Here is a 55563-nt window from a genome sequence, read left to right as displayed (position 1 = left end):
GAGGACCATGCGCATCGCGTGGTTGCCGACCAGGCGCCGGAGCAACAGGCTGGTCGCGTTGGAGATGGTGAGCCCACGGGCGTTCTCCGGCTGGAAGTATGCGGTGGCCGGTGTGCCGATCCGGGCGTCGCAGCACAGCGTGATCTCGGAGGCGCCGCCGACGGCGAGCCCGTTGACCGCCGCGACCACGGGAACCCGGGTCTGCAGGATCGCGCGGGTGACGTCGTGGAAGCTCTCGAAGGCCTCGTGGACCTCGGCCTCGGTGGTCGGCGTCTGCGTCAGGTCCTCGCCGGCGGAGAAGGCGCGACCGCGTCCGGTCAGGACGATGCCGCGGACGGTCTCGCCGGTGCCGAGCTCACGGACCAGCGCCGCCAGGCGCCGCCGCATGGCCACGGTGAGGGCGTTGAGCTTCTCGGCACGGTCGAGGGTGATCACGGCGACGTTGCGCACGAGGGCGACGTCGATGTGGTGCTGATCGGTTTCAGGGCCGGTAGCAGGGATGGTCATGGTCAGCTCCTCGGTCGGGCGAAGTCGTACGTCGTGCCGGGCTCGGCCGCCGCCCGGGCCTTCAGGGCGGGTTTCGAGACCCGCTCGGAGGGGGTGCGTGGGAACTCGGCGACGAACTCGACATAGCGGGGCACCTTGAACCGCGCGAGCTGGGCGCTTGCGCGCTCGAGGAGCTCCTGGGCGGTGGCCCGGTCCGCGGCCACCCCTTCCCTGAGCTGGACGAACGCCTTGACCTCCTCGCCCATGACCTCGTCGGCGACGGCCACGACGGCCGCCGCCACGATGCGGTCGTCACGCTCGAGGATGGCCTCGACCTCGGCACAGGCGATGTTCTCGCCACCGCGACGCACCATGTCCTTGATCCGGCCGACCAGCTGGATGCCGCCGTCGGGGCGGCGCACCACGAGGTCGCCCGTGTGCAGCCAGCCGTTGCGCAGCACGTTGGCGGTGGCGTCGGGACGGTTCCAGTAGCCGTCCATCATCGGCACTCCAGAGATGACGAGCTCGCCCGGCTCACCGTCCGGCACCTCCACAGAGGGGTCGACCGGATCGGCGACCCGGGCCTGCTTGCTCGGCACCGGCCGCCCCAGGCTCCCGCTGCCGACGGCGGCGGTGTCGTCGAACGGGCTGAACAGGTCGATGCCCGACTCGGTCATCCCGTAGACCTCGCGCCACGGGGCGCCCCACCGTTCCTCCAGCTGGGCATGGAGCGCGACCGGGACACCCGAGCAGAACACCATCCGCAGGTCGTTCTCCCGGTCCTCGGACGTGGCCGGCTGCTTGAACAGCAGGGTGGGCATCGAGCCGAGGACGTAGAAGAAGGTCGCCCGGTGCCGGCGTACGTCATTCATGAAGGTCGACGCCGAGAAGCGCGGCAGCACGACCAGCGGTGCCCCGAGCGTCAGGGCGAGCGCGGTGTTCCACTGCGGGTCCATGTAGGAGAACGGCTGCGAGGTGAGGAGGACGTCCTCGGCCCCGAGCCCGGTGACCGCAGCACAGATCCAGCCGAGCCGGACCCAGTACCCGTGGCTGAGCATGCATGCCTTCGGGAACCCGGTGGTGCCCGAGGTGTACTGCAGGTTCGCGAGCGTCTCGGCCGCGACCGACACTGCTGGCGCCGTGGCCGGGAAGTCCTCCGATCTGTCGTCGGGGGCCTCGATGACACCTACGCCGGTCAGGTCCGGCTCGGTCGCCAGCACCTCGGCGACCAGGTCGGAGCGCTCGGCGTCGGTGAAGACGACACGGGCACCCGAGTCCTTCAGGACGAAGGCGAGGTCGGCGCGCTGGTAGGCACAGTTGACCGGCACCGCGACCGCGCCGGCCTTCAGCACGGCGAGCCAGGCCACCGGCCAGTGCACGACGTTCGGGAGCATGATCGCGACGCGGTCCCCCGGGCCGATGCCGTCGACCTCGATCAGCCGGTGGGCCAGCCGGGAGGTCCAGGCATCGATCTCGGCGTAGTTCCACGACCACTCGCCGAAACGCAGGAACTCCCGATCCCCCGAGTCGCGTGCGCGCTGCGCCAACAGCCCGCTCAGCGTCGGAACGTCGGGGTCGTCCTTCATCCGGTCGGCCGCGACGACGGGTCCGTTCGTGACGTACGTGTTCACTGGGGGCTCCTCTGCTCGTGGCGGACGGGTTGGTGGTGGGCGAGCCGCTGCACCGCCTGCTCGACGATCCAGGTCAGCGCCGGGTCGTTGCTCTTCATCCACTCCGGGTGCCACTGGACCCCGAGGACCGGGCGTCCCGGGACCTCGATCGACTCGACCACGCCGTCATCGGTGCGGCCGGTGACGACCAACCCGGCGCCGCACCGGTCGACGGCCTGGTGGTGCCAGGAGTTGGTGATCGCGTCGGTGCCGAAGAGATCGGCGGCGACCGAGCCCGGGGTGAAGGAGACGACATGGTCGACGGTGCCGTCGGTGGGTGCGGTCTCGGCCGAGAGGTGGCTGACCGGACCGTCTGGAAGGTGAGCCACGAGGGTGCCGCCGAGGGCGACGTTGAGCACCTGGAGTCCCCGACACACGCCCAGCACCGGGATTCCCCGCTCGATCGCGGCACGGACGAGCGCGATCTCGTACGTGTCCCGCTCGGCGTCGTGCACCATCGGGTTCGTCCGCGGGTCGACGTCGCGCACCACGGAGGTGTCGCCGCCCCAGCACGCAGGGTGTACGTCCTGGCCTCCGGTGATCACAACGCCCGAGAGCCAGGCGCAGACCGCCGACGCGTCGGTGTCGTAGGACAGGTGCACGGGCAGTCCACCGGCCTCGGCGATCCGGGTCGCGAAGTCCGACATGGAGGTGTCGATGCAGCGGTCGCCGTAGCGTGGGTCGGCTCCGTTGAGCACCGACAGCTGGAAACGGCGTCCGGTGATGCCGATCAACGGCCGCATCCCCGCGGCCTCCTCGCGCGCGCTCACGGGAACTCGAAGTAGCGCTGGGACTCCCACGCGGAGAGCTCGACGAACGGATCGCCGCCCTTGGTGTGGAACTCCATCCACTCCCATCGGCGCGAGGCGACCCAGAAGTCCACGAACTCGTCGCCGAGGTACTCCCGCAGCAGCGGGTCGGCGTCCAGTGCCGCACCGGCCTTCGACATCGTGTCCGGGATCCTCTTCACACCGGCCTCCTCGGGGAGGCACCAGGCCATGTCGGTGACTTGCTCGGGTGGGTCGATCCGTCGCTCGATCCCGGCCAGCACACCGGCCAGCACGCCCGCCAGCGCGAGGTAGGGGTTCACGTCGGCGCCCGGGAGGCGGTACTCGAGCCGCGAATACTTGGGATGGCCGGTGATGGCCCGCACCGCGGCGGTCTTGTTGTTGACTCCCCAGCTCACCGTCGTCGGCGGTCCTGTCAGATCGACCAGCCGCCGGTAGGACGTGATCTGCGGCAGCGCGATCGAGGTGTTGCCCGCCATCGTGGCGAGCAGGCCACCGACGGCGTGCCGCATGAGGTCGGACGGGCTGTCCTCGGCGAAGAACCGGTTCACCCCGTCGCTCTGGAGCGACAGGTTGATGTGCGCCCCCTGGCCGAAGCCGGCGGTCGGCTTGGCCATGAACGAGACGGTGTGACCCAGCTCGAAGGCGACCTCGCGCATGACCTGGCGGGTCCGAGCCCAGCTGTCAGCCAGCCGGACCGGGTCGGTGGGGGCGAGGTTGAGCTCGGTCTGGCCGGGTGCGGCCTCGTCGGTCCAGGCCTCCCACGCGATACCGATGCTGTCGAGCCGGCCGACGACCGCCTCCATGTAGTCGACCCAGTCCTTGGACCGGGCGAGGTGGTACGTCGCCCCGGTGCTGCCACCGAGCGGCGTGAGGTCCCGGTAGCCGCACGAACGCGCCTCCTGGACCGACTCCTCGAACAGCGTCGCCTCGATCTCGACGGCGACGGTCGCCTCGTACCCGATGCCGGCGAGGCCGGCGACCAGCTTCCGGACGAGGTTGCGGGGACAGATCGGCACGGGGGTGCCGTCCTGGAGCCAGTAGTCACCGATCACCGAGTCCAGCCCCGGCTTCCACTCCACCAGGGTCGACATGTCCGGGACCATCTGGATGTCGTAGAGGTTGCCCCGCCAGTCGGGGAAGGCGTCGCCGAGGACGATCTCGTTGTTGAGGTCGATGGCGAACAGGATGTCGGCGAAGGCGAAGCCGGCGTCCTTGCCGGCCTCGAACTTCTGCGGCGAGACGTTCTTGCCGAGGAGGCTGCCCTCGTGGTTCGTGGCCTCGAGGCGTACGGCCTTGCGGGCCTGTGCGAGCTCAGACATCGAATCGGACCCTCCAGGAGGCTGCCGTCATGACGGACAGCTGGGACAAGGTGCCCTGGACCTGCACACCGGCGGCCAGGGAGGCGAGGAAGTCGTCGGCGCCGCTGAAGATGCCGGCGAGGAGGTCGGTGGGACCCGCGACCAGATAGCTCGTCGGACCGTCGCCGAAGCGACCCTGCTCGACACCGTCGGGTCCACCGGCATTCACGACGAGGACGTCAGGGATGCCCGCGATGTCGCGGGTGACCTCCCAGAACCGGACAGCCGCCTCGCGCCAGCCGGGCACGGGCGGGCGCAGCGCCTGCAGGACGCCCGCCGCCAGCTCGACATCGCCGGCCGGCTCCTGGCTGGGGGCGAAGCGGGCGTCGAGGTCGACCACGACGGTCGCATCGGGCTCCGCGCAGGCGCCGGCGGCCACCTCGACGACTCCGGGCGTACAGACCAGCGTGGCCACCTGCGGGGTGTCGTGCGAGCGAACCACCACGGTGCCCACAAGTCCGGCCGTGGCCTCCGGAGTGCAGACCGAGGCGTCGCGCAGCGTCCGCGCGAGAAGGCGGACGATCGGGATCGGATCGTCCTCGACGGCGATGCCGGCCGCCCTGAGGCGCGCCCGTGGCGCCTCCATCGTCGTGCTCTCGGTCATTCCTCGGCCCTCCGGTGTGGGGTTCTGATCGATCTTAGTCATTTGACTCGATCGTTTGACCAACGATGGTGCGACCCAGATCACGCGTTGTCAACCACCTCGTCCAGATCCGCGAATCGCCCGGCCATCTCCCGGCACCTCTTGACGCACGATGAGACCTGGCACACACTTAGTCATCCGACCCAATCAAATGACTAACTTTCTTCGCGCCAGAAGGGACAGACATGACGTCCAGCAGCGCGCCCTCCGGCGGCCCGGCCGCACCTGAGAACGCTCCTCCTGTCGACGGCCTCGCCTCGGCCACCTCCGTCGTACCGCCCATCACGAGACCCACCACTGAGAAGGAAGTGCAGCAATGAGCAAGACCATCGCGACGGAGTACGCCGACATCGTCGTCATCGGCGCCGGCCTCTCCGGCATCGGTGCGGCGAAGTACCTGAAGGACGACTTCCCTGACAAGAAGATCCTGTTGCTGGAGTCTCGCGACTCGATCGGCGGCACCTGGGACCTGTTCAAGTACCCGGGCATCCGGTCCGACGACGCCGTGCACCACTACGGCTTCGCGTTCAAACCGTGGTTGCACGAGGACGCGATCGCCGAGGGCCATCTGATCATGGACTACCTGCACGAGACCATGACCGAGTTCGGCCTCGACGAGATCCTGCGCCTGCGGCACCGGGTCACCGCCGCCGACTGGTCCAGCGAGGACGCGCAGTGGACTCTGCAGGTCACCATCACCGACGAGGAGGGCAACGAGACCCACCAGGTCATCCGCACCGGCTTCGTCTTCAGCAGCACCGGCTACTACCGCTACGACGAGGGCTATGAGCCTCGGTTCGAGGGGCGCGAGGACTTCCGGGGCGACATCCTGCACCCGCAGCACTGGCCCGAGGACTACGACTACAGCGGCAAGCGCGTCGTGATCGTCGGCAGCGGCGCGACCGCCGTGACCATGCTCCCCGCGATGCTCAAGGGCGACAACGCGGCAGCCCACGTCACGATGCTGCAGCGGACCCCGAGCTACATCGCATCGATTCCCCGCGTGGACAAGGCCGCCCAGGCACTCATGAAGATCTTCGGCATCGAGCGCGGCTACGCCCTGACTCGCCGCAAGAACATCTGGCGCGACCACTTCCTCGTGACGGTCCTGAGCCGGTTCCCGAGGTTCGGGCGCTGGCTCGTGCGCAGCATGACCGTCAAGGAGCTGCCCAAGGGCTTCGACGTCGACACCCACTTCTCGCCGCCGTACAACCCCTGGGACCAGCGCCTGTGCGCCACCCCGGACGGCGACTTCTTCCAGGCGATCCGCGAGGGCAGCGCCGACGTGGTGACCGACCAGATCGAGCGGTTCACCAAGGACGGCATCCTGGTGAAGTCGGGCCAGCACCTGGAGGCCGACCTCATCGTCACCGCGACCGGTCTCGCCATGCAGATGCTGGGCGGCATCGAACCCACCGTCGACGGCGCACCCGTCAAGGTCTCCGACTCGGTGCTCTACCGCGGGGCCCTGATCTCCGGAGTGCCCAACTGGGCGATGATGATCGGCTTCACCAAGGCGACCTGGACCCTGCGGATCCGCAACGTGACCCGCCTCGCCGCAGAGGTGATCCGCGAGCTGGACCGCACCGACCGCGACATCGCGCTGCCCGTCGCGCCGGAGGGCATGCCCACCGCGGACCTGTTCGATCTCTCAGCGGGCTACATGCAGCGCGCCAAGGACACGCTCCCCCGTCAAGGCACCGGCCTCCCCTGGCAGATGCACACGACCTTCGTCAGGGACAACCGGCTCTTCAAGGGACGGCTCATCCACGACGACATCAAGTTCTCGAAGCGAGCCAGCAGCCCCGAGCGGGTCACGAGCGCGGGAGCAGTGTCATGAGCGAACAGCACTTCACCCTCGGCCAGCGCTGCCAACGAGCGCTCCTCGTCTTCCTGAGCCGCCTGCCCGCGGGGCTGCAGCGCCTGATGGTCAAGCCCCCGGTCAACAGCGCAGGCGACACCATGGCGCCCGACGTCGCGCTGTTGATGAAGCTCGGTGAGTCCGGGCCGGACTACAGCGACCTGCCGCCCGTCGACGCGCGGGCGACAACCGAGCGCGACCTCGCTCTCTTCGCGGCTCGCATCCCGGCCTGTGCCGTCGAGGAGGAGATCGAGATCGGCGACGGCCTGCTCGCCACGCGCTACAGCGGCGGCACCCCCGACCGCGGCCTGATCCTCTTCTTCCACGGTGGCGGTTTCGTGATCGGCAGCCGCGCGAGCTACACCGCGCCGGCACGCATGCTCGCGCACGGCACCGGGGCAGACGTCGTGTCGGTGGAGTACCGCCTGGCACCGGATGCCCCGTTCCCGGCTGCGCAGGACGACGCGGTCGCGGCCTGGCGGTACGTCGTGGAGCATGCGGCGGACTGGGGTGTCGACCCACACCGCATCGTCGTCGCGGGCGAGAGCGCCGGGGGCAACATCGCTGCCGTGCTCTGCCAGCAGGTGCGCAGCGAGGCCGTCCGACCGATGCTCCAGGTGCTCATCCAGCCCGTGACCGACCTCGTCGAGCACCGGCCCTCCCAGGACGAGTTCGCGGGATCGCCCGCACTGTCGGCCAAGCAGGTCGCCTGGTTCATCCGGAACTACCTGCCGGAGGGGACCGACCCGGCCGACCCCCGCGTCTCCCCGTACCGGGCGTCCGACCTGGCGGGGCTCCCGCCCGCGATCGTCAATCTGGCGGGCTTCGACCCCCTCCACGACGACGGGACCGCCTACGCGTCCGCGCTGCTCGAGGCCGGTGTCCCTGCCGAGGTCACCCGGGAGGCCGGACTCGTGCACGGCTACCTCTCCTACACCGGCGTCAGCCCCAGCAGCCGGCGGGCGACCGAACGTCTTGTCGCGACCATCGCCACCGCGCTCGACCCCGCCAGCACCACGATCTCGAAAGCGAGCTGAACACCATGGCCACTTCACCCAGGACCCGGGAAGAGACCCACGAGGTCGTCGTGATCGGCGCCGGCATCGCCGGCCTGATGGCCGCGACCACGCTGGCCGACCGTGACGTCGTCGTGCTCGAGGCGTCCGACCGTACGGGCGGCCGCGTCGACACCGTCCGCAAGGACGACTACTGGATCAACGTCGGCACCCAGTTCACCGAGGGAACCGGCCCGCTGATCGAGGCCCTGCATCGCCACCAGGTCCCGCTGGGCACCCTGGAGGGCAAGTCCGTCGCGCTGAACATCGGCGGCAAGCAGGTCGACACCTCGAACCCCTTCGCCCTGATGTTCCGGTCGAGGATGACCTGGCGCGACCGCTTCGGCCTGGCCCTGGTCGGCGCCCGCATCCTCGCGAACGTGCCCTTCCTCGAGATGAGCGAGAAGAACCGGTGGGCCAACCGCGTCCGCGCCAGGCTCGACCGCCGGCGCGCGGACTTCGTCCTGAAGGGTGTCTCCTCCGATCTCACCCGCGAGATGGTCCGGTCGTGGTCCGGGCAGTGGATGGGCTGTGAGCCCGAGGAGACCGCCGCGCGGCAGTTCGTCTTCTCGATGGGCATCCTGCTCACCGACCCCGAGAAGGTGCCGAACCTGACGCTGCCGCAGGGCGGCAACGAGACGCTGACCGACATCCTCACCGAGGACCTCGGCGACAAGATCCGGCTCAGCTCGCCGGTGAGCACCGTGGAGTGGACCGCCGACGGCGTGGTCGTCGACTACCAGGACGCCGACGGGCCGGCCCGCCTGCGAGCCCGCCGGGCGATCGTGGCGGTCCCCGCAGACGTAGCGGTCAAGATCATGCCCGGACTGCCCGCGGCCTACCGGACGGCCTTCGAGTCGATCCACTATGGCCGCTACGTGGTGGTGGGCTTCTTCACCCACGAGGAGGGCGAGCCCCAGCGATGGGACGACTTCCTCGCGGTGTCGACCCCGGGGCGCTCGTTCCAGGCGATCTTCAACCACGCGGCCGCTCTACGCCGCGGGAACGTCCGCAAGCCCGGGGGCGCGCTGGCCTGCTTCGCGGGTGGCGCCGAGGCCGACAGGCTCTTCGAGCTCACCGACGACGAGATCGTCGCGCGGTTCACGGCCGACCTTCTCGAGGTCTACCCGGAGCTCGAGGGCAAGGTCGACACGGGCATCCTGCGCCGACACCCGCGGGTCGTGCCCTTCTGGGGACCCCACGGCCGGGCGTCGCTCGAGACCCTCAAGCAGAACCTCGGGCCCGTCCACCTGGCCGGCGACTACGCCCTCGACATGCCGTCGCTGGCCGACGCCGCCGCATCGGGCGAGCAGGCCGCACACCAGGTGCTGGCCAGCCTCTAGACGCTCGACCCATCGCCCACGACCACACCGAAAGACGATGATGACAACCTCCCAGAACCCCGTACGCCAGGCGGACCGGCTCTACCACGACCTGCTCTCCCCCGGTGAGATCCTCGAGGTCCGCGACCGCGTGCGGAAGATCGCCGCTGATGTCGTGGCACCGGCCGCACGTCAGATCGCCAACGGCGACGAGCGCATCGACGGCTTCCCCCGCGAGGTCTTCGACGGCCTCGCCGCAGCGGACCTCTTCCGGGTGCCCTTCTCCGCCGAGGTCGGCGGCGACGGGCTCGAGGACCCGGTCACCGCCACCGCGGTCGCGATCGAGGAGCTCGCCTACCACTCCAGCAGCATCGCGGCCGTCTTCGACGTCCACTGCATCCTCGCCGGCAACGTGCTGACCCACGGCACCCCTGCCCAGCAGCAGCGGTGGCTGCGACCGGTGGCCGAGGGCAGCCTGGTCGGCGCCTTCGCGACCACGGAGCCCGACGCCTCCTCCGACCTCAGCCCTCAGGCGGTGCGGACCGTCGCGGTCCGCCACGGCGACACCTGGGTGCTCAACGGGCGCAAGCGCTGGATCTCCAACTCCCCCGTCGCCGGGTTCATCGTCACCCTCGCCCGCACCGAGGACCGCCTCTCGATGTTCATCGTCGACACCTCGCTGCCCGGCGTACGGGTGGGCGAGCCGGACCGGAAGATGGGCAACCGTGGCCAGCTCACCGCCGACGTCTGGTTCGAGGACGTCGAGCTGACCGATGCGGACCTGCTCGGCGGCGTACCCGGGCAGGGTCTTCGCCACGCGCTCGCGACCCTCACCCTCGGTCGCATCGGGATCGCCGCGGCGGGGGTCGGGATGGCGCAGGCAGCCTTCGACCACGCCGTCGCGCACCTGTCCACCCGGGAGGCGTTCGGCCGCAAGCTCGCCGCCAACCAGCACTGGCAGTTCCTGATGGCCGAGCGCGCCACCGAGATCGAGAACGCCCGCACCCTCTACCTCAAGGCGGCGCTGCGCCGCGACGCCGGCGAGATCTTCCCCGAATCGGAGGCCTCGATGGCCAAGTTCTACGGCAGCCGGCTCGCGGTCGACATGGCCCGCGACGCCATCCAGGCCTTCGGCGGCCTCGGCTTCGCCCGCGAGCTCAGCGCCGACGGCACCCCGGGCCCGGTCGAGGCGATCTACCGCGACAGCAAGATCGGCGAGATCTACGAAGGCGCCAACGAGATCCTCAAGTGGGTCGTCGCCCGCGCCATCTTCGGCAAGGAGATCACCGGATGAGGCTCGCCCGGCCTCCACGACGGCCGGGTACGACGTGGACCTTCGTCGAACTGCCTCCCGTCAGCTCACGTCAGGTCCGGGAACACCGCGGCGGCGGTGGAGACACGGACGACGTCGCGTAGATAGCGGGGGCCGACTCGGCGGTCGCCGGCGGAGCGGATGCGCTTGATGAGCTTGCTCTGGAAGCGGTCGATCTCCTTCTGCTCGAGCGCCTTCCAGTGGTCGCTCGTACGCCGGTGGGGATCGACGTCGAAACGCTCGTCGATGGACTCGGCGACGGTGGACAGGGTCGTCGGGAAGACGTCGAGGAGTCGGACCGGTTCGCCGTCGACGAGCGGAAGGCACGTCATCGCCCGTGGTCGTGAGAAGTCCGGGTGGGACACGGTCGCGGGCACGACCAGGCCGGTCTGGGCGAGGTCGAGGTCGATGAAGTCGTCGCTGCACCACTCCAGCCGCTTCGGCACCACGACCGTCACGGTGGCGTCTCGGAGCCGCTCGGTGGACAGCTCGACACCATCGACGCTCACGCTGCCCGGACCGCGTCCGGTGCTGATCCCCAGCAGCGCGTCGGCGACGGGGAGGACGAAGTTCCTCGCATAGCCCGCGGCCAGGGCGTTGGCCACCGAGATCTGGGTCAACGGAGCCTTGAAGAACGTGGTCACCGGGTTGGTCGTCGGGTTCTCCCCCAGCGCCTCGAAGATCGACCTCACCGAGAGCAGCCGCTGCTCCACGGTGCGTCTGGAGGCCTCGATGTCGTCGAGGTCCAGGTCGAGCACGTCGAAGATCCGCCCGGCCGGCGACTCCGCGCTCCGGTCCCTGATCACCACGTCCGGGGTGCCGAGACCCTGGGCGACCGTGAGCTCGTAGACGACCGCCGGATCGGCATCGGTGATGTCGGCGATCACGACGTCGGCGAGCTCGAGCTGCTTGAGGTCCTCGCCCCGCATCCCGGAGGGCTCCGAGACGTACAGGGCGAGGTTCAGCTGCTCCAGCACCGGTCGCAGGATCCGCTCGCGGACGATGTCGCGCTGGGCCTCGGTGGTCGTGCTCGGCTGCAGCAGGACACAGCGGCCGCGCGTCGGTCTCACCGCGGCACCGACGAGCTCCTCCCAGTAGTCGACGATCCGGGCCAGCGGCATCGCGAACGCCTGCCGACCGCCTTCGGCCTCGACCTGGATGCCGATCACCGCACCAGCGAGATCGCTGTAGACCGCGGCCCCGCTGAACCCGGTGACCGCGAGGGTCGTCGTCTCGTACTGGAAGTAGTAGGCCCATGAGCTGCTGGTGCGCAGGTAGTTCCCCGCGGGCGTCAGTACGCCGGTGCCGCCGCTCTGCGCGTTCCGGAGGTTGTCGCCGTAGCCCCGTGCGCGCACCAGCCCGTCGGCCTGCGTCACGAGGGTGAACGGCAGTGGCTGCCGACCGTTCGGGCGCTCGAGCCTCAGCACCGCGAAGTCCTGGGCTGCGGGCTTGTCGTGGACCGGCTGGATCACGAAGGTGGCCCGTTCGTCGGCCTCGGCGTCGGGGAACCTCACCCACACCTCACCCTGCGAGGCGAGGGGTGCCACCACGTGGCCGGCGGTCAGGAGATGACCCTCGTCGGTGCCCAGCCAGGCGGTGCCGATCGATCGTCCGTCCTTGCTCGCCAAGACCGCGCAGGTCGCCTGCGCCAATAGCTCGCCGACAGCCATCAGGACCGGTCGAAGTCCCAGGTCAACGTGGCTTTCACCGACCCTTGACCTTGCGCCTTGACGACCCACACCCCGGCGCTGCTGGTGAACGAGAACGCGAGCTCCAGGGACACCGAGCTCGGCCCGTCCGGGGAAGCCGCGAGCGCGCTGCCGAGGTCGGCCGAGACGTCCTGGAGCATCTGCTTGAGCGATCCGTAGGCGTCCTCGAGCCGGCTGCTGGTCTCGGTGGTGCCGAACTCGTCGCCGAGCCAGTCGACCCCTGCGCCGGGGCCGTCGTCCGAGGACTCGATCAGCACAGTCGACCTACCGATCTGAACCGGCGTGTAGTCCAACGCGTCCTCCTCGTGATTCGAACCCCGCAACCGTAGAGGAGCCAGGAGCGACGCGTACGCGGTTTCGCCGATGCGCCCAGTACGGTTGGCGCGTGATCGACCTCCCTGCCGGTGGCACCCTCACGATCGGCGCTCCCAGCCTGGTCCTTCTCGTCGGTTCTTCGGGATCGGGCAAGTCGACCTTCGCCAAGCGACTCTTCGGACCGTACGAGGTCGTCTCCAGCGACCACTGCCGTGCCCTCATCGCCGACTCCGAAGAGGATCAGTCGGTCACCCCGCAGGCCTTCGAGCTCGTCCGCTACATCGCTCAGGCGCGCCTCGAGGCCGGCCGGATCGCGGTCGTCGACGCGACCAACGTCCATCGCAGCGCCCGCCGCCGCAACCTCGACCTGGCCGCGAAGGTCGGCGTCGAGGCCGTCGCCATCGCCCTCGACGTCCCGCTCGAGGAGTGTCTGGCACACAACGCGACACGGACGGGCCGGGTCGTCCCCGAGGAGGCGATCCGCAGCCAGCGGGCGGACATGGACAGGACGCTGGCTCAGCTCGACGGCGAGGGCTTCGCCATGGTCTACCGTCTCGACAGCGCCGCGATGGCCTCGGTCAGCCTGGCCCGCCACCAGGGATGACACCGCCGGTCTCCCCCGGCGCCCGCGCCTACTCGCCGGCGGCGAGGTAGTCGCGGAGCCCCAGCGGCTCACGCCCGGTGAGAGCGGCGACGTCGCCGCTGACTCCGTCGAGCTCCCCGGCGGCGATCGCGGTGTAGGTGGAGACCCAGGCGTCGTACTGCCAGGCGGGCGCCGCCCAGCGGCGACGCGAGGCATAGGCCTCCTCGATCGTCTCGTCGTGGTAGCGGACCTCGCGCCCACGGTGCTCGGTGAGGATGGCCGCGACCTCGCTCATCGTGAGCGCCTCGGGACCGGTGAGGTCGTAGGTGAGCCCCCGGTGACGCTGCGGCGCCGTGAGCGTCGCCACGGCGGAGCGCGCCACATCGGCCCGGGCGACCGGCGCGAAGCGCCCATCGCCGGCCGGCCCTCGGATGACGCCGTCCTCACCGACCAAGGAGGGGAGGAAGTCGAGGTAGAAGTTGTCGCGCAGCAGGGTGTAGCCCATGCCGCTCGCCTTGATCCGCTCCTCGGTCGCGAAGTGGTCGCGCGCGAGCGTGAAGGCGGCATCGGGCGCGGCGCCGAAGAAGGACGTGTAGACGATGTGCCCGACCCCGGCCGCCGCGGCGGCATCGACGAAGGTGAGGTGCTGTTCGAGGCGGTCCGCCGACTCGGAGGCCGAGACCATGAGCAGGGTCTGAACGCCGTCGAGAGCCCTCACCGCGGCCTCCCTGTCACCGTAGGTCACCGCGAACGCATCGGCCCCGGGGATCTCGGGAGCCCTGGCGGTGTCACGTACGAGCAGACGGAGTGCGGCGTCGGAGTCGCCCAGCGCGCGGGCGACGGCGCCACCGACGAAACCGGTGGCGCCGGTGACCGCGACGGTGGGGCGGCTGGTCATCCCACCTCGTCCCGGAGCGCGGCGAGGGCCTCGTCGGCGTGGATCTCGGCCTTGAGCATCCCCTCGACGACGGCCTTGATCCGACCGTCGGTGCCGATCGCGAAGGTCGTACGCTGCAGCGGCCCGAGCTTGCCGAGGAGGCTGGGCTTCACGCCGTAGAGCTCGGCCACCGAGCCGGCGGGATCGGAGAGCACCGGATAGTCGAGGTCGTGGTTGGCGGCGAAGCCGGCCTGCTTCTCCACGCTGTCCTTGCTGATCCCGAGCCGGTGGGCGCCGAGCGCCTCGAACTCGCCCGCGAGGTCGCGGAAGTGGCAGGCCTCCTTGGTGCACACCGGCGTCTCGGCGGCCGGGTAGAAGAAGAGCACCACGGGGCCCTTCTCGACCAGTGACGAGAGGGTGACGGACGTGCCGTCCTGGGCAGGGAGCGTGAAGTCGGGCGCGACGGCACCGGTCTCGAGCGGCATGGCGACAACCTACTCCGCCAGCATCCGCCGCAGGACGTAGGGCGTGATACCGCCGTGCCGGTAATAGGCGGCGTCACGCTCGGTGTCGAGACGCACCCGCGCCTCGAAACTGGTCGTCCCGGCGGTGACGACGACGGTCTCCGGACGCGACGGGCCGTTGAGCGCGTCGAGACCGGTGACGGCGTACGTCTCGGTGCCGGTCAGCCCCCAGGACTCCGCCGACTCCCCCGGCAGGAACTCCAGGGGCAGGATGCCCATCCCGATGAGGTTCGAGCGGTGGATGCGCTCGAACGACTCCGCGAGGACGGCCCGCACGCCGAGGAGCGCCGGGCCCTTGGCCGCCCAGTCGCGCGAGGATCCGCTGCCGTACTCCTTGCCACCCAGGACGACCAGCGGGACACCGGCCGCCCGGTAGGCCATCGCCGCCGCGTAGACGCTCTGGGTCTCGCCGGTCAGCAGGTTCAGCGTCGACCCGCCCTCGACGCCGGGGACCAGCTGGTTGCGCAGGCGTACGTTGGCGAAGCAGCCGCGCATCATCACCTCGTGGTTGCCGCGGCGGGAGGCGTAGGTGTTGAGCTGGAAACGCTCGACCCCGAGCCCGGTCAGATACTGCCCGGCCGGGGTGTGCACCGGGATCGCCCCGGCGGGTGAGACGTGGTCGGTCGTGACCGAGTCGCCCAGCCTGACCAGCACCCGGGCACCGGTGATGTCCGCGACCGGACGTGGCTCGCGGGTCATCCCGTCCAGGTAGGGCGGCCGGCGCAGGTAGGTCGACTGCTGGTCCCAGGCGAAGGTCTCCCCCGCCGGGACGTCCAGGCCCTGCCAGCGCTCGTCACCGGTGAAGACGTCGGCGTACGCCTTGGCGAACATGCCCGCCTCCACCGTGCCGTCGATGACGTCCTGGATCTCGTGCGAGGTCGGCCAGAGATCGGCGAGGTGGACCGGACGACCCTCGGGGTCGTGGCCGAGCGGGTCGTTGACGAGGTCGATGTCCATCGTCCCGGCGAGGGCGTAGGCCACCACGAGCGGCGGCGAGGCCAGGTAGTTCATCCGTACGTCCGGGTTGATCCGGCCGTCGAAGTTGCGATTGCCGGAGAGCACGGAGACGACGCTGAGGTCGTGCTCGTGCACCGCGTCGGTGACCTCGGGGATCAGCGGACCGGAGGCACCGATGCAGGTCATGCAGCCGTAGCCGGTGAGGTGGAAGCCGAGCTTCTCGAGGTAGGGCGTCAGGCCGGCGTCGGCGAGGTAGTCGGTCACGACCTTCGACCCCGGCGACAGGCTGGTCTTCACCCAGGGCCGGCTGACCAGGCCCCGCTCGACGGCGCGCTTGGCGAGCAGGCCGGCGGCGACCATGACCGACGGGTTGGAGGTGTTCGTGCAGGAGGTGATCGCCGCGATCGCGACGGCGCCGTGGTCGATCCTGTGCCGGTGGCCGTCGAACTGGACCTCGACCTCGCGGCTCGGGCTCTCGGCACCGGCGTCGAGGCCGAGAACCTCCGGGAGCGCCCGCCGGAAGGCCTCACGCGCGTCGGTGAGCAGCACCCGGTCCTGCGGGCGGCGCGGCCCGGCCATCGACGGCACGACCGCGGTCAGGTCGAGCTCGACGGTCTCGGAGTAGGCCGGCTCGTGGGCCGGGTCGAACCACAGGCGCTGGTGCCGGGCATAGGCTTCGACCAGGCGTACCTGCTCCTCGGGGCGCCCCGTGAAGCGGAGATACCGGATCGTCTCCTCGTCGATCGGGAAGTAGGCGCAGGTCGAGCCGAACTCCGGGCTCATGTTGGCGATGGTGAGCCGGTCCGGCAGCGTCGTCGCCGAGACACCGGGTCCGTAGAACTCGACGAACTTCCCGACGACACCGTGCCGCCGCAGCGTCTCGGTGATCGTGAGCACGAGGTCGGTCGCGGTGGCACCCTCGGGGAGGTCGCCGTGCAGCCGGAAGCCGACGACGCGCGGCAGCCGCATCGAGAGCGACTCGCCGAGCATGACGGCCTCGGCCTCGATCCCGCCGATGCCCCAGGCGAGCACTCCCATGCCGTTGACCATGGTCGTGTGGGAGTCGGTGCCCAGGCAGATGTCGGGATAGGCCCAGCCCTCCTCGGCGGTGACGACCCGGGAGAGGTACTCGGCGTTGATCTGGTGCATGATCCCGGTGCCGGGCGGCACCACGGCGAAGTCCTCGAGGGTGTCCTTGCCCCACTTGAGGAACCGGTAGCGCTCGGTGTTGCGGGCGTACTCGATCTCGACGTTGCGCTCGAACGCGTCGCTGCGGCCGAAGACGTCGGCGATGACCGAGTGGTCGATGACGAGCTCGGCCGGGATCTGCGGGTTGACCAGGGACGGGTTCTCCCCGAGAGCGACCATCGCGTCACGCATCGCGGCGAGGTCGGCCAGGGTCGGCACCCCGTTGGTGTCGTGCAGGAAGGCGCGCGAGGGACTGAGGTCGATGGCGCTGTCGTGGTCGGGCCCCTCGGCCCACCGCAGCAGGAGCGCGATCTGCTCGGCGCTGGACCGCGCGCCGTCCTCGTGGCGGAGCAGGTTCTCCAGCACCACGCGCAGGCTCCACGGCAGGGCGTCGACGTCGAGACCGGCGAGGCTGTGGATCTCGTACGTCCTCCCGTCGACCTCGAGGGCGTCGCGGGTGCCGAACGAGTCGAGCGAGACGACCTTGGTCGGGCGGGTCATGCGAGGTCCTCCGGGAATGCCGGGATCGCGTACGTGTTGACGTGCCCGCCCTCGACCACGCACCGGTCCGCCACCGCACGCCAGGCGGCGTAGTGCGGAGCTTCGCGGTGGGCGAGACGGAACGCGTCTTCGTCGGCGTAGACCTCGTGCAGGACGAAGCGGTGCGGGTCGTCGATGCGACGGTGTACGTCGAACCGCAGGCACCCGGGCTCGTCGCGGAGCGAGGCACGGGAGTTGACCCGGATACCTTCGAGGAACTCGTCGACGCGGTCGGGGCGCACGGTCAGATCGACCAGGACGGTGAACATCAGCCGGCCACCCGCTCCAGCATCGAGTCGTCGAAGGCCACACCGCACTCGGCCCCGAGGCCACGGAGATCCGTCACCGTCTTGTCCGGGAGACGTACGCCGGTCAGCCGGCCCCGCGCCTCGGCTCGGGCCTCGATCTCGCCGGGGTAGAAGATCTCCTCGACACCGCTCGCCCGGGGCACCGACTTGGTCGCGGCGATCAGGTCGTCGATCCGGTCGCCGAAGTCGCTGGCGGGGAGCAGGGTGTCGACGCGGAGGGCAACGACGAGGTGGCCGCAGCCGCTACGCCGGTCAGGGACGTACGGGCCGACGACGCCGGTGCCGTAGCCGGAGCCGGTCAGAACGCCGGAGAGCACGTCCATCACGAAGGAGATGCCGTAGCCCTTGTGGCCGCCCATGGGAGCGAGCAGGCCGTGGATCGCGGCATGCGGGTCGGTCGTGGACACGCCGTCGGCGTCGAACGCCCAGGTGTCGGGGATCTGCTCGCCGCGCTCGGCGGCGGCGTAGATCTTGCCGCGGGCCACGCCGGTGTTGGCGATGTCGAGGACCACGGGCGGGTTGCTCCCACCCGGCGTCGCGACCGACCACGGATTGGCGCCGACGGTCTTCTCGGTGCCGCCCCAGGGCGCCATCGCCGGGCTGCCGTTGGTGGTCAGGATCCCGACGCAGCCGGCATCGGCCATCCGACGGGTCCAGTAGGCGGCGGTGCCGAAGTGGTTGCTGTTGCGGACGGCCACGACGCCGATCCCGTGCGTGGCGGCGCGCGCGACGGCCGCCTGGCACGCCCGGGCGGCGATGACCTGGCCGACACCCTCGCGGCCGTCCATGACGGCCAGGGCCCCGGTGTCGACGACGATCTCCTCGCGGGTGACGGCCGCCATCACGCCGGAGCGGAGCCGGGCGACGTACCAGGGCAGGCGGAGCATGCCGTGGGACGGGTGGCCCCACAGGTCGGCGGTGACGAGGCTGTCGCTGACAAGGCGGGCGTCGGCCTCGGGTACGCCGAGCGAGGCGAGCACCTCGGCGCCGAACTCGGCGAGCCGGTCGGGGTGGGCGATGACGGTCATGCGGGGAACCTCCGGGTCAGGTCGGCGACCTGGTCGTGGGTGAGCGGTCGCGTGGCGTGGCCGCGAAGCAGCAGGAAGAGTCGGGCGGTCTCCTCGAGCTCCTCGGCCGCGTCGGCCGCGGCGGACAGGTCGGCGCCGGCCACGATCGAGCCGTGGTTGGCGACGAGGAAGCTGCGGTGGTCGCGCGCCGTCGCTTCGGCGAGCGACTCGAGCGAGGTGTCGCCGGGCGCGTGGTAGGGCAGCAGCGGGAGCCGGCCGACGCGCATCACGTAGTAGGCGGTGAGCGGCGGCAGCACATCGGCGGGGTCGACGTCGGCGAGGCAGGAGACTGCCACGGCATGGGTGCTGTGCAGGTGCACGACGGCGCCGGCGCTCGGCCGCGAGCGATAGACGGCCGCGTGCAGGAACGCCTCCTTGGACGGCTCGGCGCCGTCGACATGGCGACCGTCGAGGTCGATCACCGACAGCGCACCCGGCTCCAGGGCGCCGAGGCTGACGCCGGTGGGCGTCAGCAGGATGCGGTCCTCGGCGACCTTCGCGCTGAGGTTGCCGGTGCGGCCGAAGGTCAGCGAGCGGTCGAAGAAGGACGCACCCAGCTCGACGATCTGTGCAGCGACGTCGCTCATGCCTCGGCTCCCGCGGCACGGACCAGCAGGTCCTCGGTGCCGAAGTTGCCCGACTTGAGCAGCAGCGCGAGACCGTCGTCGGTGAGACACCACGGCACGCCGCGGTCGGCCTCGTGGTCGACCAGGACGCTGCGTACGCCGAGGGCCTGGACGACCGCGCCCGAGGTCTCGCCCCCGGCGACGACGATCCGCCGGGCGCCTCGATCGGCGGCCGTTCGCGCCAGGGAGCCGAGGGTCCGTTCGAGGATCGAGGACGTGTCCGCGCCCATCGCCGCCCGGGCGCGTTCGCGCTCCTCCGGCCCGGCCGAGGAGTAGACCAGGACCGGCGACTCACCCAGATGGCCGGTCAGCCACTCGGTCGCGACGGCGAGCATCTCGGCGGGGTCCGGGGTGAGCGCGGGGTCGAGCCGACAGGACGCCATGACCTCGGCCGCCGCGGCGACCTGGGCCAGGGTGGCGGCCGAGCAGGATCCGGCGAGGACCACCGCCGGGCCTGCGGGAAACTCGCCCGGCGGCGTCGACGTCCCGGACCCGGCCGCGGCCACGGCACCGACCGCGCCGGCCAGGCCCGCTCCCCCGGTCAGCAGACGGAGGTCGGCGGCTCCCTCGGCGATCGCGCGGAGGTCCGAGTCGGAGACCGCGTCGGCGACCACGTGACGTACGCCGGCGGCGGTGTGCGCCTTCAGAGCCGCCGCCACGGCCTCGGACCCTGCGGTGATCGTCGTCAGCGGCAGCGACCCGACCAGGCCGGCGGTCTGGCGCTGCAGGACCCGCACCAGGTCAGGGTCGGTCATCGGCGTCAGCGGGTGGTGCCGCATCGGCGACTCGCTGAGCAGCCGGTCCCCGACGAACAGATGCCCGAGGTACGTCGTCCGCCCGTGCTCCGGCGAGGCCGGGCAGATCACCGTGGTCGACTCACCGAGCGCCTCGAGGAGAGCATCGGCGACCGGGCCGATGTTGCCCTCGTCGGTCGAGTCGAAGGTCGAGCAGTACTTGAAGTAGACCCGCTCGACGTCGCCCGCCCGCAGCCAGGCCAGCGCGGCCAGCGACTCGGCGACGGCATCCGCCGCCGGGACGGTCCGCGTCTTGAGGGCGATGACGACGGCGTCCACCTCCGGGACGACCGCGTCGGCACCGGGAACGTCGAAGAGCAGCGCCACCGAGAGCCCCGAGCGGCGCAGCGCCGCGGCGACGTCGGAGCCGCCGGTGACGTCGTCGGCGATGCAGCCGATCGCGATCACGAGACGCGCTCTCGCGACCGGCCGGCCAGCGACGCCGCGGCGAGGTGGGGCGCGCTCAGGACGGGCACCTCGACGGCGGCCGCGATCCCGGCCAGCGAGGGCGCCAGCGAGTACTGAGCGAGCACGATGACGTCGGCGGACTCCGCGGCGCCCACCGCCTCGGCTGCCATCAGCCGCGTCAGCTCATCGAGGTCCCCGGACGAGCTGGCCTCGGCCGCCCCGGCGACGACGACCGACTCGATCGTGCTCACCACCCCGGCCGTGGTGAGCCGGTCGCCAAGACGCCGGGCACTGTCGGCAGCGGCCGGGGCCAGCGACGCGAGCACCGCGATCCGGTCCGGGCGCAGCGACGCGACGTGGTCGAACATCGCCTGGTCCGAGGCCAGCACCGTGACGGGCAGCCGTGCAGCCAGGTCGTCGGCGACGGGACCGAACATCGAGCAGGTGAGCTGCACGGCGTCGGCACCGCCGTCGACGGCGTACTGGATCAGTGTGCTCATCCTCGCGATCAAATCCTCGGTGAGGCCCCCGGCCGCGTCGGCGTCGGTGACGAGCCGGCTGTCGAGCAGGTGCCAGAGCTCGGCCTCGGGGAACTCGTCGCCGAACGCGACGACGGCGGGGGCCATCGAGGCCTGGCTCGCGTGGATCAGCGCGACAGTGGGCCTGGGCATGGGTGGTGCTCCTCCTGGGTGTCGGGACGTAGGTGTCGGGCGGCCGTCAGGCCGAGACGATGCGAGCGACGACGGCGTCGGTGAACTCGCGGGTGCCGGCGCTGCCACCGAGGTCGCGGGTCGAGACGCCGGCCGCGACGGTGGCCGCGACGGCGTCATCGAGTCGGCGCGCCGCGTCGGCGAGCCGGGCGTCGTCGTGGCGTCCGCTGAGCCAGTCGAGCAGCATCGAGCCGGAGAGGTTCATCGCGATCGGATTGGCGATGTCCTGTCCGGCGATGTCGGGCGCCGAGCCGTGCGAGGCCTGGGCCATGGCATGGGTGTCGGAGGTGTTGATCGACGGCGCGATGCCGAGCGACCCGGCGATCTCTCCCGCGAGGTCGGAGAGGATGTCGCCGAACATGTTCTCGGTGACGATCACGTCGAAGTCGTCGGCCCGGCGCACGAGGTGCACCGTCATCGCGTCGATGTGGAAGTCGTCGACCTCCACGCCCGGGAACTCCTCGGCCACCTCACGGCACACGTCGCGGAACAGGCCGGTCGTCATCTTGAGCACGTTGGCCTTGTGCACGATCGTCACCTTGTTCCGGCGACGGGTGGCGAGCTCGAACGCCGAGCGGGCGATCCGCTCCGTGCCGGCACGCGTGATGATCCCGTGCATGATCGCCACGTCGGGCGTCGGCATCATCTCGCCGGTGCCCTGGAAGGTGTTGCGGTCGGCGTAGAAGCCCTCGGTGTTCTCCCGGGCGATCACCAGGTCGGTGCCCGGCACCACGGCGTTGCCGCCCTGGAAGGCCTTGGCCGGCCGGATGTTGGCGTAGAGGCCGAAGTGCTTGCGGATGGTGCCGCTCGGGTTGAGCTGGCTGCGGTACGGCTCCGGGTAGGCCGCGCTGTCGTGCGGACCGAGGAGCCAGCCGTCGAGGTCCTCGAGGACCTTGAGGGTGCTCTCCGGCGTGTGGCTGCCGAGCTCCTCGATCGCCGAGGCGCCGAGCGGGAGCTCGTGCCAGTCGATCGGGCCGATCCCGGCCGCGGCGACCGTCGCGTCGATCATCGCGACCGTCGAGGGGACGATCTCGGGACCGATGCCGTCGCCGAGAAGGACGCCGAGTCGGTACGTGCGGGTTGGCTGTGTGGTCACGTTCGTGGCCTTTCGGTGGGAGGAGGTGGGAGGTCGGGAGGAGGTCAGGAGACCGTGAGCAGGTCCCGCTCCTCCTGGCTGAGCGCGACCTTCTCGGCGTAGAGGAGGGCGCTGCCGGCCTCGAAGACGAGCTGCACGCGTCCGGCGAGACCGGGACGCTGGCTCTCGACCTGGACGACCTGGTTGCCCAGGCGTACGTCGTACTCGTAGTGGCTGCCGACGTAGGAGGAGGTGAGCACCTCGGTGTCGAGCCGGTTGGAGCCGGCCACCTCGGACCCGGCGGGTACGACCTCGAGCCGCTCGGGGCGGATCGCGACCGTGACGCCCTGCCCGGGAGAGGTCTCCAGATCGGCCTCGACCACGACGACGCCGTCGCTCGCGTCGAGGCGGACCGTGTGGCACGAGCCGCTGGACTCCTCGACCTTGCCCTGGAAGAAGTTGCACCGGCCGACGAAGGCGGCGACCTCGGGGGTGGCGGGGCGCTCGTAGACGGCGTGCGGGTCGGCGACCTGGAGCATGCGGCCGCCGGACATCACCGCGATCCGGTCGCTGAGCGCGAGCGCCTCGTCCTGGTCGTGGGTGACGTAGACGGTGGTGATGCCGAGCTCCTCCTGGAGCCGCTTGAGCCAGGCTCGCGCCTGCTCGCGCAGCTTGGCGTCTAGGTTCGAGAGCGGCTCGTCGAGCAGCAGCATCGTCGGCGAGTAGACGAGCGCCCGGGCCAACGCGACCCGCTGCTGCTGGCCGCCGGAGAGCTGGTGCGGGTAGCGGGCGCTGAGATCGGCGAGGCCGACCTTGTCGAGCGCGTCGTGGATGAGCTCCTTCTGGCGGGCCCTGTCGACCTTGCGGATGTCGAGCGGGAGCGCGAGGTTCTTCGCGATCGTCATGTGCGGCCACAGGGCGTAGGACTGGAACACCATGCCGAGGTTGCGCTCCTCGGGCGGCAGGAAGGTGCCCCGCTGCTGGTCGACGAAGGTGGTGCCGTCGACGGTGATCGACCCGCCCGTGGGACGTTCGAGGCCGGCGATGCAGTTGAGGGTGGTCGACTTCCCGCACCCGCTGGGACCGAGGAGCGTGAAGAACTCGCCGTCCTTGATCGTGAAGGTGTTGTCGTGGAGGACGGTGTTGTCACCGAACTCCTTCTTGAGGTTCTTGACGACGAGCTCAGGCATGGTGCTTTCCCTTCATCAGCAGGCCTGCGAGCGCCACGAAGGCGGCGGTGATGGCGATCTGGACGGTGGCGAGCGCGGCCACGGAGCCGGTGCGGCCCTGGGCCCAGAGCTCGAGCATGGTGGTGCCGAGGATGTTGCTGTCCGCGGAGCTGAGGAAGACGGCGGGCGAGTACTCCTTGAGCATGATCACGAAGGTGAGGACCAGCGCGCCGCCGAAGGCGGGCGTGATCAGCACGCGCAGCACCCGGAAGAAGGTCATCAGCCAGTCGGCGCCCGAGACGCGGGCGGCGTTGTCCAGCTCCGCCCCGATCTGCATGATCGAGGGGGCCACCGACCCGAACGCACTGGGCAGCGCCCGGAGCCCGAAGGCGATGACCAGGGCGCCGAGCGTTCCCTGGAGCAGGGTGCCCGTGCCGAACGGGGCGAAGGCGAATGCCCAGAAGAAGCCGATGCCGATGATGATCCCGGGGACCGACTGCGGGATCAGGGCGAGATACTCCACGAGACGGCCGAAGCGGAAGGTCGACCTCCGCGCGACCATGACCGCCATCACCGCGAGGGCGCTCACCAGCACCGAGCCGACGCCGGCGACGATGATGCTGTTGACGATCGACTGTCGGTAGGACTCGAACTGGAGGACCGTCGCGTAGTTGTCCAGGGTCAGGAAGTCGAACGGGTTGCGCAGCGGCGTGAAGATCAGCGTGAACGAGCGGAAGACCAGTCCCAGGATCGGGATCAGCGCACCGAAGACCACGTAGAACGCGATGAACGCGACGCTCACCCACTTCACCCAGCCGAGCTCGAGCCTGCGTGGGCGGGTGGCCTTGCCCCGCACCGAGACGAACCGCGCGGAATCCTTGAGGAGCTTGGCCTGGAGCGCGACCAGGCTGATCGTGACCAGGAGGATCACGACGGAGGCAGCACCGAGCACGGTGTAGTCGGGGTCGACCGCCTGGAGGCCGTTCTTGTAGAGGAACGTGGAGAAGACGCTGATGTTGACCGGCTGACCGTAGAGCAGCGGGACGCTGAGCGTCTCGACGGACATCGAGAAGATCAGGATGGAGCTGTAGACCACCGGCGGTCGGAGCATCGGCACGACGACCTGGAACAGGATCCGCGCCGGTCCCGCGCCGCACACCTGGGCCGCGGACTCGAGCGAGGCGTCCGACTGGCGCAGCGCGTTGGCGCAGAAGACGTACGCGATCGGGGCCAGGGCGACGGCTTCGGTGACGGCCATGCCGGGGATCGAGTAGAGGTTCCACGGCACCGCGCCGAAGACCTGCTCGACCTGGGTGCTGACGAAGCCGGCCGGGCCGTACATCAGGATCCAGCCGAAGCCGAGGATCAGCGAGGAGATGAAGAAGGGCCACTGCATCGCCAGCGCGATCAGGCGTCCCCCAGGAAGCCGGGTACGCACCACCACGACCGCCATCGGCACCGCGATCATGATGCTGAGGGCCGTGGTGAGGGACGCGAAGAGGAGGGTGTTGAGGATGACCTCTCCGAACCCGGAGTCGGTGAAGAGCGCCCGGTAGCCCTCGAGGGTCAGGACACCGCCGTCCTCGTAGAGAGGTCGGTCGACGACGCTCTGCCACAGCGTGGGGACGACCGGCGCGAGCACCAGGATCGCCAGCACCACGAGCACACCCCACATGGCGAGCTGGTCACGGCCGATGCCGAACGGTCTGCGGTAGCGCGGTTCCCTGAACTCGGGCGCCTGGTCCTGGGACGCCGGCGGCGTCGTGGTCATGGTTGCCATGGCGAGCTCACTCCTCTTCGGGGGCGGGCTCGACGTACCGGTAGAACTTGTCCATCCATGCGTCGACCTCGCTCTTCGGCACGGTCTCGTACGGCGCGAGGAGCACGTTCTCCTCGCCGACCGCCTCGATGACCTCCTGGTAGGTGTGCAGGCCGGGGCCCTCGATGCCGTCGCGGTAGGAGGAGAGGCCGCCCTCGGCGACCGCGCGCTGGCCTTCGTCGGAGAGCAGGAAGTCGACGAAGAGCTTCGAGGTCGCGGCGTGCGGCGCGTCGGCGGCGATGCCGACCCCGCGCGGAAGGATCGTGGTGCCGTCCTCGGGATAGATCACCTCGACCAGGCCCTGGCTGTCGTTCACGACCGGGAAGGCCGGGCCGCCGCTGACGAAGAAGCCCGCGAGGTACTCCCCCGAGAGGATCTTCTCCATCTGGGTGCCCGAGGACGTCTCGGCGCGGGTGAACGGGAGCACCCGCTCCAGCTCGCTCCAGCCGTCCGGGTTGGCCTCGGTGAAGTTGCGGGTCACCGTGAACCCGAAGCTGCTCTCCGGGTCGCGGACCGTGATCTTGTCCTGCAGGAGATCCTTGTTCTCCTCCGCGATGTCGGCCAGGTCGGCGACGCCGGTCGGGGCCTCGGGCATCAGCTCGGTGTTGTAGGCGATGGTCTGCGGGTCGGCCGACATCGCGTAGACGTTCGGGAGCAGCTCGGCGAAGTCCGGCAGCTCGGCGAGCTCCGGCGACTCGTAGTCCTGGAGGGTGCCGTCGCGCTCGGCGAAGTCGGCCCAGGCGGACGACGCGTTGGAGACCACCAGGTCGACGGGCGAGGAACCGGTCGCCTGCTCGGCGAGCACACGCTGGAACACCTCGTCGCTGTCCAGGTCGTTGGCCGAGACCTTTTCGACCCATGGGAACTTCTTCTTGAAGTCGCGGAAGATCGGCGCCCAGTTCTCCTCGGAGGTGTTGGAGTAGATGGTGAGCTCGCCGCCCTCCTCCTTCGACGCGGCCACGACCTCCTCGGCGTAGCTGTCGGGGTAGTAGTCGGGCACCTCCTCGACCGAGATCTTGTTCTCCTTCGGCTCGACGGCGGCCTCGCCGCTGCCACAGGCGACCAGCGACGCCATGGCGAACGCCCCGGCGGCGGCCAGCGCGAGGTGTCTGCGGACTGGTGATCGGGTCCCGAGCCTGGACGTAGATGACTGCATGTGGCTCCGCTCCTCGATGAGGTTCTGGGGGGTGTGATGAGCGCCACTGTGCTGGTTATAACCTGTAACCGTCAAGCGCTGCTCGCCGGAGAATGCCCGGAATCGGAGCTCATCGCAGCCGGCCCGAGCTCCCTCGCACGCCTCTGACCTGCACTTTTAACCCGGCCTTCGGCCTGCTTCATCGGAGAGGAAAAAAATGAAAGCTTGTCACAGAGGCGCGGATGTACGTGACACCTAGCAGTCAGATCGAGTAGGTTATAGCGAGTTCCAACAAGGGAGACATGCCATGACGGAGCCCGCCGGGGTCTACGCCACCAAGAGCGACTACGCCTACACACGTCTGCGCGACGGCATCCTGACCGGGGAGTTCGAACCCGGCACGGTGCTGCACCAGGCGACCCTGGCGAAGACGATCGGGATCAGCACCACACCTCTGCGCGAGGCGATGCGCCGGCTGATGACCGAGGGGCTGGTGGAGCTGGACGCCCACCGTGACGCCCGGGTCTCGGCGCTCACCGCGGAGGAGGCGCGCGACCTCCTCGAGGTGCGCCGCTCGCTCGACCCGCTCGCCGCATCCCTCGCCGCGCAGCGGCGCACCAAGGAGGACATCCGCGCTATGCGCGAGGCCGCGGCATCCCTCCATGCGCTCCCCGACCAGCCCAGCGTGTCCGACCTGGTGGCGCACCGCCGCTTCCATGCCGCGATCTACACCGCCTCCCACAACGACATCCTCATCACCACGCTGGCTGGGCTCTGGGACAAAGCAGACCGCTACCGCCACCTCGGCCTGCAGGTCCATCGCGACCAGCCCGAGCGCGACACCAAGGACCGTGAGCACGCCGAGCTCCTGGACGCAGTGATCCGCGGCGACAGCGACGGCGCCGCCGAGGTGATGCGTCAGCACATCGCGACGAGCCTCGGCGCCAAGGCGGCCAGCCGGCTCGGCGCGGACGAAGAGCCGCCCCACCTCACCAGCCTCAGCTGACCACCCGATCCACACCAGGAGTCCAGATGCCCTCGACGAGCCCGCTCGCCACCGTGATCGCCCCCACCGGCACCCTCCGGGTGGTCATCAACCTCGGCAACCCCGTGCTCGCCCAAGGCACCGCCGAGGAACCTCGCGGCGTCACGGTCGCGATCGCGCGGTCCGTCGCGGACTGGCTCGGCGTCCCGCTCGAGCTCCACTGCGTCGATGCTGCTCGCGACTCGTACGCGGCGATCACCGAGGGCCGGGTCGACCTCTGCTTCCTCGCCAACGAGCCCGCGCGGGAGGAGGGCGTCGTCTTCACGGCTCCCTATGTGCTCATCGAGGGCGTCTACGTCACCGACGCCGACTCGCCGCTCACCGGGGCCGGCGACGTCGACCGCGACGGTGTGCGCATCGGCGTCCGCGACGGCTCGGCCTACGACCTCTTCCTGACCCGCACCCTCCGGCACGCGGAGGTGGTCCGTGCCGACGAGGCCACCGACGTCTTCGAGGAGCAGGGGCTCGACGCGGCCGCGGGGGTGCGTCAGCCGATGGAGGAGTACGTCGCCGCCACCGGCCGCCGGATCCTGGAGCCGGCCTTCATGGAGATCCGCCAGTCCGTCGGCCTGCCCCGCGGACTCGATGCGGAGGCCGTCGCGGCCGTCGCGGCGTACGTCGAGGAGCTCAAGGCCTCCGGGTTCGTGCGGGACGAGCTGCTCGCCAGCGGCGTGGCGGCCACCGTCGCGCCCGCGGAGCCCGCGACCGCCTGAATTCCGGCGTTCCCGGGCGCCGACGGCGCGGGAGCGGCACTATGGCGGGCATGCCAGCCAGCCCGACCCTCCCGCTCGGGGTGCGCATCGGCTACGGATCCGGGTCCGTGGCCACCGGGACGTTCGGCACGATCCCGGGCCTGATGCTGCTCCCCTACCTGACCGACAGCCTCGGGATCGCCGCCCTGGCGGCCGGGTTCATCGTGTTCGCGCCGAAGGCGTGGGATGTGGTGCTGAACCCGATCGCGGGCCGGATCAGCGACCGGACGGTCGACCCCCGGGGGCCACGGCGGCCGTGGCTGCGCCGGGCCGGGATCGCGCTGGCGATGACGTTCGCGCTGCTCTTCGCGGCGCCGTCGATGGCGACCGGGCTCGAGGCGCTGTGGGTGCTGGTCCTGTTCCTGGGCTGCGCGACGGCGTACGCGTTCTTCCAGGTCCCCTACGTCGCCATGCCCGCCGAGCTGACCGAGTCCTATGACGAACGCACCCGGCTGATGACCTGGCGGGTCGCGATCCTGGCGCTGACCATCCTGCTGGCCGGGGCGACCGCGCCGATGATCCGGGACGCCGTCGGGGGTCGCGACGGCTACCGCGTGATGGGTGTGGTGATGGCGGTCCTCATCCTGGCCGGGGTGCTCAGTGCGTACGCCGGCACCCGTCGGGCGCCGGTCCACACCGCCCAGCCTGGCGCGGGGAGCCTGCGCGACCAGCTGAGGATCGTCGCCGCCGCGCCCGACTTCCGCCGGCTGCTCATCACGTTCGTGATCCAGGCCGTCGCGTTCGGGGCGATGCTGGCCGGGGTCGACTACCTGGCCGGCGACGTGATCGGCCGCGACGGCGCGGCTACCGTCCTGTTCGTCTGCTTCGTCGGTCCCGCGCTGCTGCTCACCCCGGCCTGGGCGGCGCTCGGCGCCAGGATCGGCAAGAAGAACGGGTACGTCGCCGCCTCCCTCGTCCTCGCCGTCGGCGCGCTCCTCGCCGCCACCGCCCAGACCGCCCCGGTGGCCCTGGTCTATGCCGCGGTGGTGCTCGTCGGCATCGGGTACGCCGGGTGCCAGGTCTTCCCGATGGCGATGCTTCCCGACGCGGCCGCCGTCGACGCCCGGCGCAGCGGGTCGAGCCGGATCGGCGTCTACACCGGCGTCTGGACCGCCGGCGAGACGCTCGGGCTGGCACTCGGACCCGGGGTCTACGCCGCGGTGCTCGCGCTCGGCGGCTACCGGTCCTCGACCGGCAGCGACGTCGCCCAGCCGGACTCGGCGCTGACCGCGATCACGCTCGGCTTCTCGGTGCTGCCGGCGTTCCTCGCTCTCCTCAGCCTGCTGTGGCTGCGGGGCTACTCGCTCACCGCCGACGACGTAGATGGGACGGTGACCGTATGACCGACGCCCTGACCCAGCTCCGCGAGCTGCAGTCCGCCGACCTGCCGGTGCACGGCGGCCGCACGCTCGCCTACGTCTACGACTCCGGCCTGCCCGACATCGACCGGATCGGCCGCGAGGCGGTGGCCGCCTACGCCGGCTCGAACGGCCTGGACCCGACCGCGTTCCCCAGTCTGCTCCGGATGGAGACCGAGGTCGTCGGGATGGCCGCCGACCTCCTCGACGCGCCCGAGTCGGTGGTCGGCACCGTCACCTCGGGCGGCACCGAGTCGGTGCTGCTCGCGGTGCAGACCGCGCGCGACGCTCGTCCCGGGATCGAGCGGCCGCGGATGGTGCTCCCCACGACGGCGCACGCCGCGTTCCACAAGGCCGCACACTACTTCGGGGTCGAGCCCGTGCTGGTGCCGGTCGGGCCCGACTTCCGGGCGGACCCGGACGCGATGGCCGCAGCGATCGATGAGCGCACCGTGCTGGTCGTCGCCTCGGCGCCGTCCTACGCGCACGGGGTCGTCGACCCGGTCGCCGCGATCGCGGCGGCCGCGGCCGAGCGCGGGATCCGCTGCCACGTCGACGCGTGCATCGGTGGCTGGGTGCTGCCCTACGCCGCGCGGCTGGGGCGCGACGTACCGGCCTGGACGTTCGCGGTCGAGGGCGTCACCTCGATCTCCGTCGACCTGCACAAGTACGCCTACGCCCCCAAGGGCACCTCGGTGCTGCTGCACCGCACCCCCGAGCTGCGGCGGCCGCAGTTCTTCGCCTCGGCCGCGTGGCCGGGCTACACCATGCTCAACTCGACGATGCAGTCGACGAAGTCGGGCGGTCCGCTGGCCGGCGCCTGGGCGGTGCTGCGCTCGCTGGGCGATGCCGGCTACGAGCGGCTCGCCGGCGACGTCTTCGAGGCGGTGGACCGGATCCGCGCCGGGATCGAAGACATGAAGGAGCTGGAGGTGGTCAGCACCCCCGACTCCACGCTGATCGCGCTCACCACCGACGCGAGCTGCGACCCGTTCACGGTCTGCGACGAGATGGCCGCCCGTGGCTGGTACGTCCAGCCGCAGATGTCCTACGCCGGCGCCCCCGCCACGATCCACCTCTCGGTGAGCGCCGCGACGCTTCCCCACGTGGCTGAGCTGCTCGAGGCCCTGGCCGAGGCGGTCGCGGCGGCGGTCGCCTCGGGCCCGGTCGCCGTGGATCCCGGCGTCGCGGCGTTCATCGCCGACCTGGACCCGCTCGCCCTCTCGGACGACGACTTCGACGGGCTGCTGCTCGCCGCCGGGCTCATCGGCACCGGCGGCGAGCAGGACGAGCTGGCGCTTCCGCAGCGGATGGCCGAGGTCAACGCGATGCTCGACCTGGCCTCCGCCACGATGCGCGAAGCGCTGCTCGTCGCCTTCCTCGACCGGCTGACCCGGCCTAGGCGGCGTTGACCCGGCGCTTCCTCCGGGCGAGCATCAGGAACACGCAGAGCACGACCGCGGCGATGATGCCGCTGCGGACCTGGACGTCCCGGGACCGGGCCGCCACCTGCGTACGCTCCTTCACCTCTTCGACCTTCTCCTTACCGCGCGTCTTCACGTCCAGGCGCGCGGCGAGCTCGTCGAGCGTGTCTGCCATCTCGTGTCGGGTGGTATCGAGGTGGGCCTCCACTGCTGCCATGCTCGTCGGATCGGCCTTCTCGACGGGTCGGATGTTGTCGTGCGTCATGACATCCTCCTCATGTCCCGCTCCTCGGGGTGGCGGTGGTGCTTGACGGCCTCCACGTCGCGCTTGAGGTTCTCGGTGGCGCGTTCGGGCTTCATCGGGGCTCCCTCGGAGACCTGCTTCTTCCCGAACAGGGCGATGCCGCCGGCGATGACCAGGAGCACGACTCCGACCAGCAGCGCGGCCAGCCAGGCGTCCATGACCAGTGCCAGGGCGAGGATCGCGGTGGCGATCAGGACCCCGAGGCCGTAGAGCGCCACCAGACCGGCGGCGCCGAACGCCCCGGCCCCCTTGCCGGTGTGCTTGGCCTTCTCCGTCAGCTCGAGGCGGGCGAGCTCGAGCTCGCCCCGCACGAGGGTGGACATCTCCGTGGAGAGTCGCGAGACCAGCTCACCCATCGATGCGTCGGTCTGCTGATGGTGAAGCGTCACGACTCCCACCCCCGCGGAACGTCGGTCACGGGGTCCGAAGCGGGGCTCGGGGCCCCCGGAACCGTCTGTGCGGTCGAGGCCGACGTCGAGGTCGACGTCGAGGCCTGGGACGGTGTGGTGTCGCCGGGCATCTTGTCCTGGATGGTCTGCCGGGCGGTCTCCGCCTTCTCCTTGGCCACGTAGCCCGCGCGGTGTGCCTTCTCCTGCACCCGCGGGTCGTGCCACAGCTCCTGCGCCTTGGCGGCGATGGCGTCGTACCGCTCGCGGCCGGCGCGAGCACCGAGGACGTAGCCGATGCCGAAGGCGGCCATCAACGCTGGTTTCTTGAACATGTGATCCTCCTCCATCGCTGTACACCAGGCCGGTACCCACGTGGCGGGAAGATAAACAGGCCTCAGCGACACAGGCCGAACGCGCGCTCCTCCCCCGCCTCGTCGTAGGTCCCGCGCACGTGGACGACGGCGCCCTGAGGCTGCAGCGCGGCCGAGCCCAGGAGGGACCGTATGAGGTCGAGCATCCGGAGGTTGTCGGACTGCACGTCGCCGGTGAGCACATCGATGCCTCGGCGACGCGCCAGGCACGCCAGCTCGCGCAGCAGCCGCGCCCCCAGACCACGGCCCTGCCAGGCATCCTCCACGAGCACGGCCACCTCCGCGGCGGCGGGCTCCTCGGCGCAGCGGTGGTAGCGGGCCACCGCGACCACCTCCCCACCTGCGACCGCGACCAGGGCGTCGTGGTCACGGTGGTCGACGTCGACCAGGTAGCGGCGGAGCTTGAGCGAGAGCCGCCGGACCGGGGCGTGGAAGCGGCGGTAGATCGTCTCCGCGGACAGACGTGACCACATCCGCTCGAAGGCGACCAGGTCGTCGGGCCGCACCGGTCGGGTGGCGACCGCAGGGGTCACGAGAAGGAGTTCTGAGTTCATATTTCGAACTCTCCGCCTGTGGCGCTGAGTTCGTCAAACGAATTCAGCGTCGTACGCTGGTCCCGTGATCACCGATGAGATCGACCGCACCCGATGCTCGGTCGCCGGCACCCTCGCGGTGGTCGGCGAGAAATGGAGCCTGCTCGTGCTCCGCGAGGCCTTCCTCGGCGTACGCCGCTTCGCCGACCTCCAGCAGAACCTCGACGTCTCGCGGGCGGTGCTCACCGACCGGCTGAACACCTTGGTCGACCAGGGCGTCCTCGCCCGCGTGCCCTACCACGCCGAGGGCCAGCGCCAGCGGCACGAGTACCGGCTGACCCAGAAGGGACTCGACCTCTACCCGACGCTGGTCGCCATGATGGAGTGGGGAGACCGCTACGTCGCCGACGCCCGCGGATCCGCGCTCACCCTCGAGCACCGCGACTGCGGCGGTGCGGTGCACCTGTCCCTGACCTGCGAGGACGGGCACCGCCTCCGCGGCCCGCGCGAGGTGCGAGCCGTCCCGCTACCCGAGGCTTCCCTCTAGCGCGGACGCCTCGGTGGACTCGCCCGCGAGCCGACTGGTCCACTCCCGCATCACCGCGGGCTCGGTCGGGCGGGTGAGCAGGCTGACCAGGACGTACGCCACGGCGCTGACGACGAGACCCGCGTAGACGGGCTCGTTGGCGAGCACGTCACCGACGATCGCCATCGTGCCCAGCGTCGCGACGGTGCCGGTCGCCATCGCCGCCACCGCTCCCGCGCCGGTCCCGCGACGCCACAGGAAACCGCCCAGGATCGGCACCAGCAGGCCCCCGACGAGGATGTCGTAGGCGATGGTCAGCGCGGAGACGACATCGGTGAGCAGGGTCGAGATGACGACGACGGCGATGCCGATCGCGACGACGTAGATCCGGTTGGAGCGTACGTCGTGCTCGGGGTTCTCGGCCTCGTCCTGCACCTGCGCCGGGGTGCGCCCGACCAGGCGGGCGAGCAGCGGCTGGACATCGGTGCGGGCCACCGTCGCGGTGGCGATCAGGGCACCCGAGGCGGTCGACATCATCGCGGCGACCGCCGCGGCGAGCACCAGGCCGCTGACGCCGACCGGGAGGATCGACTGGGCGATGGTGGCGTAGACGTCATTGCGGTCGTCGACGGTCATGAAGGTGGAGGCGGCGGCGCCGATGAGCGCGCCGGCCACACCGTAGAGCAGGCAGTAGACCCCGGCCGCGGTGCCGCCCCAGCGGGCCACCTGCGGGGAGCGGGCGGTGAAGACCCGCTGCCAGATGTCCTGCCCGATCAGCATGCCGAAGGTGTAGACGACGATGTAGGTGATGATCGTCCCGGTGCCGATGGCGCCGAGGTCGAAGACCGAGTCGCCGGCCCGCTCCCTGATCCCGTCGAAGCCGCCGGCGTGGTTCCAGGTGAACGGCAGGAGCAGGACGAAGACGCCGATGGTCTTGAGCGCGAACTGCACCATGTCGGTCAGGGTGATCGACCACATCCCGCCGATGGCGGAGTAGATGACCACGATGGCGCCGCCGATCAGCACCGAGACGGCGCGGTCGGTGCCGAACAGGACGTTGAACACGGTCGCGTACGCCATCGTCGAGGTGACCGCGAGCATCAGCGTGTAGGCCACCATGACCAGCCCGGAGGCCGCGGTGGCGCCGACGCCGTAGCGCAGCTCGAGCATCTGAGCCACGGTGTAGATCCGCAGCCGCTGGATCCTGCCGGCGAAGAAGAGGCTCAGCACCAGGACGCCCAGGGCGATGGCGGTCACCAGCCACGCCCCGGAGAGGCCGTACTCGTAGCCGAGCGCGACGCCACCGACGGTCGAGGCGCCGCCGAGGACGAGCGCGGACATGGTGCCGGTGTAGAGCACCGGACCGAGGCGGCGGCCGGCGACGAGGAAGTCGGAGCTGTCGCTGGTGCGGGACTTGCCCCACCAGCCGAAGGCGACCATGGCGGCGAGGTAGATGACGATGATGGCGAGATCCATGTGGGGGCTCCAGTTCAGGGGGGCGGAGTCAGGGGCGGAGTCAGGTGGAGGCGAACATGCGGAGGGTCGTCGGGAGGACCACCACGGCGGGCCCGCTGGTGGTGAAGGTGCCGGCGACGATCTCGCCGACGGTCTCCGGGGTGGCGGCGCGGACGGGGATGCCGAACGCCTCGGCCAGGAGGACGAAGTCGGGACGGGCGAGCTCGGTGGCGGTGGCGGCGCCGAAGGCCCCGGTCATGTACTCGCGCAGGATCCCGTAGCCGCCGTCGTCGATCACCAGCCAGGTGACCTCGGCGTCGTGCTGGCGGGCGGTGGCGAGCTCGGCGATGGAGTACATCGCGCCGCCGTCGCCGGTGACCGCGAACGTACGCCGCCCGGTCCCGAGCGCGGCGCCGATCGCCGAGGGGAAGGCCGACCCGAGACCGCCGGAGGCCTGCGCGGTGTGGAAGCCGCCGGTGCGGGGATCCCACGCCGACCAGGCCCAGTACGCCGCGATGGTCATGTCCCAGAAGGTGTCGGCGTCGTCGGGCACGGCCGCGCGCAGGTCGGCGAGGAGCCGCTGCTCCGCGCCGAGGTCCTGGCCGTCGAGTCGGCCCTGGACCCGGGTACGCAGGTCGGCGGCGACGCCCGCACCGGACCGCCTCGGGGCGGGCTCGGAGCTCTTCACGGGAAGGGCCGCGGCGAGGTCGGCCAGCGCTGCGGCGGCATCGGCGTGGACGCCGAGCACGTCGTGGTTGGAGCCGAGCACCCTCGCCTCGGCGTCCACCTGGATCACCCGGCCACGCGGGGCGAAGGTGCCGTAGTTGCTGGTCACCTCGCCGAAGGAGGTGCCGATCGCGAGCAGGACGTCAGCATCCTCGAGCAGGTCGGTCGTGAACCGGTCCTCGATCCACGCGCCGGCGCTCAGCGGGTGTGCGAGCGGGATCGAGCCGTTGCCGCCGGGGGTCGAGACCACCGGAGCGTCGAGGAGCTCGGCGAGGGCGACCAGCGCCGCCGGGGCGCCGGCGGAGCGGCGTACGCCTCCCCCGGCCAGGATCACCGGCCGCTCGGCCGCGGCCAGCAGCAGAGCGGCCTCGGCGGCGACCTCCGGCCGGGGGCGGCGCGGTGCGGGCACCTCCGCGGCCAGCCCGGTCACGGGCGGGACGGTGACCTCCTCGAGGAGCACGTCCTGCGGGATCTCGACCCAGACCGGTCCGGCAGGGGCCGCCTGGGCGGTGGCCCACGCGTCGGCGAGGACGCCCGGGATCGCGGCCGCGTCCCGGACGACGGCGGTCGACTTGGTGACGTTACGGGCGCTGGCCTGCTGGTCGTCGAGCTGGTGCAGGTAGCCCTTGCGGGCGCCGCCGAGCCCGTCGCGCGGGATCTGGCTCGTGATCATCAGGATCGGCACGCAGGCGGCGTACGCCTCCTGGAGCGCGCCCAGCGCCGTGAGCGCCCCGGGTCCGGTGGAGCAGAAGACGGCCCCGACCTCGCCGGTCGCACGGGCGTAGCCGTCGGCCGCGAAGACCGAGTTGTTCTCGACCCGCGAGGAGACGAAGCTCAGGTCGCTGCGCCGGATGGCGTCGAAGAGGCCGAGCGCGTGCTGCCCCGGGATGCCGAACACATGGGTCGCGCCGAGCGCGGTCAGGCTCTCGACGGCGACGTCACCGCCGTTGCGGCTCCTCACGCCTGACCCGAGTGACGCATCGCGAGCAGCGAGACGAGGTCGTAGGCGACGTGCGAGGCGGCGACACCGGTCAGCTCGGCGTGGTCGTACGCCGGGGCGACCTCGACCACGTCGGCGCCGATCAGGTTCAGGCCCACGAAGCCGCGCAGGATCTCCAGCAGCTCCCGCGAGGTGAGCCCGCCGGCCTCGGGGGTGCCGGTGCCGGGCGCGTGCGCCGGGTCGAGGACGTCGATGTCGACCGAGACGTAGACCGGCCGGTCGCCGACCCGCTTCCGGATCTTCTCGACCACCTCGTCGACGCCCTGGCGGAACACGTCCGAGGAGGTGACGATCCCGAAGCCGAAGCGACGGTCGTCCTCGAGGTCCTTCTTGCCGTAGAGGGGGCCGCGGGTGCCGACGTGGCACAGCGCCTCGGTATCGAGGATGCCCTCCTCGACGGCCCGCCGGAACGGGGTGCCGTGGGTGTACTCGGCACCGAAGTAGGTGTCCCAGGTGTCCAGGTGGGCGTCGAAGTGCACCAGCGCGACCGGCCCGTGCCGCTCGGCGGCCGCCCGCAGCAGCGGCAGCGCGATGGTGTGGTCGCCACCGATCGTCACCAGCCGGGTGCCACCGGCGGTGAGCTCGAGCGCCGAGGCCTGCACGGTGTCGAGCGCCTCGTTGATGTGGAACGGATTCGCCGCGATGTCGCCCGCGTCGACCACCTGTGCCGAGGCGAACGGGGAGACGTCCAGCGCCGGGTTGTAGGGACGCAGCAGGCGCGAGGACTCCCGCACGTGCGACGGGCCGAAGCGGGCACCCGGCCGGTAGGAGACGCCGGTGTCGAACGGAACCCCGACGACCGCGATGTCGGCGTGCTCCACCTCGTCGAGGCGGGGCAGCCGCGCGAACGTCGCGAAGCCGGCGTAGCGGGGGTTCTTGGAGGCGTCGAGGGGCCCGATGGGCATGGGTGGTTCTCCTAGCGGTGTGGCAGGTGTGGCGGGTGGTTCGGGTCAGCCGACGGCGGGGGCGGCGGTCGTCGGACCGTCGTCGACCGAGGTGACCGGGGTGTTCGCGGCTGCCGCGGTCGGCACCAGCCGGGGCCCGTCGGGGCCGTAGGCGTCGCGCGGCTCGGGGAAGGCGACGAGCAGGCCCAGGTAGAGCAGCGCGCCGAGGCCCATCCCGAGCGGGATGGAGATGTCGACACCGCCGGGGACCAGCGGGGCGAACGGACCGACGAACTGGCCGGGAAGGTTGACGAAGGTGAGCGCGACGGCGGCCGCGATCAGCCAGGCCGACAGGCCGCGCCAGTTCCAGCCGTGGGCGAACCAGTAGCGGCCCCCGCGCTGACGGCGGTTGAAGACCTGCAGCGAGTCGGAGTCGTACCATCCGCGCCGGACGTACCAGCCGATCATCATCACCATCATCCAGGGGACGGTGCAGCTGATGATGAGGACGGCGAAGGCGGAGATGCTGGAGACGACGTCGAAGACGAACCGGCCGATGAAGATGACGCCGATCGCGAAGACCCCGATCAGCACCGTGGACTGGACGCGGTTGAAGCGCGGGAAGACGCTGGAGAAGTCCAGGCCGGTGCCGTAGAGCGCGGTGGTGCCGGTCGACATGCCGCCGATCAGGGCGATGAGCGCGACCGGGACGAAGTACCAGCCCGGTGCGATGGCGAGCATGCCGGAGGCGTACGCGCCGGTCGCGAAGATCTCCGGCTCCCGGGTGGCGATGATCGTCATCGTGACCAGGCCGAAGCAGAACGGTACGAGGGTGGCGATCTGGGCCAGGAACGCGGCGGCCATCGAGGATCGTCCCGGCGTCTCGCGCGGGATGTAGCGGGCCCAGTCGCCGAGGAAGGCGCCGAAGCTGACCGGGTTGGACATCACGATCAGCGCCGAGCCGACGAAGGCGGCCCAGAAGCCGGGCTGGCCGAACGCCTCCGAGCCGGAGCCGAACGCACCGGCGTAGCCGGGGTCGAAGTCGCCCGCGAAGGCCGCGATGCCCAGCAGGAAGAGGACGGTCGCGGCGATCACGGCGATCTTGTTGACCAGCAGCATGAACCGGAACCCGTAGATGCACACGATCAGGACGAGCACGGCGAAGAGGCCGTAGGCCAGCGCCAGGGTCAGGTCGTTCTCCGGCAGCCCGACCGCGCGGTGGGCACCGCCGACGAGTACGTCACCGGAGCTCCACACCGAGATCGAGAAGAACGCGAGCGCGGTGAGCAGGGAGAGGAACGAGCCGACGATCCGGCCGTGCACACCGAGGTGGGCCGAGGAGCTGACCGAGTTGCTGGTGCCGTTGCGCGGGCCGAACAGGGCCATCGGGGCGAGGACGACCGCACCGAGGAGCAGCCCGAGGAGCGTGGCCATCAGGCCGTGGGCGAAGGAGAGCCCGAACAGGATCGGGAAGCTACCGAGCACGACGGTGGCGATGGTGTTGGCGCCACCGAAGGTGAGCCGGAACAGGTCGAGCGGGCGGGCGCTGCGCTCGGGGTCGGGGATCGGCTCGACGCCGTGCTGCTCGACCTCGGTGACCTTCGGCGGCTGGGGCTGCGTGCTCATCACTGGCCCACGCTCGGCTGGGCCGACAGGTGCTCGTGCACGGCGAGGAGCTCGCCGTCGACCAGGCGGAACACGATCGTCTCGCGCTCGCGGGTGGTCTCGGCGGGTCCGCCCGTCGAGGTCGTGGTGAGGACGTCGTGGCTGAAGACCGCGGTGTCACCGTGGATCTGGACGAGACGGGCGCTGCTCCGGCAGGACTCGACGCGCCAGCCCTCGGCGACCCAGGCGGCCCAGAGGCGCTGGTAGGCGGCGCGGTCCTCGAGGCGTCGGGGCTCGGTGTGGAAGACGAAGCTGGCCTCGGGAGCGAAGCAGGCGAAGTAGGCCGCGGTGTCGGTCGCGGCGAAGGCGGCGACGAGCCGGTCGGCGGCCTCGAGGACGTTCTCCTCGCGCAACGTGGCTGGTGGGGCGGTGATCGTGGACACCGGGCCTCCTGGATCTGTGGGTCGGCCGAGATCTGCGTCACCTTAAGAGCATCCCGAGCACCGCCGCAATCGTTTCGTTCTTAACCTGGCCGTAATAGCTGTCGATATGTCGGCGATGCCTGGAAGATCCGTCATAATCGGATCAGATCCCTGCCCCAGAGGATCGATCCGACCCTGGAGACGCGCCCAAAAAATGTCGAACGAAATCACGCCCGGCGTCCTCGACGGCACCGATGAGGCGATCCTCGTCCTGCTCGAGCAGGACGGTCGCCTCACCCACCGCGAGATCGCCGCCCAGGTGGGCCTCTCCCGATCAGCGGCCGCCACCCGGGTCCAGCGACTGCTGGGCGAGGGGCACATCGACGTCCGGGGGGTCGTCCATCCCGCGGTCCTCGGGCACGACGTGCTCGCCCACGTCTCGGTCACCGTGAACGGCTCCGCGACCCAGGTCGCTCACGCGGCCGCGGCCCGCGAGGACACCACCCTGGTCTCGATGACCAGCGGCCACCACGCCCTGGTCCTGGAGCTGCGCGCGAAGGACATCGGCCGGATCGACGACGCCCTCGCCGAGGTGCGCACGATCGACGGCATCATCACCACCGAGACCCTGCTCTACACCGAGGTGATCCGCGACGTGGCCGCCCCGGTGGGCCCCGCGCCCGCCGTCGGCTCGCTCGACGAGACCGACTACGCCCTGCTGCGCGCGTTGCAGACGAACGGCCGCGCCTCCTACGTCGACCTCGCCGCGAGCATCGGCCTCTCCCCCGCCGGCACGCGCCGCCGCGTGGTCCGGCTGCTCGACGGCAACGTGGTCCGGGTCGGCGCGGTCGTACGCCACTCGGGTCAGGAGCGGCGTACGGCGACCGGGATCGGGCTCCGCCTCGACGGCGCCGCCCACCGCCCGATCGCCGAGCAGCTCGCCCGGCTCCCGGCGGTCACCTTCGTGGCCCGGACGCTGGGACGCTTCGACGCCCTGCTCACCGTCACCACCGCCACCTCCGGCGACCTCGTCGGCGTCCTCGACCACATCCGCGACCTGGACGGCGTCCGCGAGGCCGAGACCTGGAGCCACCTGAGGTTCGTCAAGGAGACGTACGCCTCGCTGCGTCTGGGATCTGCTTGAGAACCCGGCGCCGAGCTCTCGGCGCCGGCCTCCGGACCGCGGCGACCGACTCCGGGTCCCGGATCAGGCGTTCGCCGGCTCGGGCTCCGACTCCCGTTCCTCGGCGTCGGTCAGCCTGCCCGCCTTGCGCACCGCGATGGCGACGATGACGGCGGCGACGGCGAAGAGCACGCCGTAGGCGGCCACCGACTCGGCGTCGAAGTTCTTCAGCAGCGTACGTCCGTTGGTGACCAGGATGATGCTGCCGACCAGGCCGCCGAGGATGGGCAGCGACAGGTGCTTGACCAGGTAGGCGGCGAACGGGGCGGCGATCACGCCGCCGACGAGGAGGCCGCCGATGATGCGCCAGTCGAGCGCCTCGCCGGCCAGGCCGACCAGGAACCCGACGCTCGCCGAGAGCGTCGTGACGAACTCGGCGGTGGAGACCGATCCGATCACCTTGCGCGGGTGCAGGGTGCCGCTGGAGATCAGCGTGGGCGTGGTCACCGGGCCCCAGCCGCCGCCACCGGTGGCGTCGATGAAGCCACCGAAGAGACCCAGCGGCGCGAGCAGACCGAGCCCCGGGCGACGTCCCGGGATGAAGACCGGCGGCTTGCCGAAGACGAAGCGGGCGATGATGTAGACGCCGAGGACCAGCAGCAGCCCGGCCACCCACGGGGTAGCGCTCTCGGTGGAGATGTTGGAGAGCACGGTCGCGCCGGTGAAGGCGCCGATGCCGCCCGGGACCGCGATCTTCGCCACGACCTTCCAGTCGACGTTCCCGAGCCGCCAGTGGGACACGCCCGAGACGAACGTCGTGCCGACCTCCGCCAGGTGCACCGACGCCGAGGCGACCGCCGGCGCGACGCCGGTGGCGACCAGCAGGGTGCTCGAGGTGACGCCGTAGGCCATCCCCAGCGACCCGTCGACAGCCTGGGCGGCGAGCCCGACGAGAGCGAAAATGATCAGGCGCTCCACGCGAACCTCCTGTGTGGGATCGAAGACCGTGAGATAGTCATGTAACTCGATTTACTATAAATGATCGAATCAACGCTCTGAGACCGTCTCGGAGGTCAGAACGGACGAGCTGTCTTGGGAACCTCGGTGGGGGCCGTGTTTTCGTTTGGGGTTCGCCGCCGACCCGTTCCTTGAGTGTTTCTCGATCGCGCGCCGCGTCAAGGACGCCCTTCGGGCGCCGGCTTCGCCGGTGGCCTGCGGCCATCCTGGACTCGGCACCCGATCGAGAAAGATTTCGCCTGTATCGGGGCGGCGGCGAGGGGTGTGGTGCGGGTTCACGTGTCTTGTTCGCTGAGTGCGTAACCTGGGTCTGAACAGCCTAAATGAGTCGCTTGATGGTGTTCCATCGCATATAATAAGGCGCATGAACGAGACCGTCGATCGCCTCCTCGCTGGGCCACCTCCGGGTGCGTCCGAGGGGGAGCTGGTTGACTGGATCAGCCGTCTCGAAGGGGTCAAGTGCGCCGCTGAGGCCGTTCAGGCAGAAGCTTCGGTACGCCTCGACGAAGCCGTCCGGGCACGCCAGGCCGAGGCCGGTATTCCCACCCGGGAACTCGGCGAGGGAGTCGCCTCCCAGATTGCGCTGGCGCGCCGGGTCTCACCCGAGAAGGGCGCGAAGCTGCTCGGGCTGGCCAAGATCCTGATCGCCGAGATGCCACACACCTTCACACTGATGAAGGCCGGGCAGTTCTCCCAATGGCAGGCCACCATCCTCGCCCGCGAAACCGCCTGCCTGTCACTGGAGGACCGGAGGGTCATCGACCACGACCTCTGCGCCACCGGCCCGAACGGGGAACCGGCCCGGGCGGTGGCGATGGGGTTGCGGCAGCTCGAGAACGCCGCCAAGAAACTGGCGATCACCCTCGACCAGGAATCCGTCGTCGCCCGCGCCGCGAACGCGACCAAAGACCGCCGCGTCAGCCTACGCCCGGCGCCCGACACGATGACCTGGCTCGGCGCGCTACTCCCCGTCAAGGACGGGGTCGCTGTGTTCGCGGCACTGGACCAGGCCGCCAACACAGCCCGTGCCGCCGGTGATCAGCGGACCCGGGGTCAGGTCATGGCCGACACCCTCGTCGACCGGGTCACCGGACGCGAGACCGGTGTGAAGCCTCGGATCGAGGTCAAGATCGTGATGAGCGCCGAAGCCCTCGCCAACACCGACGGCCAGCCGACCCTGGTCGAGGGCTACGGACCCGTCCCCGCAACCTGGGCCCGTGACGCACTCACCGACGCCGAGGTGTTCGTCCGGCGGTTGTTCACCGACCCCGCTGGCCAGCTCGTGGCGATGGAGTCCCGCGCACGGAAGGCCCCCGACGGTCTCGCCGAGTTCATCACCACCCGCGACGGCGGGATCTGCCGCACCAACGGCTGCGACGCCCCGATCCGCAACATCGACCACATCCAACGCCACACCGACGGCGGCACCACCAGCACCGAGAATCTCCAAGGTCTCTGCGTGCGGTGCAACCAAGCCAAAGAGGCCCTCGGGTGGCGGGCCAGACCGAGACCCGACGGCAGCATCATCACCACCACACCCACCGGGCACACCTACATCAGCCCGCCACCCGACACCTGGTCGCCGCACTCACCACCCGTGACGCGGGCACCAGGCTCACCGCCGGACACCCGGGCACCAGATCCAGTGCCCCTGTCACCCGTCGAGCTTAGGCTGCGCCACGTACTGCTCGACCACACCCTCGCAGCCTGAAGACCACGCCCGGCGGAAACTTTCTTCGGATCGGTGCTTGACCTTGACGCTACGTCAGGCCTGCACGCTTCTTCCACAGCCCCAAACACGGGGCCCCGAAACACCAACCGGAAGAAGGAGCACCACCATGAACAACATCCTCACCCGCCTCATCGGCGACAAGAAGGACTGGAAGCGCATGGAAGCCCGCGCCGCCGAACTGCCCGCCGACTACCGCACCGTCTACGCCGAGATGAAGAACTACCTGTGGCGCTTCACCACCGGCGACGGCATGGACATCGTCGCCATCCTGCGCGACATCCTCGACCTGTTCGAGACCGAAGCCGCCGCCGGCCGCAGCGTCCTGGAGGTCACCGGACCCGACCTGGCCGCCTTCTGCGACGCACGGCTGCCCGAGCAGCACGACGCCTACCGGAACAAGCTCCGCGCCAACCTCAACCAGGTCGCCCAGAAGCTCGCATGATCCCGATGATGCTCACCCGCATATCCCCTGTCGCGAGCCGAGAAGGCCGCTCGCGACAGGGGATACGTACCTCGCGGGCCGAAATGTCCGGATAAGACTGTGGTTCACCTCGTCCGCATGGTCCACTGTGACGCACATCTCATACGGACGATCGTGGCGGCTGCCCTGCATGCTGGAGGAACACAGTGAACGACTCGGCCCTGCTCTCGGTCGGCCTCCCCATCGCCTTGGCCATCATCATGTTCGGTCTGGGCCTGAGCCTGACCCCGGGAGACTTCCGCCGGGTCGTACGCACTCCACGAGCCGTGTTCGTGGCGCTCACGCTGCAGATCGTGGTGCTGCCGCTGATCGCGTTCGCGCTCGTCGTGGTCGCGGACGTCGATCCGCTGATCGCCGTCGGGGTGATGCTGCTGGCCGCCTCGCCGGGCGGGACGACGGCGAACCTGTTCAGCCACCTGTTCCGCGGCGACGTCGCGCTCAATGTGACGCTGACGGCGGTCAACTCGGTGCTCGCGGCGGTCACGATCCCGTTGATCACCAACGCCGCGATCAGCTACTTCGACGCGGGCGACACCCTCGGACTGCAGTTCGGCAAGGTCCTCCAGGTGATCGCGATCGTGCTGGTCCCGGTCGGCATCGGGATGCTGGTGCGCAGCCGGTCGGCGACGTTCGCCGCCCGGGCGGATCGTCCGGTACGCATCTTCTCGATCGTCGTGCTGGTCCTGGTCTCGGTCGGCGCGATCCTCGGGGAGCGGGAGAACATCGCCGACTACCTCCGCGAGATCGGCGTGGTCGTGACCCTGTTCTGCTGCGCGAGCCTCTGCCTCGGCTACCTCGGCGCGCGGGTGTTCAGGCTCAGCCAGGAGCAGGCGATCGCCACCTCGATGGAGGTCGGGATCCACAACACCACGGTGGCCCTGACCATCGCCCTCAGCGTGCTCGACAACACCACCGTGGCCATCCCGGCCGCGGTCTACAGCATCGTGATGTACGTCCTCGCCACCGCCTTCGGCTTCCTCATCACCCGCTCACGCGTCGCGCGGCCCTCCGCTCGCCACGACGTCACCACCTAGCACCTACTCCCCCGCGAGCAGCGGGGCGATCCGGTCGACGACCACGTCGATCGGCGCCGTCGACCTGGTGACACGAGCCATCATGATCGCGCCCTCGAGGGAGCCGATGGCCAGCATCGCGAGGTTGTCGGCTTCTCGCCTGGTACGCCCCGAACCGGCGATCAGATCAGCGAGGGCGGCCTGCCACTCGGAGACAATGCCTCCCACGACCGGCCCCAGATCTGCGTCGTGATGAGCCTCCTGCATCGCCGCGCCGATGGGACATCCGGCCGCGAAGTCGGTGTCGACGAGCTGCGCCCGGTAGTGCCGGCAGATGGCGACAAAGACCACCGAGGGGTCGACGCCGGCGTCGGCCGCCTGGCGCAGACTGCCGGTGACGCTCTCCCCCGCCCAGGTGAGCGCATCGGTGATCAGCTCGCGGCGGCCGCCGGGGAAGTGGAATCCCACCGAGCCGCGCGGGCCGTTGCTGTGTGTCAGGACCTTGGCCACCGACGTGCCGGCAACGCCGTGCTCGCGCAGCAGGAGCGCCGCACTGGTGACCATGCGCTGCCTGGTGTCGGTCCGCAACCCCATGTATCCGTTCCTCTGGCTCGCCACTATGCTACGTCGCATAGCATAGCAAAGGAGAAGGCATGCGTGAGCTCAACCTGATCAAGCCCGGCCACATCGCCTGGGTGGAGAAGCCCGACCCGGTGCTGGTCGATCCTGGCGATGCGCTGGTGCGGCCGTTCGTCGCGAGCCGCTGCGACGGCGACGCGCTCCCGCTGCACCTCCACGGGCTCAAGCATCGGGCGATGCAGGCAGCGATGAGGTCGGGAGCCATCGACCCGGTGGTCGCCGACATCATCGGCAAGGAGCCGTTCTCCGGCCCGTTCGGCATCGGCCACGAGGCCATCGCCCAGGTCACCGCGGTCGGCGCGGCCGTGACCGACATGCGGGTCGGCGACATCGTGGTCGTCCCGTGGGCCGTGTCGTGCGGGACCTGCTACGAATGCCGGCTCGGCCTGACCGCGAAGTGCTCGACCTTCGTACCCACGAGTCCGGGCGGGACGCTGTCGTGCTTCGGGTTCGGCCCCATGTCCGGAGCCTGGGGCGGCGTCATCTCCGACGCCCTTCGGATCCCCTTCGCCGACCACATGCTCGCCAAGGTCCCCGACGGCGTCGACCCGCTACGGGTCGCCTCGGCCGGCGACAACCTCACCGACGCCTGGCGCGGCGTCGCTCCGACCCTCGCGCAGCGACCCGGCGGCCGCGTCCTCGTCATCGGCGGCGGCGCCCAGAGCATCGGCCTCTACTCCGCCGGTCTCGCCGTGCTTCTCGGCGCCGAGCGCGTCGACTACTTCGACGATCGCGACAGTCGCCTGGAGATCGCCGAGAGCTTCGGCGCAGCCGTCCACAGGATCGACAGGTCACGCCACAGGTCCTTGATGCCGCGGATCGCTCAGCGCTACGACGTCGCCGTCGAGGCCTCCTCGACCGGCCAGGGCCTGCGAGACGCCCTGCGCGCGCTGCGCCCCGGCGGCATCTGCACCGGCAACGGCTACTACCTGGGCGCCAACACCCTGATCCCGGTGATGGACATGTACGCCACCAGTGCGACCCTCCAGGTCGGCGTCTCCCACGTCCGGCCGTACCTGCCGGAGATGCTCGACTTCATCGCCCGCACCGGTTTCGAGGCCGAGCGCGTCACCAGCCTGCTCGCGGACTGGGACCACGCGATCGAGGCCTACCCGGCACACACCACCAAGGTCGTTCTCCACCGCGACCCGCTCGACCTCTCCTGACGGCCGGTCATCCATGGCCCGCTCGGGCGGGCAGCAGTCAGTCGAGCACGTCCTTCGGCAGCCCGACCTGTCGGCAACCGGCGACCGCGACCTCGGGGCGGCGAGGCATCACCGTGTCCTCGGCATCACCTCGACGCGGGAACGAGTACCAGGCTCCGACCGCGCCGAGCGCCAGCAGGAAGAGGCAGACCAGCGTGAAGGCCACGTTGACCGCACCGACACCGTCGGCCGGAACGCTCGCGGCGAGCACCGCCTCGCCGAGCCCGGGCGGCAGGATCGCGGTGAGGAGGGTGAGGGCGACGGCGAGACTGAGGACGTTGCCGGTGTTCTGCAGCATCAGCCGCGTCGCGTTGACGACACCCAGAGCGTCCTCAGGAGCCCGCTCCAGGAGCACCGTGGCGTTGGTGCCGATGAACAGACCTGTCGCCAGGCCGACGACCGCGAGCGTCCCCATCACCATCCAGGTCAGCTCGAGATGGATCGCGAGCGCGACCAGGGCGACGCCGCACGTACCCACCACCGATCCTCCGGACATGATCTGGTGCGGCGTCCAGCGGCGCGAGAGCCGACCGAGGGTCAGTGAGGCGCTGATCATCCCGACCGGCATCGGCAGCAGCATCATCCCCGCCGTCCCCGGAGGGACGCCGACGACGCTCTGGAAGTAGAGGCTGGCCAGCACGATCAGCGGGAACCTTCCGGCACCCGTGAAGAAGCCCGCGAGAAAGAGCTTCCCGACACGGCGCATGACGACGATGTCGAGCACCGGCGCCGTCGCGCGCCGTTCGACGAGCAGCAGGACCGGGACGAGGACGACCGATCCCACGACACATCCGATCACCAGGGGATGCAGCCACCCGAGGTCGGTCAGCGACGTGATCCCGAGGGTCAGCATCACCACACCGACCATGATCACCAGGTTGCCGGGAAGGTCGAGACCACCGGCCCGCTTCTCCACCACGGGGCGCGGCAGCAGCACCTGTCCCGCGACCAGCGCGATCAGGCAGACCGGCACGTTGAACCAGAACACCCACTGCCAGCCGACGTGGTCGACGATCAGCCCGCCGAGCGTCGGTCCGACCAGGTTGGCGGTGGGGAACGAGGCGGCGTACAGGCCCATCGCACCTCCCAGGGAGGCGCGCGGGAAGGCCTGATGGATGAGGGTGGCGCCGTTGCCGATGAGCACCGCGCCGCCGATGGCGGCGACCACACGAAGGCCGATGAGCACCTCGACGTTCGGAGCGAAGCCGGCCAGCAGGCTCGCCAGCGAGAAGAGGACCAGTCCGCCCAGGTAGAGGCTCCGCTGTCCCCAGACGTCGCTGAGGCGGCCGAAGAGGAGCAGGCAGGCGGTGTTGGCGACCATGTAGGAGAGCAGGAGCCAGCTCCCCTCCGCCGAGCTCACCTCGAACTCCCTGCTCAGCGTCGGCAGCGCCACGTTGAGCGAGCTCGCGTTGAGCGCCATCACCGCGCTGACCAGGCAGACCACGATCAGGGTCGAACGCGCAGCCCCCGTCACTTCGGTGGGTTCGGACCCGCTCATTCCACCTCCTGCGCCGTGCGAGACGGCGCCACCTGCGTCGTACGCCACGGCACGACCCCGCGCCGAGCGGAGTGTCGCGAGAAAGAAAGTCCGATATCCGGATTGTGACCCTTGACACACTCGTTTGGCGACCCAATGATGAATCTCATCCTAGAGCGTGATTCTAGATTGAGCCACCAACATCGGCGACCGACACCGGTCGCGGACACGAACGGGAGGGTCCGATATGAGAGCACCAACTGGGTCCGCGAATCAGCCGCTTCTGCGCATCGAGGACCTCCACGTGGAGTTTCGGACCGGCGGAGGCACGGTCGAGGCCCTCAACGCCGTCGACCTCTGGATCGACGCCGGCGAGACCGTCGCCGTCGTCGGCGAGTCCGGTTCCGGCAAGAGCGTCACGGCGCTCGCCGTGCTCGGTCTGCTGGGCAACGGCCGGGTCAGCGGCGGGCGGATCACCTGGGACGGCAGGGACATCACCGGTGCCGACAACCACGCCCTGCGCAGCGTGCGGGGCAAGGACATCTCGGTGATCTTCCAGGACCCGATGACCTCGCTCGATCCCCTCTTCACGATCGGGCACCAGCTCGTCGAGGCCTACCGGATCCACCACGACGTCTCGAAGCGGAAGGCACGCGAGCGCGCCGTCGAGCTGCTGGATCTCGTCGGCATCCCCGAGCCCGCGACCAAGTTCAAGGCGTACCCCCACCAGCTCTCGGGCGGCCAGCGGCAGCGGGTGATGATCGCCGGTGCGCTCGCCTGCGACCCGCGCCTGCTCATCGCCGACGAGCCGACCACCGCTCTCGACGTCACCGTCGAGGCCCAGGTGCTGGCGCTGATCCGCGACCTCCAGGACCGGACCGGGGTCGGACTGATGCTGATCACCCACGACATGGGTGTGGTCGCCGAGATGGCCGACCGGGTGGTCGTCTTCTACGCCGGGCAGGTCGTCGAGACCGGCACCGCCGACGAGATCCTCGACCGGCCGCAGCACCCCTACACGCAGGCGCTGCTCCATGCGATCCCGCGACGCGACACCCCGCGCGACCAGGAGATGCCGGCGATCCCGGGTGCCGTGCCGGCCCTCGACGAGATGCCCAGCGGCTGCCGCTTCGCCACCCGCTGCTCCGAGGCCGGCCCCGAGTGCGCGGCGCCCCAGCCGCTGCGCCATATCGCCGGACGACAGGTGCGGTGCTGGCGCCCGGACGAGGACCGGGGCGCCCTCGCGCCGATGGCGGAGGTGGCCCGATGATCGTTCCCGGCGCCGCGCCCCTCGTCGAGGCACACGGTCTCGTCAAGCACTTCGGCGACGGCCAGGGGCTCCTCGCTCCCCGCCGGCCACCCGTACGAGCCGTGGACGGCGTCTCGCTGACCATCAGGCGTGGCGAGACCCTCGGCCTGGTCGGCGAGTCCGGCTCCGGCAAGTCGACGCTCGGGCGGCTGATCCTGCGGCTGATCGAGCCGACCAGCGGCTCGGTCACCTTCGACGGTCACGACATCGCGACGCTGTCGAAGAGCAGCCTGACGCAGCTCCGCAAGCGGATGCAGCTCGTCTTCCAGGACCCGTTCAGCTCGTTCAACCCGCGGATGACCATCGCGCAGGTGCTGACCGAGCCGATGGTGGTCCACGGCATGAGCGACAGAGCCGGCCGGATCAAGCGCGCCAAGGAGCTGCTCGACCTGGTCGGCCTCCCCTCGTTCGCGCTGGAGCGCTACCCCCACCAGTTCTCCGGCGGCCAGGCGCAGCGCATCGGGATCGCCCGAGCACTCGCCACCGACCCCGACCTCATCGTCTGCGACGAGGCGGTCAGCGCACTCGACGTCTCCGTCCAGGCACAGGTGCTCAACCTGCTCAAGGAGGTCCAGCGCGAGCTCGGGCTCTCCTATCTCTTCATCGCGCACGACCTCAACGTGGTGCGCTACATCTCCGACCGCGTCTGCGTGATGTATCTCGGCAAGCTCGCCGAGGTGGCCCACGCCGACGACATCAGCGAGCGGCCCCGACATCCCTACTCACAGGCCCTGATGGCGTCGATCCCCTCCCCCGACGCCCACCGCCAGCTGCGTACGCCGCTCGCCGGTGAGATCCCCAGCCCGCGACGGCCCCCGTCGGGCTGCCGGTTCCACCCACGCTGCAGCCAGAGCATCGACGGCTGCGACCGCGACGAGCCGGAGCTGCTCACCATCGGCAGCCCGAGCGACGCGCGCAGCGTCGCCTGCCACCTCTTCGACCCCACTTCCGCGAGGTGATCGCATGCTTCTCTACGCCGGACGACGCCTGACCTACGGCCTGCTCGTGCTCGCCCTGGTCGCCACTCTGGTCTTCCTCATCATCCGACTGATCCCCGGCGACGCCGTCCGGCTCCAGCTGGCCGACGCCCCGGGCGTCACCCAGGCCCAGATCGACCAGCGCACCGCCGAGCTCGGCCTGGACAAGCCGATCCTGACCCAGTTCGGCCACTTCGTGGGCGGGCTGGTCCAAGGCGATCTGGGCGACTCGTTCGACGACGAGCGCCCCGTCACGACCAAGATCCTCGAGCGTCTTCCCGCCACCCTCGAGCTCGGGCTGCTGGCCATCCTCTTCGGCATCCTGCTCGGCGTGCCGTTCGGCATGCTCTCGGCGATCCGGCATCACAGCGTCGTCGACAACGTCATGCGCTTCCTGGCGGTCATCGGCATGTCGCTGCCGAACTTCTGGCTGGCACTGCTCCTGATCACCTTCCTGGCCCTCTGGTTCGGCTGGTCCCCACCCCTGGTGTACGCCTCCCCCACCGAGGACCTCGGACAGAACCTGATCCACATGCTGCTCCCGGCGATCGCCCTGGGGGCGGCGACCATGGCGAGCATCGCCCGGATGCTGCGGTCCTCGCTGCTGGAGGTGCTCGGCTCCAACTTCATCCGCACCATCCGCTCCCGCGGCGCCTCCGAGCGCGTGGTCGTGCTCAAGCACGCCGGCCGCAGCTCGCTGATCCCGGTCTTCACGGTGCTCGGTCTGCAGGTCGGTCACATCCTCGGCGGCACCGTCATCCTCGAACGGATCTTCGCCATCCCGGGGATGGGGTCCTTGATCTTCGAGGCGGTCGGGCAGCGCGACTACCCGGTCATCCTCGGCTGCGTCATCGTCTACGGCGCCATCTTCATCCTCGTCAACGTCGTGGTCGACCTGCTCTACGCGGTCATCGACCCGCGGATCCGTTACGAAGGAGCCTCCGCATGAGCATCGCCATCTCCGGGATCGCGCGGGCAGCGCGCCGACCCCGGCCCCGCAGCGGCCTGGTCCGGTTCACCAGGGAGCAGCCCCTCGGCGCCATCGCCCTGTTCCTGATCACGCTCTTCGTCGTGGTCGCCGTCCTGGCGCCGTGGATCGCGCCGTACGACCCGCTCGCCCAGGACCGGGTCAACCTCCTCACCGCCCCGGGGGTCGGGGGTCACCTCGCCGGCACCGACGAGCTCGGCCGGGACGTCTTGAGCCGCTCGCTCTACGGAGCCCGGACCTCCCTGCTGATCGCGGTCGCCACGCTCGCGCTCGGCGGTGCGATCGGCCTGGTCATCGGCGTCGTGTCCGGCTACTTCGGTGGCACCTGGATCGACTCGGCGCTGCAGCGCGTCATGGACGCGCTGATGGCGATCCCCTCGATCGTGCTGCTGCTCTTCGTGGCCGCCCTGCTCGGCCCGAGCGTACGCAACACGGTGATCGCCCTCAGCCTGCTGGTGATCCCCTCGATCAACCGCGTCGCCCGCGGCGAGATGCTCCGCATCCGCGAGGAGCCGTATGTCGAGGCGGCCCGCTCGGTCGGCTGCGGCACCCCACGGATCCTGATCCGCTACGGGCTGCCCAACCTGATGGCCCCGCTCTTCGTCATGGGCTCGCTGCTCTTCGCGGTCATCCTCATCGCCGAGTCCGCCCTCAGCTTCCTGGGCATCGGCACCCCACCGCCCACACCCTCCTGGGGCCGGATGCTGAGCGAGGGCCGCAGCCAGCTCGAGATCGCCCCGTGGATGACCGTCGTCCCCGGCCTGATCCTCTCCGTGTCCGTCCTGGCGTTCAACCTGCTCGGCGACGCCATGCGCGACTTCCTCGACCCCAAACAGCGCCGCTAGCCCCATCCCACCCAAGGAGTCCGTGATGTCCCATCCCATGCTTCGCCTCACGAGATCACAGGCCCGGACCGCCGGTGCGGCCCTGGCCGCTGCCTGCCTCGCCCTGACCGCCGCCTGCGGCACGGGCGGAACCGCCGCCGGGAAAGGCAAGATCGTCGAGGACGCCGGGCCGCCCCAGGACGGCGGCATCCTGCACACCGCGGCCACCGCGGACGCGCCCTCGCTGGACATCCAGAAGGAGGCGTCCTACATGACCCACGTCGCCGTCGGCACGGTCTACAGCCGGCTGGTCGCGCCGAAGACCGGCAAGGACGTCGCGTACGGCTCGAGCGAGCTCGAGGGTGACCTGGCCGAGAAGTGGTCGAAGTCGGCGGACCTGAAGACCTGGACGTTCAACCTGCGTCAGGGCGTGAAGTTCCACGACAAGCCGCCGGTCAACGGCCGCGAGTTCACCTCGGCCGACGTCAGGTGCACGGTCGACCGGATCAAGAGCCTGCCCGGCCACCAGCTCGGTCTGGTCGCCGGCGTCACGAAGGTGGCGACCCCCGACCCGTACACCGTGGTCTTCACGCTCGCAGCGGCGAACACCGCCTTCGATCAGACGGTGGCCAACCCGTTCATGGCGATCCTTCCCTGCGAGGGCACCAAGGGCGAGTTCGACCTGGCCGAGGAGGCGATCGGCACCGGCCCGTTCGTCCTGAAGAGCTGGAAGCGCGACCAGGAACGCGTGCTGGAGAAGAACCCCGACTACTTCGTCGAGGGTCTCCCCCACCTCGACGGCATCCAGACCACCGTCCTGCCCGACGCCCAGGCGCAGATCGCCGCGCTGCGCAGCGGCAAGCTCGACATGATCTCCTCGCTCTCCACCGAGAAGCGCCAGGTCGACCAGCTCCTCAGCCAGATCGACGGGCTGCAGCTGCGGACGGAGAAGGGCATCACCCAGACCCGGGTCTTCATGAACGCCCAGAAGGGGCCGTTCAGCAAGCTGGAGGTCCGCCGCGCGGTCGCGCACGCGATCGACAAGGAGGGGATGATCAAGGCCCTGCGCTCGGGCGGCACGCTCACCGGTCCCATCTCGCCGACCCTCTTCGGGGCACTGCCCCAGGACGAGGTCGACGGGCTGCTGGAGTACGACCCCGAGAAGGCCAAGAAGCTCCTGGCCGACGCCGGCTACCCCGACGGGTTCTCGGCCGAGCTGATCGCCACCGACGGCTACGGCGAGACCATCCTGCGCGAGGCCCAGTGGGTCCAGGAGGACCTCGCCAAGATCGGGATCAAGCTGACCATCGACCAGCAGGACTACGCCACCTACGTCAGCTCGACCTGGCCGGAGACCAAGTACGACATCATGTACGGCCTGCAGACCCCGATGCTGACGGCCGACGAGTACCTCACCTCGGAGTACACCAGCACCGGCACCCGCAACTGGTCGAAGGTCAACGACCCCGAGCTCGACAAGATGGTCGCCGCCCAGCGCGTCATCACCGACGAGGCGCAGCGGGAGAAGGCGCTGCAGGACATCGAGCGCTACATCATGGAGAACGTCTCCACCCCGCTGCCGCTCTACGCCTACGACACCCAGACGCTCTACTCCGGCAAGGTCCACGACTACCACCCGCACCCGGACTACTCCTCCCGCGAGCTCCAGGACGTCTGGATGGAGCAGGAGTGAGCAGCGGCCCTCCCGTCCGGGATGAGCACCGCCGGGACGACTCGTGCCGCATCGACGCGATGTGGGACGTCGACGGCGCCCCGCCCCGACCCGGGGAGCCGGTGGAGGTCACCGACGGCGTCCACCTGCTGCTCGCGCCGAACGCCAACCACTGGACGTACGAGGGCACGAACACCTGGATCGTCGTCGGGGAACGTCGGGCCGTGGTCATCGACCCCGGTCCGACCGACCCCGAGCACCTGGACCGGATCGACGAGGTGGTCCGCGGGGCCGGCGCCCGCGTGGAGACGATCCTCCTCAGCCACCATCACGGTGACCACTCCCAGGCTGCGCACGCGGTGGCCGAACGCTGGCAGGCCGCCATCAGGCCGCGGGTCCAGCACGGGACCATCCCCGACGGGACCCGGATCGACCTGGGCCGGAGCACCGAGATCCGCACCCTCACCACCCCCGGGCACACCTCCGACGGGGTGAGCTTCGCGCTCGGCGAGCGCCGCGTGATGCTCACCGGGGACACCGTGCTGGCCCGGTTCAACCCCTACATCTCCCACCCCGACGGCACCATCGCGGACATGCTCGGCTCGATGGCCCGGATAGCGGGCCTGGTCGACGACGGCTGGATCCTGCTGCCGGGGCACGGGCCGGCGGTACGCGAGCCCACGACGTACCTGAAGGCGCGGATCGGCGACCGGCAGCGCCGGATCGACCAGGTCGCCGGGCTGCTCGCCGACGGCGTGCCCCGCGAGCAGGTGACCGACCACGTCTACGCCAAGGTCGACGACCAGCGTCGTCCGGCCGCCCGGGCCTCGGTCGAGGCCATCCTCCATTATCTCGACGCTCGCGCCCTCGGGAAGCGGGAGAGAGGCAGCACCGTATGACGACGACCCCCGAGTTCTCCCCACAGGCGCGGTTCGCGCCGCGCGCGACCCCGGAGACCCAGCCCTACTGGAACGCCACCGCGGCCGGCCGGCTCGACCTGCCGAGGTGCCGCCCCTGCGACCACATCTTCTTCTACCCCCGCTCCTCGTGCCCACGGTGCGGCTCCACCGACCTCGAGTGGGTCACCTGCTCGGGGAAGGGCAGGCTGCACACCTACGTCGTCTCCCACCGTCCCGCACCGGGGTTCCCGGTGCCGACCGTGATCGCCGTGGTTGAGCTCGAGGAGGGCCCACGGATGATGACCAACCTGGTCGACACCGATCCCGAGGCCCTCGAGCTCGACATGGCGGTGGAGGTGCGCTTCGAGCAGCGCACGGACGTCGCCGTGCCCGTCTTCGTCCCGGTGAAGGGAGGCGCGTGATGAGCCGCGACGTCGTCATCATGGGTGCCGCCGAGACCGACATCGGCAAGCTGCCCACCACCTCGACCCTCGAGCTGCACGTCGAGGGCGCCCGCCGGGCCCTCGCGGACGCGAACCTGACCAAGGACCAGGTCGACGGCATCGCCTCGGTCTCGGTGCCCGGCCCGATCCAGGTCGCGCACAGCCTCGGGATCACCCCGACCTATGTCGACGGCACCGGCGTCGGCGGCTCCTCCTTCCTCTTCCACGTACGTCACGCGACGGCGGCGATCAAGGCGGGCTACGCCGACGTCGTGCTGGTGACCCATGGCGAGTCCGGCCGGTCCCGGGTGGGCGCGCCGGCGCACCCGCGCGCCAACGACTCGGTGCTGGCGCAGTTCGAGATGCCGTACGGGATCACCGGCCCACCGACGAGCTTCACCGTGCCTGCCCGCCGGTTCCTGCACGAGACCGACAACACCCTCGAGCAGCTCGCCGAGGTCGCGGTCGCCCAGCGGCGCTGGTCCGCCCGCAACCCTCGGGCCATGTTCCGGGAGGAGGTCAGCGTCGACGACGTCCTCGGCGCCAAGATGATCGCGGACCCGTTCACGCTGCTGATGTGCTGCCTGGTGACCGACGGGGGTGGCGCGCTGGTCGTGGCCTCGCGCGAGTTCGCCGAGGCGCACGGGAGCGACAAGCCGCTGGTCCAC

General features: G+C 70.4%; 54 protein-coding genes (2 of these 54 only partly in view). 23 read left to right on the top strand and 31 right to left on the bottom strand.

What is annotated here, in order from left to right:
- The 5 genes in view from ACZ6WN_RS26570 to ACZ6WN_RS26550 are tightly spaced (at most 2 nt apart) and all read right to left on the bottom strand, a layout consistent with a single transcriptional unit that may run on beyond the window.
- Positions 1-507, bottom strand: partial view of an enoyl-CoA hydratase/isomerase family protein gene (locus ACZ6WN_RS26570; protein WP_465869054.1) — the 5' portion only. It extends 279 nt beyond the left edge of the window; only the first 507 of its 786 coding nucleotides appear in the window; it begins with the start codon at positions 505-507; its stop codon lies off the left edge, out of view.
- A 2-nt stretch (positions 508-509) separates the two neighbouring features.
- Entirely contained in the window at positions 510-2117 is a 1608-nt protein-coding gene (locus ACZ6WN_RS26565) for a class I adenylate-forming enzyme family protein (protein WP_465869052.1), read from the bottom strand.
- A complete protein-coding gene (locus ACZ6WN_RS26560) occupies positions 2114-2926 on the bottom strand; it encodes a gamma-glutamyl-gamma-aminobutyrate hydrolase family protein (protein WP_465869050.1) in 813 nt (270 codons plus the stop codon). The genes ACZ6WN_RS26565 and ACZ6WN_RS26560 overlap by 4 nt, the downstream gene beginning before the upstream one ends.
- Positions 2923-4266, bottom strand: a complete 1344-nt coding sequence (locus ACZ6WN_RS26555; RefSeq protein WP_465869049.1) for a glutamine synthetase family protein — start codon at positions 4264-4266, stop codon at positions 2923-2925. Before ACZ6WN_RS26555 ends, ACZ6WN_RS26560 begins: the two co-directional genes overlap by 4 nt.
- On the bottom strand, positions 4259-4909 hold the full coding sequence (locus ACZ6WN_RS26550; protein ID WP_465869047.1) for a hypothetical protein: 651 nt from the start codon (positions 4907-4909) through the stop codon (positions 4259-4261). The genes ACZ6WN_RS26555 and ACZ6WN_RS26550 overlap by 8 nt, the downstream gene beginning before the upstream one ends.
- A 355-nt stretch (positions 4910-5264) precedes the next feature.
- Between ACZ6WN_RS26550 and ACZ6WN_RS26545 the strand changes: the two genes are divergently transcribed.
- From ACZ6WN_RS26545 to ACZ6WN_RS26530, 4 genes are read left to right on the top strand one after another with little or no spacing between them, the layout of a single operon-like run.
- Positions 5265-6788 carry a flavin-containing monooxygenase gene (locus ACZ6WN_RS26545; protein WP_465869046.1) on the top strand — a complete coding sequence of 508 codons (1524 nt, stop codon included), beginning with the start codon at positions 5265-5267 and terminating at the stop codon, positions 6786-6788.
- Positions 6785-7846 (top strand): alpha/beta hydrolase, encoded by a 1062-nt coding sequence (locus ACZ6WN_RS26540; RefSeq protein ID WP_465869045.1) that lies wholly within the window; start codon positions 6785-6787, stop codon positions 7844-7846. The genes ACZ6WN_RS26545 and ACZ6WN_RS26540 overlap by 4 nt, the downstream gene beginning before the upstream one ends.
- 5 nt (positions 7847-7851) lie before the next feature.
- The gene (locus tag ACZ6WN_RS26535) at positions 7852-9207 is read left to right on the top strand and encodes a flavin monoamine oxidase family protein (protein ID WP_465869043.1); all 1356 of its coding nucleotides are present in this window, start codon (positions 7852-7854) and stop codon (positions 9205-9207) included.
- 37 nt (positions 9208-9244) lie between these two features.
- On the top strand, positions 9245-10480 hold the full coding sequence (locus ACZ6WN_RS26530) for an acyl-CoA dehydrogenase family protein (protein WP_465869042.1): 1236 nt from the start codon (positions 9245-9247) through the stop codon (positions 10478-10480).
- Positions 10481-10545: 65 nt separating this feature from the next.
- Here the strand turns inward: ACZ6WN_RS26530 and ACZ6WN_RS26525 are convergent, their stop codons facing one another.
- Both ACZ6WN_RS26525 and ACZ6WN_RS26520 read right to left on the bottom strand, forming a co-directional pair.
- Positions 10546-12168, bottom strand: coding sequence for an STING domain-containing protein (locus ACZ6WN_RS26525; protein WP_465869041.1), 1623 nt, complete (start codon positions 12166-12168; stop codon positions 10546-10548).
- Entirely contained in the window at positions 12168-12500 is a 333-nt protein-coding gene (locus tag ACZ6WN_RS26520; protein WP_465869039.1) for a CU044_2847 family protein, read from the bottom strand. The genes ACZ6WN_RS26525 and ACZ6WN_RS26520 overlap by 1 nt, the downstream gene beginning before the upstream one ends.
- A 92-nt stretch (positions 12501-12592) precedes the next feature.
- Between ACZ6WN_RS26520 and ACZ6WN_RS26515 the strand changes: the two genes are divergently transcribed.
- Entirely contained in the window at positions 12593-13126 is a 534-nt protein-coding gene (locus ACZ6WN_RS26515; RefSeq protein WP_465869037.1) for an AAA family ATPase, read from the top strand.
- Positions 13127-13154: 28 nt separating this feature from the next.
- Here ACZ6WN_RS26515 and ACZ6WN_RS26510 read toward each other — a convergent pair whose 3' ends face one another.
- The 12 genes from ACZ6WN_RS26510 to ACZ6WN_RS26455 are packed head-to-tail and all read right to left on the bottom strand — an operon-like array spanning position 13155 to position 26323.
- Positions 13155-14003 carry an SDR family oxidoreductase gene (locus ACZ6WN_RS26510; RefSeq protein ID WP_465869036.1) on the bottom strand — a complete coding sequence of 283 codons (849 nt, stop codon included), beginning with the start codon at positions 14001-14003 and terminating at the stop codon, positions 13155-13157.
- Positions 14000-14467 (bottom strand): peroxiredoxin, encoded by a 468-nt coding sequence (locus tag ACZ6WN_RS26505; protein WP_465869034.1) that lies wholly within the window; start codon positions 14465-14467, stop codon positions 14000-14002. Before ACZ6WN_RS26505 ends, ACZ6WN_RS26510 begins: the two co-directional genes overlap by 4 nt.
- A 9-nt stretch (positions 14468-14476) precedes the next feature.
- Positions 14477-17152, bottom strand: a complete 2676-nt coding sequence (gene acnA, locus ACZ6WN_RS26500) for an aconitate hydratase AcnA (RefSeq protein WP_465869033.1) — start codon at positions 17150-17152, stop codon at positions 14477-14479.
- Positions 17149-17460 (bottom strand): putative quinol monooxygenase, encoded by a 312-nt coding sequence (locus ACZ6WN_RS26495; protein ID WP_465869031.1) that lies wholly within the window; start codon positions 17458-17460, stop codon positions 17149-17151. The genes acnA and ACZ6WN_RS26495 overlap by 4 nt, the downstream gene beginning before the upstream one ends.
- Positions 17460-18527: an Ldh family oxidoreductase gene (locus tag ACZ6WN_RS26490; RefSeq protein WP_465869030.1), complete on the bottom strand. Its 1068-nt coding sequence runs from the start codon at positions 18525-18527 to the stop codon at positions 17460-17462. Before ACZ6WN_RS26490 ends, ACZ6WN_RS26495 begins: the two co-directional genes overlap by 1 nt.
- A complete protein-coding gene (gene otnC / locus ACZ6WN_RS26485) occupies positions 18524-19153 on the bottom strand; it encodes a 3-oxo-tetronate 4-phosphate decarboxylase (protein WP_465869029.1) in 630 nt (209 codons plus the stop codon). Before otnC ends, ACZ6WN_RS26490 begins: the two co-directional genes overlap by 4 nt.
- Positions 19150-20394, bottom strand: coding sequence for a 3-oxo-tetronate kinase (otnK, locus tag ACZ6WN_RS26480; protein ID WP_465869027.1), 1245 nt, complete (start codon positions 20392-20394; stop codon positions 19150-19152). The genes otnC and otnK overlap by 4 nt, the downstream gene beginning before the upstream one ends.
- Positions 20391-21065 carry an aspartate/glutamate racemase family protein gene (locus ACZ6WN_RS26475; RefSeq protein WP_465869026.1) on the bottom strand — a complete coding sequence of 225 codons (675 nt, stop codon included), beginning with the start codon at positions 21063-21065 and terminating at the stop codon, positions 20391-20393. Before ACZ6WN_RS26475 ends, otnK begins: the two co-directional genes overlap by 4 nt.
- A gap of 46 nt (positions 21066-21111) precedes the next feature.
- Entirely contained in the window at positions 21112-22200 is a 1089-nt protein-coding gene (locus tag ACZ6WN_RS26470; protein WP_465869024.1) for an isocitrate/isopropylmalate dehydrogenase family protein, read from the bottom strand.
- Positions 22201-22244: 44 nt separating this feature from the next.
- Positions 22245-23369 carry an ABC transporter ATP-binding protein gene (locus ACZ6WN_RS26465; RefSeq protein ID WP_465869023.1) on the bottom strand — a complete coding sequence of 375 codons (1125 nt, stop codon included), beginning with the start codon at positions 23367-23369 and terminating at the stop codon, positions 22245-22247.
- On the bottom strand, positions 23362-25128 hold the full coding sequence (locus tag ACZ6WN_RS26460) for an ABC transporter permease (protein WP_465869021.1): 1767 nt from the start codon (positions 25126-25128) through the stop codon (positions 23362-23364). Before ACZ6WN_RS26460 ends, ACZ6WN_RS26465 begins: the two co-directional genes overlap by 8 nt.
- Before the next feature lie 7 nt (positions 25129-25135).
- Entirely contained in the window at positions 25136-26323 is a 1188-nt protein-coding gene (locus tag ACZ6WN_RS26455; RefSeq protein ID WP_465869020.1) for an ABC transporter substrate-binding protein, read from the bottom strand.
- A 286-nt stretch (positions 26324-26609) separates the two neighbouring features.
- On the opposite strand from ACZ6WN_RS26455, the gene ACZ6WN_RS26450 reads away from it, so the two are divergent.
- The 4 genes from ACZ6WN_RS26450 to ACZ6WN_RS26435 are packed head-to-tail and all read left to right on the top strand — an operon-like array spanning position 26610 to position 30869.
- Entirely contained in the window at positions 26610-27308 is a 699-nt protein-coding gene (locus tag ACZ6WN_RS26450; RefSeq protein WP_465869018.1) for a GntR family transcriptional regulator, read from the top strand.
- Positions 27309-27334: 26 nt separating this feature from the next.
- Positions 27335-28060: a transporter substrate-binding domain-containing protein gene (locus ACZ6WN_RS26445; protein ID WP_465869016.1), complete on the top strand. Its 726-nt coding sequence runs from the start codon at positions 27335-27337 to the stop codon at positions 28058-28060.
- Positions 28061-28110: 50 nt separating this feature from the next.
- A complete protein-coding gene (locus ACZ6WN_RS26440) occupies positions 28111-29442 on the top strand; it encodes an MFS transporter (protein WP_465869014.1) in 1332 nt (443 codons plus the stop codon).
- Positions 29439-30869 (top strand): pyridoxal phosphate-dependent decarboxylase family protein, encoded by a 1431-nt coding sequence (locus ACZ6WN_RS26435; RefSeq protein WP_465869012.1) that lies wholly within the window; start codon positions 29439-29441, stop codon positions 30867-30869. Before ACZ6WN_RS26440 ends, ACZ6WN_RS26435 begins: the two co-directional genes overlap by 4 nt.
- Here ACZ6WN_RS26435 and ACZ6WN_RS26430 read toward each other — a convergent pair.
- The 4 genes from ACZ6WN_RS26430 to ACZ6WN_RS26415 all read right to left on the bottom strand — a co-directional run bounded on the left by ACZ6WN_RS26430 (position 30856) and on the right by ACZ6WN_RS26415 (position 32499).
- Positions 30856-31146, bottom strand: a complete 291-nt coding sequence (locus tag ACZ6WN_RS26430; RefSeq protein ID WP_465869010.1) for a DUF3618 domain-containing protein — start codon at positions 31144-31146, stop codon at positions 30856-30858. The two genes, ACZ6WN_RS26435 and ACZ6WN_RS26430, sit on opposite strands and share 14 nt — an antisense overlap.
- Positions 31143-31574, bottom strand: coding sequence for a phage holin family protein (locus tag ACZ6WN_RS26425; RefSeq protein WP_465869008.1), 432 nt, complete (start codon positions 31572-31574; stop codon positions 31143-31145). The genes ACZ6WN_RS26430 and ACZ6WN_RS26425 overlap by 4 nt, the downstream gene beginning before the upstream one ends.
- Entirely contained in the window at positions 31571-31906 is a 336-nt protein-coding gene (locus ACZ6WN_RS26420) for a hypothetical protein (protein WP_465869007.1), read from the bottom strand. The genes ACZ6WN_RS26425 and ACZ6WN_RS26420 overlap by 4 nt, the downstream gene beginning before the upstream one ends.
- Before the next feature lie 62 nt (positions 31907-31968).
- The gene (locus ACZ6WN_RS26415) at positions 31969-32499 is read right to left on the bottom strand and encodes a GNAT family N-acetyltransferase (protein WP_465869005.1); all 531 of its coding nucleotides are present in this window, start codon (positions 32497-32499) and stop codon (positions 31969-31971) included.
- Positions 32500-32563: 64 nt separating this feature from the next.
- On the opposite strand from ACZ6WN_RS26415, the gene ACZ6WN_RS26410 reads away from it, so the two are divergent.
- Entirely contained in the window at positions 32564-33025 is a 462-nt protein-coding gene (locus tag ACZ6WN_RS26410) for a winged helix-turn-helix transcriptional regulator (RefSeq protein WP_465869004.1), read from the top strand.
- Here the strand turns inward: ACZ6WN_RS26410 and ACZ6WN_RS26405 are convergent.
- Genes ACZ6WN_RS26405 through ACZ6WN_RS26385 form a run of 5 tightly spaced genes read right to left on the bottom strand, consistent with a single transcriptional unit; the run spans position 33005 to position 39117 of the window.
- Entirely contained in the window at positions 33005-34480 is a 1476-nt protein-coding gene (locus ACZ6WN_RS26405) for a sodium:solute symporter family protein (protein WP_465869003.1), read from the bottom strand. The two genes, ACZ6WN_RS26410 and ACZ6WN_RS26405, sit on opposite strands and share 21 nt — an antisense overlap.
- A gap of 40 nt (positions 34481-34520) precedes the next feature.
- Positions 34521-36146 (bottom strand): thiamine pyrophosphate-binding protein, encoded by a 1626-nt coding sequence (locus tag ACZ6WN_RS26400; protein WP_465869001.1) that lies wholly within the window; start codon positions 36144-36146, stop codon positions 34521-34523.
- Positions 36143-37090, bottom strand: a complete 948-nt coding sequence (speB, locus tag ACZ6WN_RS26395; protein ID WP_357338379.1) for an agmatinase — start codon at positions 37088-37090, stop codon at positions 36143-36145. The genes ACZ6WN_RS26400 and speB overlap by 4 nt, the downstream gene beginning before the upstream one ends.
- 45 nt (positions 37091-37135) lie before the next feature.
- Entirely contained in the window at positions 37136-38695 is a 1560-nt protein-coding gene (locus tag ACZ6WN_RS26390; protein ID WP_465868998.1) for a purine-cytosine permease family protein, read from the bottom strand.
- Positions 38695-39117: a nuclear transport factor 2 family protein gene (locus ACZ6WN_RS26385; protein ID WP_465868996.1), complete on the bottom strand. Its 423-nt coding sequence runs from the start codon at positions 39115-39117 to the stop codon at positions 38695-38697. The genes ACZ6WN_RS26390 and ACZ6WN_RS26385 overlap by 1 nt, the downstream gene beginning before the upstream one ends.
- Positions 39118-39310: 193 nt before the next feature.
- On the opposite strand from ACZ6WN_RS26385, the gene ACZ6WN_RS26380 reads away from it, so the two are divergent.
- The gene (locus tag ACZ6WN_RS26380; protein WP_465868994.1) at positions 39311-40240 is read left to right on the top strand and encodes an Lrp/AsnC family transcriptional regulator; all 930 of its coding nucleotides are present in this window, start codon (positions 39311-39313) and stop codon (positions 40238-40240) included.
- A 63-nt stretch (positions 40241-40303) separates the two neighbouring features.
- On the opposite strand, the gene ACZ6WN_RS26375 is transcribed toward ACZ6WN_RS26380, so the two are convergent.
- Positions 40304-41197, bottom strand: coding sequence for a sulfite exporter TauE/SafE family protein (locus tag ACZ6WN_RS26375; RefSeq protein ID WP_465868992.1), 894 nt, complete (start codon positions 41195-41197; stop codon positions 40304-40306).
- A gap of 403 nt (positions 41198-41600) precedes the next feature.
- Here ACZ6WN_RS26375 and ACZ6WN_RS26370 point away from each other — a divergent pair, with 403 nt between their 5' ends.
- The 3 genes from ACZ6WN_RS26370 to ACZ6WN_RS26360 all read left to right on the top strand — a co-directional run bounded on the left by ACZ6WN_RS26370 (position 41601) and on the right by ACZ6WN_RS26360 (position 44483).
- Positions 41601-42947, top strand: a complete 1347-nt coding sequence (locus tag ACZ6WN_RS26370; protein ID WP_465868990.1) for an HNH endonuclease — start codon at positions 41601-41603, stop codon at positions 42945-42947.
- 127 nt (positions 42948-43074) lie between these two features.
- Entirely contained in the window at positions 43075-43410 is a 336-nt protein-coding gene (locus tag ACZ6WN_RS26365; RefSeq protein ID WP_465868988.1) for a DUF1048 domain-containing protein, read from the top strand.
- Positions 43411-43595: 185 nt separating this feature from the next.
- Entirely contained in the window at positions 43596-44483 is an 888-nt protein-coding gene (locus ACZ6WN_RS26360; RefSeq protein ID WP_465868986.1) for a bile acid:sodium symporter family protein, read from the top strand.
- Positions 44484-44486: 3 nt separating this feature from the next.
- Here ACZ6WN_RS26360 and ACZ6WN_RS26355 read toward each other — a convergent pair whose 3' ends face one another.
- Positions 44487-45056, bottom strand: coding sequence for a TetR/AcrR family transcriptional regulator (locus tag ACZ6WN_RS26355; RefSeq protein ID WP_465868984.1), 570 nt, complete (start codon positions 45054-45056; stop codon positions 44487-44489).
- A 59-nt stretch (positions 45057-45115) separates the two neighbouring features.
- Here ACZ6WN_RS26355 and ACZ6WN_RS26350 point away from each other — a divergent pair, with 59 nt between their 5' ends.
- Complete coding sequence (locus ACZ6WN_RS26350) at positions 45116-46267, top strand: alcohol dehydrogenase catalytic domain-containing protein (protein WP_465868982.1); 1152 nt, start codon at positions 45116-45118, stop codon at positions 46265-46267.
- 37 nt (positions 46268-46304) lie between these two features.
- Here the strand turns inward: ACZ6WN_RS26350 and ACZ6WN_RS26345 are convergent, their stop codons facing one another.
- A complete protein-coding gene (locus tag ACZ6WN_RS26345; RefSeq protein WP_465868981.1) occupies positions 46305-47804 on the bottom strand; it encodes an MFS transporter in 1500 nt (499 codons plus the stop codon).
- A 283-nt stretch (positions 47805-48087) separates the two neighbouring features.
- On the opposite strand from ACZ6WN_RS26345, the gene ACZ6WN_RS26340 reads away from it, so the two are divergent.
- The 8 genes in view from ACZ6WN_RS26340 to ACZ6WN_RS26305 are tightly spaced (at most 25 nt apart) and all read left to right on the top strand, a layout consistent with a single transcriptional unit that may run on beyond the window.
- Positions 48088-49053, top strand: coding sequence for an ABC transporter ATP-binding protein (locus tag ACZ6WN_RS26340; RefSeq protein ID WP_465868979.1), 966 nt, complete (start codon positions 48088-48090; stop codon positions 49051-49053).
- The gene (locus ACZ6WN_RS26335) at positions 49050-50051 is read left to right on the top strand and encodes an ABC transporter ATP-binding protein (RefSeq protein ID WP_465868977.1); all 1002 of its coding nucleotides are present in this window, start codon (positions 49050-49052) and stop codon (positions 50049-50051) included. The genes ACZ6WN_RS26340 and ACZ6WN_RS26335 overlap by 4 nt, the downstream gene beginning before the upstream one ends.
- 4 nt (positions 50052-50055) lie before the next feature.
- Entirely contained in the window at positions 50056-51018 is a 963-nt protein-coding gene (locus ACZ6WN_RS26330) for an ABC transporter permease (protein WP_357340999.1), read from the top strand.
- The gene (locus tag ACZ6WN_RS26325) at positions 51015-51902 is read left to right on the top strand and encodes an ABC transporter permease (protein WP_465868975.1); all 888 of its coding nucleotides are present in this window, start codon (positions 51015-51017) and stop codon (positions 51900-51902) included. Before ACZ6WN_RS26330 ends, ACZ6WN_RS26325 begins: the two co-directional genes overlap by 4 nt.
- A gap of 25 nt (positions 51903-51927) precedes the next feature.
- Positions 51928-53574, top strand: coding sequence for an ABC transporter substrate-binding protein (locus ACZ6WN_RS26320; protein ID WP_465868973.1), 1647 nt, complete (start codon positions 51928-51930; stop codon positions 53572-53574).
- The gene (locus tag ACZ6WN_RS26315) at positions 53571-54452 is read left to right on the top strand and encodes an MBL fold metallo-hydrolase (RefSeq protein WP_465868971.1); all 882 of its coding nucleotides are present in this window, start codon (positions 53571-53573) and stop codon (positions 54450-54452) included. Before ACZ6WN_RS26320 ends, ACZ6WN_RS26315 begins: the two co-directional genes overlap by 4 nt.
- Positions 54449-54874: a Zn-ribbon domain-containing OB-fold protein gene (locus ACZ6WN_RS26310; protein ID WP_465868969.1), complete on the top strand. Its 426-nt coding sequence runs from the start codon at positions 54449-54451 to the stop codon at positions 54872-54874. The genes ACZ6WN_RS26315 and ACZ6WN_RS26310 overlap by 4 nt, the downstream gene beginning before the upstream one ends.
- Positions 54874-55563, top strand: partial view of a thiolase C-terminal domain-containing protein gene (locus ACZ6WN_RS26305; protein WP_465868968.1) — the 5' portion only. The gene runs 453 nt beyond the window's last position; the window shows 690 of its 1143 coding nt (coding positions 1-690); the start codon lies at positions 54874-54876; its stop codon lies beyond the right edge, outside the window. Before ACZ6WN_RS26310 ends, ACZ6WN_RS26305 begins: the two co-directional genes overlap by 1 nt.

This window comes from Nocardioides sp. NPDC054178 (assembly GCF_055585005.1).
Note: the sequence above shows the minus strand (reverse complement) of the source record. Positions and strands in the feature narration are given on the sequence as shown.

Coding starts and splice junctions, on each gene's coding strand:
- ACZ6WN_RS26555 (WP_465869049.1), bottom strand. CDS start 4,266: ATGTCTGAGCTCGCACAGGCCCGCAAGGCCGTACGCCTCGAGGCCACG.
- ACZ6WN_RS26550 (WP_465869047.1), bottom strand. CDS start 4,909: ATGACCGAGAGCACGACGATGGAGGCGCCACGGGCGCGCCTCAGGGCG.
- ACZ6WN_RS26545 (WP_465869046.1), top strand. CDS start 5,265: ATGAGCAAGACCATCGCGACGGAGTACGCCGACATCGTCGTCATCGGC.
- ACZ6WN_RS26540 (WP_465869045.1), top strand. CDS start 6,785: ATGAGCGAACAGCACTTCACCCTCGGCCAGCGCTGCCAACGAGCGCTC.
- ACZ6WN_RS26535 (WP_465869043.1), top strand. CDS start 7,852: ATGGCCACTTCACCCAGGACCCGGGAAGAGACCCACGAGGTCGTCGTG.
- ACZ6WN_RS26530 (WP_465869042.1), top strand. CDS start 9,245: ATGATGACAACCTCCCAGAACCCCGTACGCCAGGCGGACCGGCTCTAC.
- ACZ6WN_RS26525 (WP_465869041.1), bottom strand. CDS start 12,168: ATGGCTGTCGGCGAGCTATTGGCGCAGGCGACCTGCGCGGTCTTGGCG.
- ACZ6WN_RS26510 (WP_465869036.1), bottom strand. CDS start 14,003: ATGACCAGCCGCCCCACCGTCGCGGTCACCGGCGCCACCGGTTTCGTC.
- ACZ6WN_RS26505 (WP_465869034.1), bottom strand. CDS start 14,467: ATGCCGCTCGAGACCGGTGCCGTCGCGCCCGACTTCACGCTCCCTGCC.
- acnA (WP_465869033.1), bottom strand. CDS start 17,152: ATGACCCGCCCGACCAAGGTCGTCTCGCTCGACTCGTTCGGCACCCGC.
- ACZ6WN_RS26495 (WP_465869031.1), bottom strand. CDS start 17,460: ATGTTCACCGTCCTGGTCGATCTGACCGTGCGCCCCGACCGCGTCGAC.
- ACZ6WN_RS26490 (WP_465869030.1), bottom strand. CDS start 18,527: ATGACCGTCATCGCCCACCCCGACCGGCTCGCCGAGTTCGGCGCCGAG.
- otnC (WP_465869029.1), bottom strand. CDS start 19,153: ATGAGCGACGTCGCTGCACAGATCGTCGAGCTGGGTGCGTCCTTCTTC.
- ACZ6WN_RS26475 (WP_465869026.1), bottom strand. CDS start 21,065: ATGCCCAGGCCCACTGTCGCGCTGATCCACGCGAGCCAGGCCTCGATG.
- ACZ6WN_RS26465 (WP_465869023.1), bottom strand. CDS start 23,369: ATGCCTGAGCTCGTCGTCAAGAACCTCAAGAAGGAGTTCGGTGACAAC.
- ACZ6WN_RS26460 (WP_465869021.1), bottom strand. CDS start 25,128: ATGGCAACCATGACCACGACGCCGCCGGCGTCCCAGGACCAGGCGCCC.
- ACZ6WN_RS26455 (WP_465869020.1), bottom strand. CDS start 26,323: ATGCAGTCATCTACGTCCAGGCTCGGGACCCGATCACCAGTCCGCAGA.
- ACZ6WN_RS26450 (WP_465869018.1), top strand. CDS start 26,610: ATGACGGAGCCCGCCGGGGTCTACGCCACCAAGAGCGACTACGCCTAC.
- ACZ6WN_RS26445 (WP_465869016.1), top strand. CDS start 27,335: ATGCCCTCGACGAGCCCGCTCGCCACCGTGATCGCCCCCACCGGCACC.
- ACZ6WN_RS26440 (WP_465869014.1), top strand. CDS start 28,111: ATGCCAGCCAGCCCGACCCTCCCGCTCGGGGTGCGCATCGGCTACGGA.
- ACZ6WN_RS26435 (WP_465869012.1), top strand. CDS start 29,439: ATGACCGACGCCCTGACCCAGCTCCGCGAGCTGCAGTCCGCCGACCTG.
- ACZ6WN_RS26430 (WP_465869010.1), bottom strand. CDS start 31,146: ATGACGCACGACAACATCCGACCCGTCGAGAAGGCCGATCCGACGAGC.
- ACZ6WN_RS26420 (WP_465869007.1), bottom strand. CDS start 31,906: ATGTTCAAGAAACCAGCGTTGATGGCCGCCTTCGGCATCGGCTACGTC.
- ACZ6WN_RS26415 (WP_465869005.1), bottom strand. CDS start 32,499: ATGAACTCAGAACTCCTTCTCGTGACCCCTGCGGTCGCCACCCGACCG.
- ACZ6WN_RS26405 (WP_465869003.1), bottom strand. CDS start 34,480: ATGGATCTCGCCATCATCGTCATCTACCTCGCCGCCATGGTCGCCTTC.
- speB (WP_357338379.1), bottom strand. CDS start 37,090: ATGCCCATCGGGCCCCTCGACGCCTCCAAGAACCCCCGCTACGCCGGC.
- ACZ6WN_RS26390 (WP_465868998.1), bottom strand. CDS start 38,695: ATGAGCACGCAGCCCCAGCCGCCGAAGGTCACCGAGGTCGAGCAGCAC.
- ACZ6WN_RS26380 (WP_465868994.1), top strand. CDS start 39,311: ATGTCGAACGAAATCACGCCCGGCGTCCTCGACGGCACCGATGAGGCG.
- ACZ6WN_RS26370 (WP_465868990.1), top strand. CDS start 41,601: ATGAACGAGACCGTCGATCGCCTCCTCGCTGGGCCACCTCCGGGTGCG.
- ACZ6WN_RS26365 (WP_465868988.1), top strand. CDS start 43,075: ATGAACAACATCCTCACCCGCCTCATCGGCGACAAGAAGGACTGGAAG.
- ACZ6WN_RS26355 (WP_465868984.1), bottom strand. CDS start 45,056: ATGGGGTTGCGGACCGACACCAGGCAGCGCATGGTCACCAGTGCGGCG.
- ACZ6WN_RS26350 (WP_465868982.1), top strand. CDS start 45,116: ATGCGTGAGCTCAACCTGATCAAGCCCGGCCACATCGCCTGGGTGGAG.
- ACZ6WN_RS26345 (WP_465868981.1), bottom strand. CDS start 47,804: ATGAGCGGGTCCGAACCCACCGAAGTGACGGGGGCTGCGCGTTCGACC.
- ACZ6WN_RS26335 (WP_465868977.1), top strand. CDS start 49,050: ATGATCGTTCCCGGCGCCGCGCCCCTCGTCGAGGCACACGGTCTCGTC.
- ACZ6WN_RS26330 (WP_357340999.1), top strand. CDS start 50,056: ATGCTTCTCTACGCCGGACGACGCCTGACCTACGGCCTGCTCGTGCTC.
- ACZ6WN_RS26325 (WP_465868975.1), top strand. CDS start 51,015: ATGAGCATCGCCATCTCCGGGATCGCGCGGGCAGCGCGCCGACCCCGG.
- ACZ6WN_RS26320 (WP_465868973.1), top strand. CDS start 51,928: ATGTCCCATCCCATGCTTCGCCTCACGAGATCACAGGCCCGGACCGCC.
- ACZ6WN_RS26310 (WP_465868969.1), top strand. CDS start 54,449: ATGACGACGACCCCCGAGTTCTCCCCACAGGCGCGGTTCGCGCCGCGC.